Here is a 56,494-nt window from a genome sequence, read left to right on the forward strand (position 1 = left end):
GGCCCGGCCCGCACGACGACATTCGACCCATGCAGCAGTACCGCCGGTTGCTCGGCCTCCCCGGCATGCCCGCCCTGATGCTCCTGCTCTTCTTCGCCAGGGTGCCCGGCGCCGCCACCACGATGGTGCTCACGCTGCACGTCGCGGTGGGCTTCGACCGGGGCTACGGGCAGGCGGGGCTGGTCGGCGCCGCGGTCACCGTCGGCATGGCGGTCGGCTCGCCCTACGTCGGCCGGGTCGTCGACCGCTACGGCCTGCGTCCGATGCTCGTGGTGGTGACGCTGGGCGAGACCGCGTTCTGGCTGACCATGCGGTTCCTGCCCTACGAGGCGCTGCTGCCGGTGGCGTTCGCGGGCGGGGTGGTGGCGCTGCCCGCCATGGCCATCGGGCGGCAGGCCGTCGCCGCGATCGCCCCACCGGAACTGCGCCGCACCGGGTACTCGCTGGACTCGGTGTCGACCGAGCTGTCGTTCATGGTGAGCCCCGCGGTCGCCGTCCTGCTCGCCACCCGCTTCTCCACGGCCACCGCCACGACGCTGCTCGGCGTCGCGGTGTTCCTGGCGGGCGGGGCGCTCGCGGCGATGAACCCGAAGGTCAAGGCGGAAACCGGACCGGGCGCGCCGATCAGGGTGCCGCGCCGGGAGTGGCTGACCCCGCGGCTGGTCGGCGTGCTCGCCGTCGCGGGCGGCGCCACGTTCGTGCTGTCCGGCATCGACGTCGCCCTGGTCGCCGCGCTGCGCGACACCGGTCAGCTCGACTGGACCGGGGTGGTGGTCGCCGGGTGCTCGCTGGCCTCGGCGGTCGGCGGGCTGGTGCACGGCCTCGTCCGGCGCTCGCTGCCGCAGTTGGTCCTGATGGCGCTGCTGAGCGCGCTCACCCTGCCGGTCGGGTTCGTCGCGGGCGGACCGTGGTGGCTGCTGTCGCTGGTGCTGCTGCCCGCCTGCGCCGTGTGCGCGCCGACCGTCGCCGCCACCGGGGAGGGCGTCGCCCGGCTGGCGCCGCCCGCGGCCGCGGGCGAGGCCGCCGGGTTGCAGAGTTCGGCGTTCACCCTCGGCGTCGCCCTGGGCGCGCCCGCGGTCGGCTTCGTGCTCGACCACGGGAACGCGGTGCTGGGCTTCGCCGCGGCGGGGCTCGGCGGGCTGCTGGTCGCCCTGGCCGCGTGGCTGCTGGCGCGGGTCCACCAACCCGCGCCAGCGGAGATCCCGGCGGCCCCCTGAGCGGGAGCCGCCGGGGATTCCCTACGCCGTGCGGCACCAGTGGGTGAGGTAGGCCGACGCCTCGGCGGCGAGCCAGGCGTCCAGCTTGGGCACGTTCACGCTGCGCGAGAGGCGCAGCTCGCGGCCGCGGCGGGTGTCGAGGACCAGCGGCCGGGCCCCGGGGCGCAGCTCGGGCATGCAGCGGTCGAGCACCCGCAGCGCGGCGTTGGCGGCGTCGCGCGGCAGCGGCGCCTCCTTCAGGTACAGCAGCACCACGTGCTCGTCGCCGCGGCGGTCCTCGAACGCCAGGTGCGGGCTCACCGCCAGGTCCAGGCTCCCGAAGCCCAGCAGCGCCGACCCCACCGCCACCGGGGTCGCCCCCCGGCCGCGCCACCAGCGCAGGAAACCCCCGGCGACCTCGGTGAACGCCCGGGCCTGGCCGTTCAGCTCGGCCGCCGCCACGGCCGCGGCGAGCGTGGCCGCCGGGTCGGGGTCGGTGACACAGGCCTGGACGGCTTCGATGATCGGCCGGTAGAAGACGTGCGCGTAGTGCTCCTCGTCGACGGCCCTGGCGTGCTGGTCGGCGACGATCTCGGTGCGGCCCCGCCGCCCGGCGGCGGCGTACTCGACGAACGACGACGTGGCGACAACAACGTTCCCCATGCGGTCCTCCCTGGCGGGTCGTGCTCCCGGGAGAATTTTATCGCGGGGGTATGACACATCTGTTCGACTGAACGGGTACCGCTGCGGACCTGATGGATTTCCCGTCCGGTTGCCGCACCTGCGGAGCAGTATTCCCACCCATTCGCCCACGGCGTTCCGCAATCGATTCCCGGCGCCGATCGGGAGCGGGCGCGGCGGGTCCCCGGTGCGCGCCGGACCGCGGGCAGGCTGGCACCGGGGACCACCGCCGTACCTCAGCCGACCAGGGTTTTCCCGCCCTCGGTGATGGTGATGGCCAGCGCCGGGCAGGCCTCCGCCGCGTCCAGCGCGTCCTGGTCCGGTTCGATCCGCGCGGACCGCGCGGTGGCCACCAGGCCGTCCAGTTCGAAATGGTCCGGCGCAGCCGCCGCGCAAACACCCGCGGCTATGCACCGGCCCGCGTCCACATTCAGATTCCAGGTCATCCCGACACGGTAGATCAGCGCCCGATTTCCTCGAACGTGGCGACGATCTCATCGAGCGCCGGTCCCGCCGCGTCCCGGCGGTCCTCCAGCGTCCAGGCGATGACCTGGTAGTACGCCCCGTCCCCCTCGACGAGGGTCTGCCAGAACAGCGCGTCCACGCCGTCGATCGAACCGCTCATCTCGTAGCGCACCGCCGTGCGCCCGCCCAACCGCATCGGCGTGCCCTGGTCGACCTTCAACACGCCCCCGCCCGCCAGTTCGCTCACCGTGGCCTCCTCGAAGTCGGGGAAGTCGGTGTAATCGGCCTTGTCGAACGGCACGACCATGACGTAGCGCTCCTGGAAAAGCTGCCCCTGGGCCAGCACCGCGCGCTCGTCGCGGTACTCCGCGGCCAGCTCGCGCCACCCCTCCGGCACGGTCATCCGGCTGCGCCCGTCGGACGCGGTGACCACCTTGGTCAGCGAGTCGTCGGGCGCGCTGCGCCGCTGCGGCGTGCCGTTGGTGGCCACCACCAGCCAGGCGACCGCACCGAGCAGCACGACGAGCAGCAGCGACAGCCCCACCCACAACCCGGTCGGGCGCTTCGGCGGCGGGCCCACCATGCCCCCGGGGAAGTACTGGCCACCGGCGCCGACCTGCCCGGACCACTGCTCAGCCATGCCCGATCCCGCCCCCAGACCCCGCGACCCGCCCCTGGCGGCGGGCGACGGCGAGCCTACCGGCCTGGCAGGATCGGGCAGGTGACGAATCATCCAGGCGCCGAGGTCCCGGACCACCTGTTCACCGACGCCGCGGCGGAGGCGCGCTGGCGGGCCCGCTTCCACGCCGCCCGGGTGTCGCTGCCCGACTGGGCCTGGCAGGCGCCCGACCGCACCGTCTACGCCTCCAACGCCAGCGGCGTGTGGGAGATCTACGCCTGGGACCGGGCCACCGACACCCACCGCCAGGTCACCGACCGCCCCAACGGCACCCTGCACGCCACGGTCAGCCCGGACGGCGAGCACATCTGGTGGTTCGACGACACCGACGGCGACGAGTTCGGCTCCTGGGTGCGCGAGCCCTACGGCGGCCGCCCGGCGGGCGCGGCGGCCGAACCCGCCGTCGCGGGCACCAAGCCCGGCTACCCGGCGGGCCTGGAGATCGGCGACGAGGTCGTCGCGGTCGGCGTCGCCGACGACGACGGCACCACCGTCTACCTCGCCCGGGGCGGAGCGGAAGCCGAGGTCGTCTACCGCAACGAGAACGACGGCGGCGTCGCGGCCCTGTCCTTCGACGAGACCCTGCTGGCCATCGCCCACTCCGAGCACGGCGACAACCGCCACCCCGCCCTGCGCGTCCTGTCGGTCGCCGACGGCACGGCGGTGGCGGAGAAGTGGGACGGCCCCGGCAAGGGCCTCGACGGCATCGCCTTCAGCCCCGTCGAGGGCGACCAGCGGCTCCTCGTCCTGCACGAGCGCCACGGCCGCGAGGAACTGCTCATCTGGGACGTCGCCGCCGACACCGAGACCGAGATCGCCCTCGACCTCCCCGGCGAGGTCACCGCGGGCTGGTACACCGACGGCGCGGCACTGCTCATCGCGCACACCCACGAGGCCCGCAACACGCTGCACCGCTACGAGATCAGCACCGGCACCCTGTCCACCTTGGACACCCCGCCCGGTGTCATCAGCGCCGCCCACACCCGCAAGGACGGCACGGTCGAGTACTCCACGTCGAACGCGGCCCACCCCACCGCCGTCCGCGCCCTGTTCACCGACGGCACCGACCGCGTCCTGCTCACCCCACCCGGCGACCCGGCCCCGCCCTCGGCCCCGCTGGTGGACGCGTTCGTCGAGTACGCCAACGGCCGCGTCCACGCCCTCGTCGCCCGCCCCACCGACGCCCCGGACGGCCCCCTCCCCACCGTCTTCAGCCTCCACGGCGGCCCCCACGCCGCCGACGAGGACCGCTTCTCGGCCTACCGGGCCCTGTGGCTCGACGCGGGCTTCGCGGTCGTCCACGTCAACTACCGGGGCTCCACCGGCTACGGCTCAGCGTGGCGAGACGCCATCGAGGGCCGCCCCGGCCTCACGGAGCTGGAGGACGTCGCCGCCGTCCACACCTGGGCGGTCGAATCCGGCCTGACCGACCCGGCCAAGTGCGTGGTCAACGGTGCGTCGTGGGGCGGCTACCTGACCCTCCTGGCCCTGGGCACCCAACCCAAGCTGTGGGCAGCGGGCGTCGCGGGCGTCCCGGTCGCCGACTACCTCGCCGCCTACGAAGACGAGATGGAACCCCTCCGCGCCTTCGACCGAGCCCTCTTCGGCGGCTCCCCCACCGAGGTCCACGACCGCTACGTCGAGTGCTCCCCCCTGACCTACGTGGACCAGGTCCAAGCCCCGGTCCTGGTCCTGGCAGGCGAAAACGACCCCCGCTGCCCCATCCGCCAGATCGACAACTACCTGGACCGCCTGGCCACCCGGGACATCCCCTACGAGATGTACCGCTACGACGCAGGCCACGGCTCCCTGGTGGTAGCCGAAACCATCAAACAGTCCCTCATCGAAGTCCACTTCGCCCTGAAGTCCCTCAACCTCAGGTAGCGCGACACAAGACGAACTGGCAGCCTGGGCGCCCACAAGCGCCCAGGCTGCCCAACCTGATGGCCCCAGAAGACAGCCGTACCAGGTTCAAGGGCTTCGAGAGCCCAATGCTGGTTCCCACTAGCCCGATGCTGGTTCCCACTCACGTGCCCAGCGCCCGCCCACAGGAGGAGCTCGCACCGTGGGGGTCTGGGGGGTCGCCCCCCAGGACGTGGAAAGGGCGATCCCGGTCCGCGCTTACTGCGGACAGGGACCGCCCAATCGCCCGTCGGGGTGACAGGATTTGAACCTGCGACCTCTTCGTCCCGAACGAAGCGCGCTACCAAGCTGCGCCACACCCCGGTGGAACGAGACAAGCCTACCTGACGCCCGCACCGGGGTTGAAGCGGGCTCCCCTAGTGGCGTCGAGGGCGGGGTTTGCGCTGGTGGTGCGGGGTACGAGGGTCAGCAGGCTGGCTTCGGGCGGGCAGGCGAAGCGGACCGGCGCGTAGGGCGAGGTGCCCAGTCCGGCGGAGACGTGCAGCCAGGTGTGGGCGCCCCAGCGGGAGCTGCCCCGGGCCCGAGACCGGTCGAGCTGGCAGTTGGTGACGATGGCGCCGTAACCGGGGATGCGCAGTTGTCCGCCGTGGGTGTGGCCCGCCAGGACGAGGTCGTAGCCGTCTTCGGCGAAGCGGTCGAGGACGCGCGGTTCCGGGGAGTGGGTGACGCCGAGGCGGAGGGTGGCCTGGCGGTCGGGCTTGCCCGCGATCTCGTCGTAGCGGTCGCGCTTGAGGTGCGGGTCGTCGACCCCGGCGGCGGCGATGGGGCGGCCGTCGACGGTGAACAGGGTGCGGGTGTGGGTGAGGTCGTGCCAGCCGTGTTCGAGCATGGCGGCGCGGAGGTCCCGCCAGGGCAGCGGGATGCCGTGGAAGCGCTTGTCGGAGGGGAACAGGTAGCGCGCGGGGTTCTTCGGCTTGGGCGCGTAGTAGTCGTTGCTGCCGAAGACGAACACCCCGGGCCGGTTGAGCAGCGGGCCGAGCGCGCGCACCACGGCCGGGACGGCCTGCTTGTGCGCGAGGTTGTCCCCGGTGTTGACCACGAGGTCCGGGTTGAGTTCGTCCAGCGCGGCGACCCAGCGCTGCTTCGACTTCTGCCCGGGCATCATGTGCAGGTCGGAGATGTGCAGCACGCGCAGCGGCCGCGCCCCCTCGGCGAGGACGGGCAGCGTGGCCTGGCGCAGCGTCCAGTGCGTGCGCTCGAAGCCCGCGGCGTAGGCGAGGGTGGCGGCACCGACCGCGGTGGTGCCGAGTGCGATCCGGCTGAGGTTCCTGACGACGTCACTCACACCCCAAAGGGTACGGTGCGCCGCCGTCGGCGCCGACAACTCGTTTGGCCTGGCCCGTTACGCTCGTCGCATGGCTGAGCTGAAGAACCGGTTGCAGGCGGACCTGACCGCCGCGATGAAGGGCCGGGAGAAGACCAGGGTCGCGACCCTGCGCATGGCGCTTGCCGCGATCACCACCGCCGAGGTCGCGGGCGACGAGGCCGTGCAGCTCACCGACGACGAGGTGCTCAAGGTCCTCACCCGCGAGGTCAAGAAGCGCAAGGAGGCCTCCACGGCCTTCGCGGGCGCGGGCCGCGCCGAGCAGGCCCAACAGGAACTCGACGAGGCCGCCGTCCTCGACGAGTACCTCCCCAAGCAACTCGACGACGCGGAACTGACCGCCCTGGTGGCCACCGCGGTCGAGGAGGTCACCGCCCAACTCGGCGAGACCCCCGGGCCTCGCCAGATGGGCCAGGTCATGAAGGCCGCCAACGCCAAGGTCGCGGGCCGCGCCGAGGGCGGCCGCGTCGCCGCCGCCGTGAAGGCCCGCCTGACGGGCTGACCACGCACCCGCTCGAGGGCGCCCGGGAAACCTTCCGGGCGCCCTCGCGCTTTTCGGCGAGCCACCACACCCCGCCCGACCCGACCCCACCGCTCCCATGCACACCGCGGCATCCTCCGACTGCCTCGCCGCCCCGACGAACCACATTTCGGTGCCCACTCCGCCCCGCCGCGCCCCCACCGACCCTGCTCGGCTTCCTCGCAACGACCGGACTCCGCCCAGACAGCCGCAACAGCCCGCCCTGTCAACACAGCCCGGCTCCGCTCGACACCGGCCGACCTGGCGCGGCCCCGCTCGTTCCGATTAGCCTCGCCCGGCTGCCCGGCTGCCCGGCTGCCCGGCTGCCCGGCTGCCCGGCTGCCCGGCCGCCCGGCTCGGCCCGGCCCGGCCAGCCCGGCCTGCCTGCCTGGTCCGGCTCCGCTCGGTGCGGCCTGCTTGGAATGGCTGTGGGCCCCGCACCCACTGGGGTGCGGGGCCCACACGTACTGCTTGGACCTAGGGAGCGGGTGCCCCGTTGCCGGGGTTGCCCGTGTTGCCGTTGCCGGGGTCACCACCGCCCTGGCCGGGGTCGCCGTTGCCGGGTGGGGGAGTGCCTGCTCCGCCGCCGGGGTCGGTGCCGGGGGGTGGGGTGGTGGGGCTGGATGGGGATTCGGAGGTTTGGGGCGGGGGGACGTAGCCGGTGCTGACCTGGATGGTGATGGTTTCCCCGGTCAGTGCGGCGCCGCGGGGGGACTGGCTGACGACGGTGCCCTTGGTGGCGGCGTCGGGGCGTTCCTTGGCGACGACCTGGTAGCCGGCCTGCTGCAGGATCTGGGTGGCCTCGTCCTTGCTCTTGCCGATGACGTCCGGCACTCGGATCTCCGGGCCGCCGTCGAGGTAGCGCGGGTCGGTCGGGGGCAGCGGGAGGGCGGGCTGGCCCTCCAGGAGCGGGGTCATCGTCTGGAACCAGGTGCGGGCGGGCACCTTGCCGCCGTAGATGTTGCCGCCGGTGCCGCAGAGGCGGGGTGGGTCGGTGTCGCAGATGCCCTGGGGTTTGGGGCTGTCGTTGAAGGTCAGGACCGCCGCGGCGTACTGCGGGGTGGCGCCGAGGAAGCCCGCCGACTTGTACTCCTGGGTGGTGCCGGTCTTGCCCATCATCGGGCGCGCCCACTTCGAGGCCTGGGCCGCGGCGCGGGAGGTGCCTTCGATGTCGTCCTTGCTCAAGCCGGTGACCAGGGTGTTCGCCAGCGGTTCGGCGACCGCCTGCTCGCACGGCGCCTCGTTGACCTCGATCTTCTTGCCGTTGCGGTCGCGCACCTCCAGCAGCGGGGTCGGCGGGCACCACACGCCGCCGCTCATCAGCGTCGCACCGACGTTGGCCAGTTCCAGGGTGCTCACCGGGCCGGGGCCGAGGGTGAACGACGCCTTGCCCGCGTTGTTGCCCATCGGCTTGAAGAACTCGGACTGGCTGAACCGGTACTCGGGGGCGGAGGCCGCCGGGTCCGGGTCCACGCCGCCCATGCTGGAGGCCATCGTGGTGCGCAGGCCGAGCCTGCTGGCCATGTCCACGATGGGGGCCATGCCGACCCGCTCCTCGAGGATGACGAACCCGGTGTTCGGGGAGGTCGCCAGGGCGGTCTGCAACGTCATCCTGGACGGCGGGTTGCCCGTGTTGGAGACGCAGTACTTCTTCGTGCCGTCCACGCCGCCCGGCGGGCACTTCGAGCCACCGCCGCTGAACACGTTGGAGGTGTAGGAGGCGGGCACGTCGATGATGTTGTTGATGCCGCCACCCTTCTCCAGGTAGGCGGCGGAGGTGAAGATCTTGTAGATCGAGCCCGCGCCGAACTTGTTGGCCACCCGGCTGGGCAGGCCGTAGGTCGTCTGCCCGTTGTTGGCGTCGAGGCCGTAGTCGCGGTTGGCCACCAGGGCGACGACCTGGTGGCGCTCCTTGCCCGGCTGGATGATCGCCATGGTGTTGGCGATGCCCGGCTGGGTCTTGGGGACCTCGTTCATCGCCGCCTGCTTGGCCAACTGGGTGGCGCGGGCGTCGAAGCTGGTCTTGATGGTGTAGCCGCCGGTCTTGATCTGGTCCTCGGAGAAGCCGAGGCGCTCGAGGTACTCGAAGACGTACTGGCAGAAGAAGCCGTACTCCGGGCCCGCGCCGACGCAGTTCGCGGCGGGCTTGCGGGGGGTGGGCAGGGTGCCGAGCGGCTCTTCCTTCGCCGCCTCGGCCACCTCTGGGGTGACCTTCTGGTTCTCCAGCATCTTGTCGATCACGACGTTGCGCCGCTGTAGCGTCTCCGCGGGCTTGCGCCACGGGTTGTAGAGCACGGGGTTGTTCACCGCGCCCGCGAGCAGCGCCGCCTGGGCGACGGTCAGCTTGTCCGCGGTGGTGCCGAAGTAGGCGCTGGCCGCCGCGCCGACGCCGTAGACCTCGTAGGCGAACTCGACGACGTTGAGGTAGCCGGCGAGGATGTCCTCCTTGCTCATCTTCTGCTCGAGCTGGATGGCGATCCGCGCCTCGCGCAGCTTGCGCGCGATGGTCTGCTCCTGGGCCTTGGACTGCTCGGTCTTGTTGTCCCGGTTGACCACGTTGATCAGGTAGTTCTTGACGTACTGCTGGGTCAGCGTGGACGCGCCCTGGGTGTCGCCGCCGCTCTGGTTGGAGATGGCGGCGCGGATGGTGCCCTTCCAGTCCACCCCGTGGTGCTCGTAGAACCGGCGGTCCTCCACCGAGACCAGCGCGGCCTTCATGGTGGGGGAGATCTGCTCGGACGAGACCGGGATGCGGTACTGGTCGTAGAGCGAGGCGATCGGGGTGCCCGCGCTGTCGGTGATCGTGGTGATCAGCGGCGGCGGGGTGGCGACCAGGTCGGCCGAGACGCTGTCGATGGTGTCGCTGGCCCGGTTCGACGCCACCCCCACGGCCCCGACCAGCGGAAACAGCATGCCCGCGACGAGCACCCCCGCCAGCAGGCACAGTCCGAGCATCTTCAGCAGGCTGTCTCCCACACGCACGTGACCCAGGGTACGCGTCACCCGGTCGGTCCACCCGGAGCCGCCTGCTAAAGCATTGACATTCTGTAACGGCTGGGTCTCTGGAGGTTCTCGATGGAACCGTCACGCACTAGAGTCCGTCAACGTCTCACGACAGCGCTGATCAGCCTCGTCGCTCCCGCGGCAGGTCGGTCGGCACCCGATACCGGGGGGTATCGGTCCAGGGTCGCTGACGACGACAGGGGTGGGGGACACATGTATCTCGAGAACCAGCAGCAGGCGGACTGGCGGGTGCGCGCGACGTGCCGCGACGAGGACCCGGACGGGCTGTTCGTCCGCGGCGCCGAGCAGCGCAAGGCGAAGCTCGTCTGCATCGCGTGCCCGGTGCGCACCGAGTGCCTGGCCGAAGCACTGGACAACCGGATCGAGTTCGGTGTCTGGGGCGGGATGACCGAACGCGAGCGACGCGCCCTGCTGCGCAGGCGCCCCGACGTCGACAACTGGCGCGAACTGCTCGACGACGCCCGCCGCAGGCACAGCTTCGACGACGAGGAAGTCCGCGTCGGCTGAGGTCGGCCACCCGGCCCCGACCCGCCCGCGCCGGGCGGGTCAGGCCCCGGTCAGCCGTTCCCCGATGCGGCGCAGCCCGTCGACGTCGTGCACGTCCGCGGCCATCGCGGGCACGTGCACCAGCGGCACACCGGGGTGCGCCTTGGTGAACCGGTTGACCAGCCTGCGCTCCCGCTGCGCCTGGGCGACCCGGTCGGCGTGCAGGCGCAGGACGGCCGCGGCCAGCGGTGCCTCCCCGGCGGCATCCAGGTTGTCCGCCGCGGTGAGCGCCTTGGCCGCGGGCAGCTTGGCCAGCACCGGGTGGGTCCGGTTGACGACCAGCCCGGACAGCGGCATGGACTCCGCTTCCAGCCGCTCGACGAAGTAGCTGGCCTCACGCAGCGCGTCCGGTTCCGGCGCGGCCACCACCACAAACGCGGTGCCGGTGGAGCGCAGCAGCTCGTAGGTCTTGCGCGCCCGCTCGCGGAACCCGCCGAACATGCCGTCGAAGGCCTGCACGAACGCCGACGCGTCGGCGAGCAGCTGCCCGCCGACGATGGTCGACACGGCCTTGGCGAACAACCCGAACCCGGCGCTGACCACCTTGCGGATGCCCCAGCCACCGGCCTTCACCGGCCCGGTGAGCAGCTTGATCATCCGTCCGTCGAGCGCGGTGGAGAGCCGCTGCGGCGCGTCCAGGAAGTCCAGCGCCGACCGCGACGGCGGGGTGTCGACGATGATCAGGTCCCAGGTGCCCTCGGCGGCGAGCTGGCCGAGCTTCTCCATCGCCATGTACTCCTGGGTGCCGGAGAACGACGAGGAGATGGTCTTGTAGAACGGGTTCGACAGCACCTCCTCGGCGCGCTTCTCACCCGCGTGCGCCAGCACCATGTCGTCGAACGTGCGGCGCATGTCCAGCATCATCGCGCTCAGCTCGCCGGTCGGGGCGAAGCCGTCGACCGACACCTGCTTCGGGGTGTTGCCCAGCTCCTCCAGGCCCAGCGCCTGCGCCAGCCTGCGCGCCGGGTCGATGGTCAGCACCACCGTCTTGCGGCCCCGCTCGGCCGCGCGCACCCCGATCGACGCGGCGGTCGTGGTCTTGCCCACCCCGCCGGACCCGCAGCACACGATGACCCGCGTCCCCGGGTCGTCGATCAGCGTGTCGACGTTGAGCCCGCTCATCGCACCCCCTGCTCGACCAGGGCCTCGGCCAGCTCGTAGAGCGCCCCGGTGTCCACCCCATCGACCAGTTCTGCCAGCTCCACCGCGGGCAGGTCGACCTCCGCGAGCCGTTCCCTGGCCCGCTGCTCGGCCTGCACCCGCACCGCGTGCTCCACCGTCTCCTCGACCAGGCCGTCGAGGTCGTCGGCGGACAGCGCCAACCCGGCCGAGGTCAGCCCCTCGCGCACTCGGCCCGCGTCGACCCGGCCGTCGGCGGCGGCGGTCACCGAGTGCGCGGGCAGCCGCGGCGGGCGAACCCGGTTCAGGATGATCGCGCCGGGCCGCAGGTCCGCCCCGTCGAGCTCGCCGACCGCCTCCATCGTCTCGCGCACCGGCATCTCCTCCAGCAGCGTCACCAGGTGCACCGCGGTGTCGCCGGAGTGCAGCAGCCGGACCACGCCGTCGCTCTGCCCCTTGATCGGCCCGACCTTGGCCAGGTCGGCCATGGCCTTGGTCACGTCGAGGAACTTGACGATCCGGCCGGTCGGCGGGGCGTCGACGACCACCGCGTCGTAGGTGTGCCGACCGGACTCGTCGGTGCGCGTCACGCACTCCTTGACCTTGCCGGTGAGCAGCACGTCGCGCAGGCCCGGCGCCAGCGTGGTGGCGAACTCGATCGCCCCCATCTTGCGCAGCGTGCGGCCCGCGAAGCCCAGGTTGTAGAACATCGACAGGTACTCCAGCAGCGCCGCCTCGACGTCGACGTGCAGCGCGCGCACCTCCCCGCCACCGGGGGCCGAGGCCACCTTCTCCTCGGAGTAGGGCAGCGGCTGGGTGTCGAAGAGCTGGGCGATGCCCTGCCTGCCCTCCACCTCGACCAGCAGGACGCGCCTGCCGCCGGTGGCCAGGGCCAGCGCGAGGGCGCCCGCGACGGTGCTCTTGCCGGTGCCGCCCTTGCCGGTCACCACGTGCAGTCGGGCGCGGGCGATCTGCTCGGTCCAGCCGACGACGGGGGTGGTCACCGTTTCAGCCTAAATGCCCGGAGGCCCCCACCGCTGTCCGACCGTCCTAACCGACCAGCAACAGCACCGACACCGCGGCGCCGACCACCAGGACCGCGCCCCACGCCACCGGTTGCGGGAGGACGGTGAGCACCAGCAGGCACAGCAGCGCCAGCAGGGCCATCGACACCGCCCCGGCCACCGCCACGCTGCTGCCCCGGCCGGTCCGGTCGCGCACCTTGGCCATCGCCACCAGCACCAACACCAGCCCCGCCGCGACGAGCAGGGCGGTCGCGAACAGTCGCCACGACTCCATGAACGCCACCGTACCGAGACGTGACACCAACGTGATCTAGGCTGCGGGCATGACGAAGTGGGAGTACGCGACCGTGCCACTGCTGATCCACGCGACCAAGCAGATCCTGGACAACTGGGGTCAGGACGGCTGGGAGCTGGTCACGGTCCTGCCCGGCCCCACCGGTGAGCAGCTGGTCGCGTACTTCAAGCGGCCCAAGGGGGCGTGATGTCCTGGCGCGCCAAGCTCGCCGAACTGGGCGTCGAACTGCCCCCGGTGGCACCTCCCGCGGGTTCCTACGTCCCGGCGGTGCGCACCGGCTCGCTGGTGTTCACCGCGGGCCAGATCCCGCTGGTCGACGGAGCGGTCGCGGCGACCGGCAAGGTCGGCGCCGAGGTCAGCCCCGAGGAGGCCCAGCGGCTGGCCCGGATCTGCGCCCTCAACGCCCTGGCCGCGGTCGACGACCTGGTGGGCATCGACGAGGTGGTCCGGGTGGTCAGGATCGTCGGCTTCGTCGCCTCCGCGGAGGGTTTCACCGGCCAGCCCGCGGTGGTCAACGGTGCCTCCGACCTGTTCACCGAGGTGTTCGGTGAACAGGGCAGGCACGCCCGGTCGGCGGTCGGTGTGGCCGAACTGCCGCTCGGTGTCCCGGTCGAGGTCGAACTGGTGGTGGAGGTCCGATGAGCACGGCAACCCAGACCGCCGAGTGCCACGAGCTGCTGCTGCGGCTCGCGGGCAGGCTCGGCGACCGGCAGCTTTGGCGCTGCCGCGACTGGCTCGCCTCCGGCGCGGTCGACGCGGTGGCCAGGGTGCTGCCGCTGACCCTGCTGCGCGAACGGGTGGCGATCACACCGGAGGAATCGCGCCTGGTCGGAGCGGTGCTGCTGCCCGCCGGGGCCGACGCGGAGCGGCTCAACGCCATCCCGTGGGTGGACGAAATCTCCGAAACCGACTACACCTTTTCTGCGGAGTCCACTGATCGGGTGAGCGCGGGTGACTCCGACGCGGTTGTGCTCGGGGCGATCCTCCGCGGCAGGCCCGAGGTCGTGGAGGCGCGCTCGAGCTGGCGCCACGACCGGACCTCCGGTTCCACCGCCCGGGTGGTCCTGGTCACCACGACCGGTGACGCCGCCCGCCTGACCGGGGAGCTGCAGCGGGTGCTGCGGGCCCTGGGCACCGCGGAACCGGTGGTGGAGGTGCTGCCGAGGGCCTTCGAGCCCACGGGGTACCACCGGGCGGCGTTGGCGGCCTCCGAGCCGCTGGTCGCCGAAGGACACCTGGTTCCGAGCTAGTCGCCTGGACTGATGTGGGAGGGGTTCGATCGTGACGCAGATCGCCAGTGGCAAGGGTGCCGCCTGGCCGGGGGTTGCCCTCCCGGTCCGGGTGCACGACCTGCTGCTCGGACTCGCGGGCAGGCTCGACGACGACGCGCTCGCCGACGCCAGGGAACTGCTGGCCTCGGCCGAGGTCGACCGGTCGCTCGACCTGGTCGCGGGCTGCCTGGCCGCGGGGCCGATCGCGGTCAGCCGGGCCGAGCACGACGAACTGCAGGAGCTCTTCCTCGCCGCGCACGCCGACCCGGCCGTCGTCGAGCGGCTGACCATCGCCGAGCCGGACCTGGTCACCCGGCACCGCTTCGCCACCGGCTCGGTGGCGGGCGTCAGCCCCGAGGACGGCGTCGCCGAGGCGGCCAACCGGGTCCTCGACGTGCTGCCCGACATCCGCGCGGTGTGGGCGGTCTGGCGGCTCACCCCCGCCGGACCGGCCACCGGCCCGGTGCCGCACCGGGTGGTGCTCGTCGGGGTCGGCCAGCAGGGCTCTGCGCCCGCCACGGCCTACCGGGTGGAGCACGCCCTGCGCCGCGCGGGCATCACCGCCTCGGTCGAGGTGCTGCGCGACGGCGCCGAGCCCACCGACTACCACCGGACGGCGATGCGCTACGCCAACGAGGTCGGCGCCGCCCGCACCAACGTGGTCGCCGCCCCGACAGGGTCGGAGCAGGCGCCCCGGGCGGAGCGCCGCGAACCCGAGCTGACCGCGCCGACCCTCCCGTCGCCGCCGTCGATCACCCCGCCGAAGATCTCCTCGGCGCCGGACCCGGAGCCCACCCCGTGGAGCACCGAGGAGCCCAAGGCCGAGGCGAAGTCCGCCGCGGCGGCCACGGACGAGTCGCTCAACGACCAGGAACTCGACCTGCTGCGCCAACTCCAGGAGGAACTGGCCCGCCGCGAGCAGACCGACCCGGCCCAGCCCGCCGCCTGGCAGGGCGACCTGGGCACCAGCACCCCGTTCGACTGGTCCGAGGCGAACAGCTCGACCATGGTCAACGGCATCCCGTTGCAGCCGCCGGACAACCGCTGACCCGGTACCACCCCGTCAACGACCCTCGACGACCCGCAGCACGGCGTCGAGGGTCTGTTGCACCCGCACCCCCCGGTGCACGTCGAGCGGGTGTTCGGTCCGCCCGTCGCGCACCAGGGCGGTGAAGTCGTCCAGCAGCGCCGAGTAGCACTCCGCCGCGGGCGTCGCCCGCCCCGGCAGCTCCAGGTACCCGGCGTCGCCGTAGACCGCCACGTCGGTGACGGTCGGGCGCATCGGCAGCCGCATCGAGAGGCTGGCGGTGCTGCTCGCCCCGCCCTCGTGCCGCAGCACCAGGTGCCACAGGTCGGGTTCGGTGCGGTGCGCCGACAGCACCTCGACGACCGGTCCGAGCGCCGCGTCGAGCAGGTCGAGCAGGTGCGGCCCGACGTCGGCCAGGGCGCCGCCGTCCTGCCGCCAGGCCGACTCCGAGTACGCCCCGCCCAGCAGCGCGCCGGACAGCCAGCGCGCGCTGGCACCGGCCCACGCGCCGCCCGCCCGCACCTGCTCCAGCCACGCCCTGGTCTCCGGCGCGAACCGCCGGACGAACACGACCAGTGACGCCACCCCGGCCGCGTCCACCGCGTGCGCGACCGCCTTGGCCGATTGCAGGGAGTCCGCCACCGGCTTCTCCAGCAGGACGTGCCTGCCCGCCTCGGCCGCGCGGATCGCCAGCTCGCCCTGCACCGCGGGCGGCACCGCGAATGCCACCGCGTCCACCCCGCTGATCAGCTCGTCCACGTCCCCGACCGCGGTGGCGCCCAGTGCGCCCGCCAGCTCGGCCGCCGCCTCCGGTCGCCTCGCCCACACCCCCGCCAGCTCGGTGCCGGGGTGCGCGGCGAGCCCCGGCCCGTGCACGGCCTGGGCCCATGGACCCGCCCCGACCAGTCCCACTCGCAGCACGTCGTCGCTCATGCCGGTCATCCTCCGTGACCGCTGTCCACGAGCGACACCCGGCCATGACCTGGTTCGCACCAGGGGGTGCGCGGCGGTCCGGCCGGGTTAGGGTCGAGGGGTGCCCGAACTGCCCGAGGAATTCGTCCTGCCCGCCGGTTCCGTACCGGACGAGGCACCGGACCTGCCCGCCGTGCCCAGGGACGCCGCGACCGTGATGCTGGTGCGCGACACCGACGGGCCGATCGAGGTGTTCCTGCTGCGCCGGGTCGTGGGGATGGCCTTCGCCGGGGGGATGACGGTGTTCCCCGGCGGTGGTGTGGACGAGCGGGACCTGGACGCCTCCGTGGCCTGGCACGGGCCGGACGCCGCGTGGTGGGCCGAGCGGTTCGGGTGTTCGGAGTCGCTGGCGCGGGCCCTGGTCTGCGCGGCGGTGCGGGAGACGTTCGAGGAGTCGGGGGTGCTGCTCGCGGGCCCCGACGCCGGGAGCGTCGTCTCGGACACGACGCCGTACCACGCGGCCCGGCAGGAGTTGGTGGACAAGGAGTACTCGTTCGCCTCGTTCCTGGCGGCGCACGGCCTGGTGCTGCGGGCGGACCTGTTGCGGCCGTGGGCGAACTGGGTGACCCCGGCGGAGGAACCGCGGCGGTACGACACCAGGTTCTTCCTCGCCGCGATGCCGGAGGGGCAACTCGCCGACGGCGCCACGACCGAGGCCGACGACGCCGGGTGGCAGCGGCCCGCCGAGGCGATCGAGGACTGGAAGCGCGGGGCGCGCGGGTTGATGCCGCCCACCTGGGTGGCGTTGGCCGAGCTGGATTCCTGCGCCGGTGTCGCCGCGGCGATGGCGACCCCGCGGACCGTCGAGAAGATCATCCCGAAGGTGGTCCGGGACGGCACCGCGCTGCGGGTCGTGCTCCCCGGGGACACCGGATACGGGGGCGCGGCGAACCACCTCGACGCGCGCCGGGACGACAGGCTGGAGCCCCGGTGAGCCACCCGGCGTACGGGGTCCCGCGGTCGGTCACGCCGTTCGCTTCCGTCGTGCTGGAGGACAACCCCGGACCGATGACCCTGGACGGGACCAACACCTGGCTGCTGCGGGCGCCGGGCGCCCCGGGGTGCGTCGTGGTGGACCCCGGGGAGGAGGACGTCCCCCACCTGGAGCGCGTGCTCGCCGCCGCGGGTCCGGTCGAGGCGGTCCTGATCACGCACCACCACGGGGACCACGTGGGCGGGGCGGAGTGGTTGGCGCGGCGGGCCGACGCGCCGGTGCGGGCCTTCGACCCCGCGCTGTGCCGGGGGTCGGGGCCGTTGCGGGACGGTGAGGTGCTGGCGCACGCGGGGTTGTCCCTCGAGGTGTTGCACACCCCCGGGCACACCGGGGACTCGGTGTGCTTCGCGCTGGAGCACGACGGGGTGTCGGCGGTGGTGACCGGGGACACGGTGCTGGGGCGCGGCACCACCGTGATCATCCCGCCGGACGGGAAGTTGGGCGAGTACCTGGATTCGTTGCGGGAGTTGGCCGGGCGCAGCGGGTGGGTGCTGCCGGGGCACGGGCCGGAGTTGGCGGACCTCGCCGCGGTCGCCGGGCAGTACCTGGCGCACCGGGAGGGGCGGTTGGAGCAGATCCGGGTCGCCCTGGGGGTCCTGGGTGCGGGGGCTTCGGCTCGGGAGGTGGTGGAGGTCGTCTACGCGGATGTCGACCGGGGGTTATGGCCCGCTGCTGAGCTGTCGGTGATGGCCCAGTTGGAGTACCTGCGGGGGTAGTCCCCGGGACCGTGGCTGCCCGGGTCGAGTGCTCTCGGCCCGGTGCGGGGGTGGCGGATCACTGTGGAGTTGTCAAGGAACGCGGGGAAGGGGAGTGGGGGCGGTCAGGGCTGGGGCGGACGGATGGGGACGAGGATGTACTTGATGTTCACCTCCCCCGGGTCCACGGCGGTGAGGATGGTGGCGCGCATCCCGGGCTGGATGGCCAGGTGGACCTCGCCGCCCGCGAAGGGGCGTAAGGCGTCCACGAGGTAGCGGGCCTGGTAGCTGGGGCTGGTGCGGCCGTCGTGGGTGGTGGCCTTGAGGGTTTCCTCCGCTTCGCCCGACTGCTGGTTGGCGCTGCGGAGGCGGAGGTGGGAATCGCCCACCTCCAGGTGCACCACCCCTCGGGTGTCGGCGTAGAGGGAGGTTCGGCGGACGGCGGCGAGGAGGGCGTCGGCGTCCGCTTCCACCCTGGTGTCCACCTTGGACAAGACTACGTTGCCCTCGTTGACGAAGGTGCCGTCGAGGACGGCCGTGGTCGCCGTCGAGCGGCGCCAGGACAGCGAGAACGTGTTGTGGGCCGACCGGAGGGTCACCTCGTGCTCGCCCATTACCTGTTTCCCCACCTCCGCGAGCAGGGTGGCGGGGACCAGGGCGTCGACCGGGTCGCTCTGGGCGGTCCAGGGGATGGTGGCGATGGCCATCCGGTAGCGGTCGGTCGCGCGGAGGATCAGGCGGCCGCCCTCGCTCTGCACGCGGACCCCCGTGAAGATGGGCAGGGCGTCGTCGCGAGAGGCGGTTCCGGCCACTGTGGACAATGCGGTGGCCAGGTGGGTGCCGGAGACGGTTCCGTTGGCGGTGTCCTGCCGCGGTGGGGTTCCCGGGTGCAGGTCGATGTCCAGCAGGGGGAGGGCGAAGCGGGCGCCCTCGGTGCGGATGGCGAGGCGGGAGCCCTCGACCACCAGGCGGATCTGCGGGGCGGTGAGGGCGCGTAGGGTTTCCGCCAGCGGTTTGGCCGGGACGAGTGCCCGGCCCTCCGCGTGCACGAGGGCCGGGCACTCGACCCTGGCGGAGCGTTCGCGGTCGCTCGCTTCGAGGACCACGCCTTCCGCGGTGGCGGTGATGACCACCCCGCTGAGGACGGGGTCCAGCAATTTGCCGGGGACCAGGCGGACCAGGTCGGCCGCGGCGGCGGCCAGGTGCTCTGTGGTGACGGTGAGATCCATGGCGCCGAAGGTAGCGACGGCCACCGACAAGCGCGAAAAGTTGTCCACAGGCCCCTTGTGGCCTGTCACCCGACCGGGTCAGGTCAGGGCGGGAACCCGGTCTTCCGCCTGGTCGGCGGCGTCCTGGACGGTCGAGCGGCGCAGGTAGACCACCACGGCGAACAGCAGGCCGACCACGCACGCGGCGACGTAGGCCGCCCACACCCCGACGTGCTCCACCAACTGCCCGGACACCGACTGGCCGAAGGCGAGGCCCAGGGTGACCGCGGTGATCACCCAGCCGAACGCCTCGGTGGCGCTGCTCTGCGGGGCCACCAGCTCGATCGCCGCCGAGTGGGCGGTCGCCTGCGGGGTGACGAGCATCCCCGCGACCAGCAGGACGATGCCCAGGCTGATCAGGGAGGTGGGGATGGCCAGCAGTGCCACCAGGACCGAGAAGCCCGCCAGCAGCGCGGGCAGCCGCAGGCTCATCGGGCGCGGCCACGGGCGGACGCCGTAGAACACGCCGAACGCGACCGAGCTGATCGACCACAGGCCCAGCAGCAGCCCGCCCGCCGGGGCGTTGCCGGTGGCGGTCGCGGCGGCCGGGACGGCGACCTCGACGAAGCCGATGGTGACGCCGAAGCCCATCGCGGCCAGGGCCACCGTGCGCAGGCCCGGGCTGGCGAGCGCGCCGAGCAGACCACCCCTGGCCGCGTTCGGGGCGGGGCGGACGCGGCGGATGGTCGGGGTCAGGGCGAAGCCGAAGGCGCCGACGACCATGCAGGCCGCGCCCGCGACCACGCCGGTGCCCGCCCACGGGGCGGCGATCAGCACGCCGGACAGGGCTGGGCCCAGGATGAAGAAGACCTCCATGCTGATGGCCTCGTAGGCGAGGGCGGCGTCGCGCACCGGACCGGCGGGCACCAGCCGGGTCCACATGGCCCGCGAGGCCGCGCCGATCATCGGTTCGGTGATGCCCACGCCGAAGCCGAAGGCGATGAGGACCGGGGTGGGCGCGCCGCTCTCCACCGCGAGCACCGAGGCGGTGACCACGAGGGCGAACAGGGTGGCGGTGACGAGCAGCGGCAGGGTCGGGCCGACCCGGTCCATGATCCGGCCCTGCGCCACCGAGCCGATCGCCACGCCGACCAGCGCCGCCGCCGAGACCAGGCCCGCGCTGGCGAACGAGCCGGTGGCGTCCTGGACGTAGAACAGCATGGCCAGGCCGATCATGGCCACCGGCAGGCGCCCGAGCAGGGAGGTCAGCACGGGGCCGCGGGCACCCGGGGCGGTCAGGGCAGCGCGGTAGTCGGACAGGCCGGTGGAATGGGACATGCGTACCAGTATGCACACTCTGGTACGGCCGTACCAATAATTTTCCGGTGGTCTCGGACACCGTCGGTATGTCAGGTCTCGATCCTGTAACGGTATGTCGGATTTCGGGAGGAACCGGGCAACCGAACCCGCAGAAGGTGAGTCCTTGAGGGTGAAAACCCTTGAGCGAGGGGTGGGGGTCCGTGCGACGCTTGCCCCACACGACTCCCTCCGGTGAAGAGGTTCGGGGCCTGGGCCGGAGGGCGGGGAGCGTGGGCTGTCGGGGGATGGTCCGCGCACAGCGGAGGGCCGGTGCGCCGCGTCGGGGGCGGCGCCCGGCCCTTCGTCACGTCCGGGGACGGGGAAGAGGCCGCGGTCGGTGACCGCGGCCTCTTCCCCTGCTCATGCGCTCAGCGCGCGCGTCTGGCGAGCCGCTCCGGGTCGAGGATCAGCACGCTCTTGCCCTCGAGCCGCAGCCAGCCACGGTGCGCGAAGTCGGCCAGCGCCTTGTTCACGGTCTCGCGGGAGGCGCCGACGTACTGGGCGATCTCCTCCTGCGTCAGGTCGTGGGTGACCCGCAGCAGGCCCGCCTCCTGGCTGCCGAAGCGCTGCGCGAGCTGCAGCAGCGCCTTGGCGACCCGGCCGGGCACGTCCGTGAAGATCAGGTCGGCCAGCATCCCGTTCGTCCGGCGCAGCCTCCTGGCGATCACCCGCAGCAACTGCTCGGCGATCTCCGGTCGGTTGGCGATCCACTGCCGCAGCGCCGGTCGGTCCATCGTCACCGCGCGGACCTCGGTGACCGTCGTCGCGGTCGACGTCCGCGGACCCGGGTCGAAGATCGACAGCTCGCCGAACATGTCCGACGGGCCGAAGATCCCCAGCAGGTTCTCCCTGCCGTCGGGCGACTTGCGGCCGAGCTTCACCTTGCCGGACTGGATGATGTACAGCCGGTCACCGGGCTCGCCCTCCGCGAAGATCACATGTCCACGGGGGAACTCCACCGACTCGAGTGTCTGTGCGAGCGCTTCGGCCGCGGCCGGCTCGACCCCTTGGAAGATGCCCGCACGGGCCAGGGTCTCATCCACCTCGGTCCTCCTGTTTCCACCCGGCGGCCACGAGGCTGCGCCGCCGATCACTAACAGACAGTGTAGGGGGTGACCCCAGTTCCTCTGGGAGCCGCGCCGACCGTCCGGTAACAAACCTCCGGCGCAGGTCACCGCCCCAACCGCTCGACCTTAGCGCCCTACCCCCGACCCCGGCGACCGCGCAGCTTCGCGGCCCGGCCGCCGAGCCTGCGCAGCCGGAACAACTCCAGGGCCCGGCCGATGCCGTGGCCGTAGAGCGCGCGCACCTCGTCCGGGCGGGCCTGCTCCAGGAATTCCTCCACGTCGGTCTCCTGGACGGCGACGTGGCGCAGGCGGGCCTCGACCCGCTCCATGAACAGCGCGAAGAACATGATCACCAGCGGTACCGCGAACACGAACCAGACAGCCATGGGTCGTAGATCCTCAGCTCGTCGTCCATCCGGAACCCGGGGCTCCCGGTCCGGTCAAGGGGGTGGTCGTCTCAGAAGACGTCCGGTGCACATCTCGGGTTGTCCGACGGCCCGTAGGCTATCGAGGTGCCTCCCACCACCCGACGACCGCCCCGCGCAGCAGCTCCGGTGGACGGCGGACCGGGGATCGCCCTCACCCGCCGCGCCCGCCGGATGGTGCGCGCGCTGGCCGAGGGCTACCCGGACGCCCACTGCGAACTCGACTTCACCAACCCGCTCGAGCTGGCGGTGGCGACCATCCTGTCCGCCCAGTGCACGGACAAGAAGGTCAACGAGACCACCCCTGCCCTGTTCGCGCGGTACCGCACCGCCGCCGACTACGCGGGCGCCGAGCGCACCGAACTCGAAGAGCTGATCCGGGCCACGGGCTTCTACCGGAACAAGACCAGCTCCCTGATGGGCCTCGGCGCCGCGCTCGTGGAGAAGTTCGACGGCGAGGTGCCGGGCACGCTCGACGAGCTGGTCACGCTCCCCGGCATCGGCCGCAAGACCGCCAACGTCATCCTCGGCAACGCCTTCGACGTCCCCGGCATCACCGTCGACACCCACTTCGGCAGGCTGGTCCGCCGGTGGGGGTGGACGGAAGAGGAGGACCCGGTCAAGGTCGAGCACGCGATCGGCCCGCTGATCCCGCGCAAGGACTGGACGATGGCCTCGCACTGGATCATCTTCCACGGCAGGCGGGTCTGCCACGCCCGCAAGCCCGCCTGCGGCGCCTGCTTCCTGGCCCCGGAGTGCCCGTCGTTCGGCGAGGGGCCCACCGAGCCGGACAAGGCCGCCAAGCTGGTCAAGGGCGTGGAGGCCGAGCACCTGCTGGAACTGGCCGAGCGGGTCCGCGGCGGCTACCGGCCGGGGAAGTCGACCGGGTGAGCACCCGGCTGCGGTGGGTGCTGGTCGCGGTGGTCCTGCTGGTCGCCGGGGCGGTCGCGGTGTGGCCGAGGGGCGACGACCCGGCCCCGGTGTCCGCTTCCGCACCGGACCTGACCGGACCCAGGAAGGCCGCCGACCTCGCCCCCTGCGCCGCGACCGGGCCCGGTCCGGAGGTGCTGCGGTCGGTGACCGCGACCTGCCTGGCCACCGGGGAACCGGTCGGCGCGGGCAACGCGCTCGGGGGTCGGGACGTCCTGGTGAACGTGTGGGCAACCTGGTGCCAGCCGTGCCGCGAGGAGCTGCCGGTGCTGGCCGAGTACGCGACCGCGGCGGACGCGGTCGACGTGGTCGGCCTGGCCGTGCAGAGTCCGGAGGCCGACGCGCTGTCCCTGCTGACCACGCTGGGCGTGCGCCTCCCGAACCTGTTCGACGGCGGCGGCGCGGTCGCGAAGGCGCTCAAGGTGCCCGACGCCCTGCCCGCCTCCTACCTCATCTCCGCCGACGGCGCGGTCACCTTCGTGACCCAGCCCCGGGTCTTCCGGACGGTGGAGGACGTGCGCGCCGCGGTGGCGCGCCTGCGCGAAGGGACCCGATGACGCACGGACCGCTGGTGGACCCGGCCACGCTGCCCGAGTGGATCAGACCGCTCGTCGCGGCGACCGCCGACCTGGACGCGGACCTGTGGCGCCGGTTCTCCGAGCCCACCGGCCGGGTCCGCGACGCCGCGGTCCTGATCCTGCTCGGCGAGGACCCCGAACACGGCCCCGACCTGCTGTTCCAGCTACGCGCCGACACCGGGGGCAGCCACTCCGGGCAGGTCGCCTTCCCCGGCGGTTCGGCCGAGCCCGAGGACGGCGGCCCGGTGGCGACGGCGCTGCGCGAGGCCGTCGAGGAGACCGGGCTGGACCCGTCCGGCGTGGTCCCGGTGGCGCTGCTGCCACCGCTGTTCGTACCGGTCTCCGGCTTCCACGTGACCCCGGTGCTGGGCTGGTGGCGGACGCCGAGCCCGGTCGGCCCGGTCGACCCGGCGGAGTCGCAGGCGGTGGCCAGGGTGCCGGTCGCGCACCTGGTCGACCCGGCGAACCGGTTCCGCGTCGGTCACCCGTCCGGGTTCACCGGGCCCGCGTTCGCCGCGCCGGGGATGCTGGTGTGGGGCTTCACGGCGGGGCTGCTGACCATGGTGCTGGCCACCGCGGGCTGGGAGCGGCCGTGGGACACCTCGGACGTGCGCGACCTCGACGCCGCGTGGCGCTCGGTCGGGTCCGCGGGCGCCGTCGGGTCCGCGGACGTCGGCGCGGAGGTCTGAGCGTGAACTGGGTGGACGTGCTCGTCGTCGCGCTGGCGGTGCTGGCGGCCGTCTCGGGGGCGCGGCAGGGGGTGATCACGGCGCTGCCCGCGTTCGTCGGGGTGCTGCTCGGCGCGGTCGCCGGGATCAAGGTCGCGCCGCTGGTGGTGTCCCGGATCGACTCCACGCCGACCAGGGTGGCGTTCGCGGTGGCGATCTTCGTGCTGCTGGTGGCCCTGGGTGAGACGTTCGGCGTGTGGATCGGGCGGACCATCCGCCAGAAGATCAATTCGCCGCGGCTGGCCGGGGTGGACAGCGCGCTGGGCGCGGTCGTGCAGGGCGCCGTCGTGTTCGTGGTGGCCTGGCTGATCGCGCTGCCGCTGACCTCGGTGGGCGGCCTGCCCAGCCTGGTCTCGGCGATCAACAACTCGACGATCCTGGGCGGGGTCGACACCGTGATGCCGCAGGCCGCGCGCGGCCTGCCCGACGAGCTGCGCGAACTGCTCGACGTCTCCGGCTTCCCGGCCGCGGTCGACCCGTTCAACCGCACCCCGAACAAGGAGGTCGACCCGCCGGACCCGGCGCTGCAGGCCAGCGAGGTCGTGCGGCGGGTGGAGGGCAGCGTGCTGAAGATCAACGCCCGGGCGCCGTCGTGCGAGCGGGCGCTGGAGGGCAGCGGCTTCGTGGTCTCGCCGCAGCGGGTGATGACCAACGCGCACGTCGTCGCGGGCACCGACGAGGTGACCGTGGAGTCCGGCGGCCGGTCGCTGCGGGCGCGGGTGGTGCTCTACGACCCGGAAACCGACGTCGCGGTGCTCTCGGTGCCCGGGTTGACCGCCGAACCGCTGCCGTTCGCCCCCGGCGACGCGACGAGCGGCCAGGACGGGATCGTGCTCGGCTACCCGCTCGACGGCCCGTACACCGCGGCGCCCGCCCGCATCCGGGATCGAATCCCGCTGCGCGGCCCGGACATCTACGACGCGGCCACGGTCAACCGGGACGTCTTCACGCTGCGGGCCAAGGTGCTCAGCGGCAACTCCGGTGGACCGCTGGTCGACACCAACGGGCAGGTCATCGGGGTGGTGTTCGGCGCCGCCGTGGACAACTCCGAGACCGGGTTCGCGCTGACGGCGGCCGAGGTCCGCGACGAGCTGGGCCGGGCACCGTCGCTGACCCAGCCGGTCGGCACCGGTCGCTGCGCCTCCTGAGCGGGCCCGGGGGCTCCGGGCCCGCTCCCGGTCACGGGTGGAGGCGGTTGAGGTCGCGGGGGAACAGGGTCGTCTCCCGGACGTTGCGCAGGCCGAGCAGGCGGGCCGCCCAGCGCTCCAGCCCGATGGCGAAACCACCGTGCGGTGGCATCCCGTGGGCGAAGGCGTCCAGGTAGCCCCGGTACGGCTCCGGGTCCTCCCCGCGCGCGGAGAGCGCGGTCAGGTAGTCGGAGTACCGGTGCAGCCGCTGACCTCCTGTCACCAGCTCCACGCCCCGGAAGAGCAGGTCGAAGCTGTTGGAGTACTCGGGCCGCCCGGGGTCCGGGTGGGTGTAGAAGGGCCTCTTGGCCATCGGGTAACCGGTGACGTACAGGAAGTCCGAGCCGTGGGTGCGCGAAGCCCAGTCGGACAGCCACCGCTCGTGCGCGGGCGCGAGGTCGGGTTCGCCGCGCGGGTCCTCGCCGGTGTGCCGGGCCAGCAGCTCCTGCGCCTCGGCGAAGTGGATCACCGGGATCTCCATCGGGACCTCGGGCAGCTCCACTCCCAGCAGGTCCAGCGCGTCGGCGGCCCGATCGGCCACGGCGGCCAGCATGCCCGCCACGGTGTCGCGCAGCACGGCCATGACGTCGCGGTGATCGGCGATGAACCCCAGCTCGGCGTCGAGGCTCGTGTACTGCGCCAGGTGCCGGGTGGTGTCGTGCGGCTCGGCCCGGAACACCGGTCCGACCTCGTAGACCCGCTCGAACACCCCCACCAGGGCCTGCTTGAACAGTTGCGGCGACTGGGCCAGGAAGGCCCGCCTGCCGAAGTAGTCGAGGCCGAAGACGTTCGCGCCGGACTCGGTCGCCGACCCGACGACCTTGGGGGTGTGCACCTCGGTGAAGCCCGCGCCGTCCAGCGCCGAGCGGAACCCGGCGGTGCTCGCGGAGGTCACCGCGAACCGGGCCCGCAACCTCGGGTGGCGCAGCGCGACGGCGGCGTTGTCGAGGACCACGGGCAGCGTCGCGCCGAGCGTCGGGCGGTAGAGGTCGAACGGCGGCGCGGTCGCGTGCTCGGACAGCGCCGTGACCACCGCGTCGGTGACCTCGACGCCGCCGGGGGCCTGCGGGTTGGCCGTCGCCAGCCCGTCGACCCGCACCACCGTCTCCTCCGGCGGGAGGTCGGCCGCGGCGGGCAGCACGACCTGGGCCAGCCCGGTGCGGTCGCGCAGCACCAGGAAGGACATCGATTTCAGGGCTCGTCGCCGGTGGACCCAACCGGCCACCGACACGGGGCGACCGACCCGGTCCGGCAGCTCGGCGGCCAGGGTACGAGAGATCATCACCACTCCTCGTGGACATGGGGTGATCCCTTGGGAGTGCGGGCGAGAAGGGAACTCGCGGTGCCACCGCACTTTCACCGCCGCACGGGGCGACGGCCTCACGGGCCCGGTCACGGGGGCGAACCGGCGGGGCATGGGGCTGACCACCGACTGCGGCCGCCGTTCCTCCCCGCACTCGGGAGGGTCTTCACCGGGGGTGCGGGGTCGCCTTCTCAGCGGCCGGCGGCTCTCTGGGCCCGCGTGGACCCCGGTTACTCGTCTCCGTCTACGCGTTGCGCAGCAGGGTAGGCACCGGGAGCGGCTCGGCGCTCGTCAATTTCCCGCCGTCAGTTTCCCGCCGTCAGTTTCCACGGAGGAACATCGTCAGCAGGGCGTTGGTGGTCTCCGGGTCTTCCTCGTGCGGGAAGTGCCCGGCCCCGGGGATGTCGTGGCGGATGTGCGTGCGCACCCACGGCGCGGAGGCCTCCCGGGAACGCGGCAGCACGCACGGGTCCTCGGCGCCGTAGAGCTGCTGGGAGGGGGCGTCGACGATCCGGGACAGGGCTTCGGTGAAGCGCCGCCCCTCGCTGCGCAGCTGGGAGCGGGCCGCCCAGCGGTAGTACTCCAGCGAGCAGTGGGCGGTGCCGTGCACGAGCACCGCGTCGCGGCAGCGGCTGACCGACTCGACGAAGTCCGGGGTGCGCTGCCAGCCAGGGCCCGCCCAGCGGCGGATGAGGGTCTCGACCACCGCGGCGCGGTCGCGGGTCAGCCAGCGCTCGGGGAACACCGGCACCTGCGCGCGGAACACGTGGCCCAGCGCGCGGGCCTGGTTGCGGGACCTGCGGCGCAGCGCGGTGCGGCGGATCTGCCCGCGCAGGGCCAGCGGGTGCGGGGCGGAGACCGCGCTGATGGAGCGGACGACCCGCGGGTGCAGGGCGCCGGCGGTCCAGGCGAGCAGCCCGCCCCAGCCGTGCCCGACCAGGTGCGCGCGGGTCTCCCCGAGCGCGCCGACCAGCCCGGCCACGTCGCCTGCCAGCGTCCAGGCGTCGTAGCCGCGCGGCGGTTTGTCCGAGTCACCGTAGCCGCGCAGGTCGACCGCCACGGCGCGGAACCCGGCGTCGCCCAGGGCGGTCAACTGGTGCCGCCAGGTCCACCAGAACTCGGCGAACCCGTGCAGCAGCAGGACCAGCGGACCCTCACCGGTCTCCGCGACGTGCAAGCGGATGCCGTTGGCGTAGACGTCGCGGTGCGCCCACGGCCCGTCGACGCGGACGGTCGACGGATCGGGTGCGGCCGACACGGGGCGCGTCAGTCGGAGTGCTCGCCGCGCCGCGACAGCACGGCGGCGTTGTCCCTCATGGTGTCGATCGTGCGCTTCGGCGCCCGGATCGCCTTGACCTTGCGGTAGCCGAGGAACCCGAACAGGCCCGCGAACAGCAGCATCGCGGCGAACACGATGCCGAACGCCGCCGAGCGCACCAGGCCGACGTCGGCCAGCAGCTCCGCGAGGGCGAAGAACAGGAAGAACGAGCTGTAGAGCAGGACCACCAGGGCGATGATGAAGAAGATCGACCCGCGCAGACCCTTCTTGATCTCGCCGGTGACCTCCGACTTCGCCAGCTCGACCTCGGCTCTCACCAACGTCGACAGGTGGGTGGTCGCGTCCTTGACCAACGCCCCGATGGAGTGGTCGGACGCGGCCGCCAGGGCCAGGTCGTCGGCGAGGGGGATCGAGGGGACGGGCGGCAGTCCCGAGCCGTCGCGGTCCCCGCCTGCGTTTCCGTGCGCGCTGGTCACCTGCGACATGGTGCCATGCCGACCCCCGGCTTACCGGGCGGGCGGGCTCCCGCGTGTTTCTTGTGCCGGGCGATCAACCCGGCCGGTGCGCCTTGCTCCCGCCGATCAGCAGTGCGGTGGTCACCGCCGAGACCGGCGGCGCACCGGGCGCGGGGGTACCGGGGACCTGCGGGTTCCGCCCGGCCCGGCCGACCCGCCGCGGGACCGGTGCCCGAAGATTGGCGGGTGGACACCGAACGGCCGATGGGCCTGCGGCACGCGCTGGCGCTGATGTTCCGGGTGCCGCGGCGCGGCCGCGGGTTCTGGTACAGCTTCGCGATCGACCTGATCTGGCCGCTGCTCGCGCTCTCGGCCCGGCTCCGCTTCCGCGGCACCCTGCCCCGGACCGGACCGGTGCTGCTGGCCTCGAACCACCTCTCCTACGCCGACCCGGTCACCGTGACCGCGTACGCGCTGACCCGCGGGCGCATCCCGCGCTACCTGGCCCGCGCGGACCTCTGGCAGATGCCGGTCGTCGGGAGGGTGCTCGACGGCGGTGGGCACATCCCCGTCGAGCGCGGCACGGTCCGCGCGCGGGACGCCTACCGCAACGCGGTGGACGCCGCCCGCCGCGGTGAGTGCGTGATCTTCTTCCCGGAGGCGGGCTTCTCCGACAACGCCGACAACTGGCCGTCGGAGCGGGTGAAGAACGGGGTCGCCCGGGTGGCGCTGGAGACCGGGGCACCCGTGGTGCCGGTGGTCAACTGGGGCACCCACGACCTGCTGCCGTCCACGGCGTGGTTCCCCCGGCTGTTCCCGCGCAGGACCGTCGACATCGTCGCGGGTGAGCCGGTGGACCTGTCCGACCTGACGGCCGTCGACCGCGAGACCCTCGACGAGGCCACCAAGCGGATCATGCACGCGATCACCGAACTGCTCGCCGACCTGCGCGGCGAGCAGCCCCCCGGCTAGCCCACGGTGACGCCGAAGGCCAGGCCGACGCCGTAGGTCACGGCCATCGCCAGGCAGCCCACGGTGACGTTGCGGGTGATCGCGGGCCGCTTCCTGGCGCCGCCGAGCCGCGCGGAGACGGCGCCGGTCACCACCAGGCCGAGCACCACGGCCGCGGCGCAGGCCCAGACCCGGGCGCCCACCGGGGGCAGCGTGATGGCCAGCAGCGGCAGCAGCGCGCCGATCGAGAACGACAGCAGCGACACCCACGCGGCGGTCCACGGGTTGGTCAGGTCGTCCGGGTCGATCTTCAGTTCGGCCTCGGCGTGCGCGCGCAGGGCGTCCTTCTCCGACAGCTCGTGCGCCACCTGCCGGGCGAGTTCGGGGGACAGACCCTTGTCCCGGTAGATGTCGGCGAGTTCGCGTTCCTCGGCTTCCGGCATCGTCGCCAGTTCCCGCTCCTCCTTGCGCAGGGCGGCCTTTTCCGTGTCGAGCTGGGTGCTCACCGAGACGTATTCCCCGCCCGCCATGGAAAGGGCGCCCGCGACCAGTCCGGCCAATCCGGCGAGCAGGATCGTGGTCCGGTCCGCGGTGGCCCCGGCCACGCCGACGACCAGGCCCGCGGTGGACACGATGCCGTCGTTGGCGCCGAGAACCCCGGCGCGCAGCCAGTTCAGCCTGCTGTTGAGCCCGTCGGCGTGCGGCTCGACGCCGTGTCCGGGGACCTGCTCGTCCATCTGCGTCACGGTCGAATCGTGGCACACGCGGAATGGTTCGGCTGAGTAAGTTCGACCACGTCAGGATAGGCGAAGCTGTATTAGTGGAGGCTGTCCTGAAATGCGCGCGGCCCCCGGAACGCCCGTTCCGGGGGCCGCGCGCATTCGGTCAGTCCTCGGAACTCGCGCTGCTCTTGAGGCCCGACGAGATCAGGTCCATCACGGTGCTGTCGGCCAGCGTCGTGGTGTCGCCGACCTCGCGGTTCTCGGCCACGTCGCGCAGCAACCGCCGCATGATCTTGCCGCTGCGGGTCTTCGGCAGCTCGTTGACCACCAGGATCTGCCGCGGCTTGGCGATCGGGCCGATCTCCGCCGCCACGTGGTCGCGCAGCGTCTTCGCGGTGGAGGCGTCGGCGGTCGCGCTGCCGCGCAGGATGACGAACGCCACGATGCCCTGGCCGGTGGTCGCGTCGGTGGCGCCGACGACCGCGGCCTCGGCGACCGTCGGGTGCGACACCAGCGCGGACTCCACCTCGGTGGTGGAGATGCGGTGCCCGGACACGTTCATCACGTCGTCGACCCGGCCCAGCAGCCACACGTCGCCGTCGGCGTCGTACTTCGCGCCGTCGCCCGCGAAGTAGAAGCCCTGCTCGGCGTAGCGCGACCAGTAGGTGTCGCGGAAGCGCTCCTCGTCGCCCCAGATGCCGCGCAGCATCGACGGCCACGGCTGGTCCAGCACCAGGTAGCCGCCCGAACCGTGCGGCACCTCCACGCCCGCGTCGTTGACGACCTTCGCGCTGATGCCCGGCAGCGGCCGCTGCGCCGACCCCGGCTTGGTGGCCGTGACCCCGGGCAGCGGGCTGATCATGATGGCGCCGGTCTCGGTCTGCCACCAGGTGTCGACGATCGGCGTCGACCCGGCGCCGATGGTCTCCCGGTACCAGATCCACGCCTCCGGGTTGATCGGCTCGCCCACCGACCCGAGCACGCGCAGCGACGTCAGGTCGTACCGGCCCGGGATCTCCGCGCCCCACTTCATGAACGTGCGGATGAGGGTGGGGGCGGTGTAGTAGATGGTGACCCCGTGCTGCTGGATGATCTCCCAGTGGCGGCCCTCGTGCGGGGTGTTCGGGGTGCCCTCGTAGACCACCTGCGTCGCGCCGTTGGCCAGCGGGCCGTAGACGATGTAGGTGTGCCCGGTGATCCAGCCGATGTCGGCGGTGCACCAGTAGACGTCCTGCTCCGGCTTGAGGTCGAAGACCGCGTGGTGGGTGTAGGCGGCCTGCGTCAGGTACCCGCCGGAGGTGTGCTGGATGCCCTTGGGCCTGCCGGTGGTGCCGGAGGTGTAGAGGATGAACAGCGGGTGCTCGGCGTCGAAGGCCTCCGCCTCGTGCACGTCGGACTGCCCGCCGACCAGCTCGTCCCACCACAGGTCCCGGCCCTCGGTCCACCGCACGTCGCTGCCGGTGCGGCGCACCACGACCACGTGCTCGATGGACGGGGTGTGCGCGGTCGCCTCGTCGGTGTTGTCCTTCATCGGCGCGGGCTTGCCCCGGCGGTACTGCCCGTCGGAGGTGATCAGCACCCGGGCCTGGGCGTCGTCGATGCGCGAGCGCAGCGCGGCGGAGGAGAAGCCGCCGAAGACCACCGAGTGCACCAGGCCCAGCCGCGCGCAGGCCAGCATGGCGAAGATGGCCTCGGGGAGCATCGGCATCTGGATGGCCACCCGGTCGCCCGCGACCAGCCCGAGCGAGGCCAGCGCGTTGGCGGTCCGGCAGACCTCGCGGGTGAGTTCGGCGTAGGTGATCGTGCGGGAGTCGCCCGGCTCGCCGACCCAGTGGATGGCGACGCGCTCGCCGTGGCCCGCCTCGACGTGACGGTCGGCACAGTTCACCGCGACGTTGAGCCTGCCGCCGACGAACCACTTGGCGAAGGGGGCGTTCGTCCAATCGAGTACCTGGGACCACTCGGTGTCCCAGGAAAGTCGGGACGCCTGCTCGGCCCAGAACGCCTCCCGGTCCGCGTCGGCCTCGGCGTAGGCCGATTCGCCCACGTTCGCCGCTTCCGTGAACGCCGCGCTGGGCGGGAAGACCCGGCTCTCGGTGGACAGGTTGTCCAGCGCTGGACCTTGACCGGACTGCTCGGTCATGGACGAGACCTCCTCGGTGGTATCCGGCATCGGGGGCGGGCGCGGGCCGGTCGTCGGTACCGAATCTAGTGGGATGCGGCGCGGTCCGACAGTCCACGAACGGATAGGTGTAGACCAATGCGCCCATTGTCGGACTCGTCCGATCGGCCGCCGCATGCTCCGTTCGGCTGTGCTCATCCGAATCTGCGGAAAGTAGCCTGGTGGGGACATACCGTGGTCGACTCGGGGGCACGCCGTGGACGAGGGATGTGACGATGGGTGGTGTTGACCGGGGGTCCCCCCTCGCCAGTCGCGAGTTCCGCGCGCTCTGGATCGCCGAAGCCCAGTCCGTGGCCGGGGACCAGCTCGCCAGGGTGGCCATCTCGGTGCTGGTCTACCAGCGCACCTCCTCGGCCGCCCTCACCGCCCTGACCTACGCCCTGACGTTCCTGCCCGACATCGTCGCGGGCCCGCTGCTGTCCGGGCTCGCCGACCGGTTCCCCCGGCGCGCGGTGATGGTGGCCGCCACCCTCAGCCAGGCGGTGCTCGTCGGGGTGATGGCCATCCCCGGGGCGCCCATCGCGCTGGTCGCCGCCTGCGTCGCGCTCGAAGCGGCCGCGCAGGCCCCGTTCAAGGCCGCGCAGACCGCGCAGGCCCGGGTCATCCTCGGCAACGACGACCTCGCCGCGGGCCAGGCCCGGCTGACGACGCTGCGCGAGGTGGGGCAGCTCGCCGGGCTCGCCGGGGCCGCCGCGGTGGTCGGGTTCCTCGGCACGACCCCCGCGCTGGTCATCGACGCGGTCACCTTCGTCGCCGCCGCGCTCGTGTTGCGATTCGGTCTGCTCGACCGTCCGGCCGCGCGGACTGCGGCGGTCGCCACCGGCGGACTGCTCCTTCCGGACCCCAAGCGCCGGGCGGTTGCCGCCCTGTCCCTGCTCGCCGCGCTCACCGTGATGCCGCACGGGCTGATCGTGCCGCTGGTCGACGAGCTGAACGCTCCGACGTGGACGATCGGGCTGCTCCTCGCGGCCGACCCGTTCGGCCTCGTCGTGGGCGCCTACCTGTTCTGCCGCTCGGGCAGGTCCAGGGAATCGCGCAACGCGCTGATCGTGCCGCTCGCCCTGCTGTGCCTGGGGGCACTCGTGTTCTTCGCCGCCAGACCACACCCCGTGATCGCCGCGCTACTGCTGGCGATCTCCGGACTCGGTGCGGCGTACCAGATCCTGGCCAAGTCGGCCTACGTGGAACTGCTGCCCGACGCCGTGACGGGTCGGGCGACCGGGATGGTGCGCACCGGGCTGCGGGCCGGGCAGGGGCTCAGCGTGCTCCTCGGGGGCGTGCTGACCGAGGTTTTCGACTCCGCCGCTGTCACGATCGCGCTTGCGGGCGCGATTGGCACCGTAGGCTGCGCTGTGGCGGGCTTCGTCTGGAACCGAGGGAGGTCCGGCTCGCCCAGGGAGGTGATCGCGTGATCGAGGCTCAGTACTCACGATTGCGCATTGCGGCTTCCTCCTCGGGGGTCCTGCCAATCGAAAAGTCGACGAGAGCGGTCGCTCTCGGGATGCGTCTCAGTACTCGCGGTTCCGCACGGGGATACCTCCAACTCGAATCCGGAACTCCCGGACGTGGCGGCCCGAATGCGCGCCACAAGCAGTGTCCCGTCTGTCTCAAAGGGGGACAATGCCCAGTCTGACAAGCCCTCAGCGCGGCCGCTTGTCCGGTGTCCCCCTAGCGCGACGGCTCGCTTCTCTGGATCTGGTCGCGCACACGACCCGGCTGGGCCTGGTCTGGATACTCGCCACCGAGGCCGGGATTCTCACCTGGGTGGTCCTCGGCACCGCAGCCTCGGGTGCGCCGGACTCCCTGTCGCTGCGGCTGTTCGCGCTGCTGACCGGCTTCGCCATCCTGCACATGGAGGCCACGCGCCCCGCCGAGGAACGCCGCCGGGCGGCCCACCTGGGCGGCGAGCACATCGACCACACCGGGGTCTGGACGTGCGCCGGGGCGTTCGTGCTGCCGGTCCCCCTGGTCGTCGCACTGGTGCTGATCATCCGCTTGCGACGGTATTTCATCGCCAGGAAACCACCCGGTCGATACCTGTTCACCACCTCCGCGATCACCTCGTCGGCCCTGGCGGCCCAGGCGATCGCCACCGCCACCCCGGTGCACGCCTGGATTCGCGGCGCCCCCGTACCACCCGATCGGGTCATCTCGGCGGGCCTGGCGGTGCTGGCCGCCTTCGCCGCCTACTACGCCGCGCAGACCGTCGTCATCGGCCTCGCCCGCGGCCTGCGCGGTGACTGGCAGTGGATCTCGATCCTCGGCGAGCGCAAGGAGAACGCCGACCTGCTCATCACGCTGTGCCTGGGCCTCATCGCCGCCTGGGCCGCCGGGGTCGCCTACGGGCTGCTCCTGTTCGCCCTCGCCGGTGTGGTGATCGGCTACACCAGGCACACCCAGCGCATCGAGCAACTGGAGCAGGAACGCGACCGCCTCGAGGTCGACGCCCTGCACGACCCGCTGACCGGCCTGGCGAACCAGCGCGGGTTCAACCCCGCCGCGGTGCTGGCCCTGGTCGCCGACCAGGCCCGCCGCAGGCCGACGGCGGTGATGATGTTCGACCTGGACCGCTTCAAGCAGGTCAACTCGCGCCTGGGCCACCTCGGGGCGAACGAGGTGCTCAAGGCGCTCGCCGGAGTGCTGCGGGCGAGCGTGCGCCGCGACGACCTGGTCTGCCGCTGGGGCGGTGAGGAGTTCACGGTCCTGCTGCCGAGCACCTCCCGGGTCGACGCCTGGGCGATCGCGGAGCGGATTCGGGACGCGGTGGAGAACATGACGGTGGAGCTCACCCGGGCCGCGGGCGGGCGCACGGAGGTCGAGGCGGGGTTCACGATCTCCGGGGGAATCGCGCTGTCACCCGAGCACGGAACGGACCTGGCGGCGTTGCAGGAGCACGCGGACCAAGCCCTCTCCGAGGCGAAGAACGGCGGCCGCAACCAAATTCGGATTACTCCGTCAATGCCCCTCCCCGGCCCCCGCGCCTCCCGCGAGCCGACTTTCGAGCGGCCTTGACCCCGTTTGCGCCGGGTGTTCCACCGCACCCGGACCGGCCCACCGCGACCGCCCGGTCCCGGGGTCGAGCCGCTTTCGACGGCGGCCCCGGACCGTTCTCGCCACCTGCGCCCGACCGCTGGTCGGTACTGCTCCACCCACCGCGTCCACCCGCCGACCGGGAGCCGTTTCTCCCCGTCCCACATCGGCCCGAGTTACCCACAGGGCTGTGGACAACTCCATCGCACGCGCGCTCTTTTGTCGTGGCCACACCGTAGTGTGGAATTCGGGGGTTCCCCTGGGGCTGTGGACAACTGGAGCCGAGCGGCGGTTTTTGTCGGTGCCGCCCGGTAGTGTGGAAATCGGGGGAACCCCGGGCCTGTGGATGGTTCGAGCGGGGCTCGGGGTCTCGGGGATATGTTGGCGGGTTGGGGATCAGCGCAGCTTGGCGGTCAGGGCGGGCCGGACGGTGGGCCACTCCTCGGCGGTGACGGAGTAGGTGACGGTGTCCCGGATCGTGCCGTCGGGGCGGATTCGGTGGGAGCGCAGGACGCCTTCACGCCGGGCGCCGAGGCGCTCGATCGCCCGCTGGGAGCGCTCGTTGCGGTGGTCGGTGTGCCAAGCGACGCGGATCGCCCCGAGGTGGTCGAAGGCGTGCGACAGCAGCAGGAGCTTCGCCTCGGTGTTCAGGCCGGTGCGGTGCCAGCGGGAGCCGATCCAGGTGTGGCCGATGGCGAGGCCCCGGTGCTGCTCGTCGATGTCGTAGTAGGACGTCGTGCCCGCCGCTTCGCCCGTGTCGGCGCAGATCTGGGCGAACGCGAGGCGGTCCGGGTCCGCGAGCGCCCTGGTGATGAGGGCTTCCATCTCGGGGACGGTGGTGGGCCGGGTGCTGCTCAGCCACGTCCACACGTCCGGGTCCCGGCCCGCGGCGAGGAGGCCGGGGGCGTGGGACGGGGTCAGGGGTTCCAGGCGGACGTGCTTGCCGGTCAGGGTCCGATGCTCTCGCCAGGTGCTCACCGCACCCACGCTAGAGCGCGAAGTGGCATTACCGGGATGGCCACTACTGGTCAGTTAGGCAAGGCCACTTGTCGGCCGGTAGTGTCCGGGCCGTGACCGATCCACTGGCTCCGCTGCTGGACCTGCCCGGTGTCGCCGACGCCGTCCGCCTCGCCAGGGAGTCGGTGGCGGTGGTGCACCGGCACCCGACGAACCGCCGGGGGTGGCCCGCGACGTCCGCCGAGGCGTCGGTGCGGGCCGCGCGGGCCTCGGCCGTGCTCGACGGCGGGGACCCGGAGATCCCCGAGGAGGGTGGGGTCACCGACCCGGTGACGGCGGGCGCGCTGCGCGTCGCCGAGGCGCTGGGGCCGCTGCTGTCCACCTGGGAGCGGGCACCCATGCAGGCGCTGGCGCGGCTGCACGTGCTCGCGGCCGCCGACCTGGGGGCCGACGACAGCGCGCTGGGACGGCCCCGCGAGGGGCTGGGGGTGGCGAGCAGGCTCGACCTGCTGGCCGGTCTGGTCGCCGGTGGGTCGAAGGTGCCCGGACCGGTTTTGAGCGCCGTCGTGCACGGGGAACTGCTGGCGCTGCGGCCGTTCGGGACGGCCGACGGGGTGGTGGCGCGGGCGGCGGCCCGGCTGACCACCATCCAGACCGGCTTGGACCCCAAGGGGCTGGCCGTGCCCGAGGTGTTCTTCATGCGCCGGGCCGAGCGCTACCGCGAGACCGCCGACGGGTTCGCGGGCGGCGGCCCGGAGGGGGTCGCGGCCTGGATCGTGTTCTGCTGCGAGGCCCTGGAGGCTGGGGCCAAGGAGGCCACCGGCATCGCCGAGGCCGCCGTCACGCAGTAGCGCCCGCGTTCAGCAGCCCCAGGGCCTGCCGGACGTGGCCGTTGGAGTCCGCCAGCGCCTTGCCCGCCCGGGTGACGCCGACGCCGGAGAGCAGGTGGACCATGGCCACCTTGAGGTCGCCCTGGGCTTCGATCAGCGCCGCCGAGCACTCCTGCTGGTCCAGGCCGGTGGCCTCGCACAGGATGCGCAGCGCGCGGCCGCGCAGCTTGGCGTTGCTGGCCCGCATGCTGACCATCAGGTTCGAGTACGTGCGACCCATCTTGATCATCACGGCGGTGGAGAACGCGGTCAGCACGATCTTCTGCGCCGTGCCCGCCTTCATCCTGGTCGAACCGGAGATGGCCTCGGGGCCGGTGTCGACGGTGATGTGGATGTCGACGCAGGCGGGGCGGACCGCGTCGGGGTTGTTCGACACCAGCGCGGTCGTCGCGCCGATCTCCCGGGCCGCGGCCAGCGCGCCGATCACGAACGGGGTGCGGCCGGAGGCGGCCAGGCCCAGCACGAAGTCACCGGGGCGCACGTCGCGGACCATCTCGGCGGCACCGGCGCGGTCGTCGTCCTCGGCGCCCTCCACGGCGTTGCGCAGCGCGCCCGCGCCACCGGCGTGGTGCACCTGGAACCAGTCGTCGGGGATGTTGAAGGTGGGCTTGAGTTCAGCGGCGTCCAGCGTCGCCAGCCTGCCCGAGGTGCCCGCGCCCACGTAGTGCACGCGGTGGCCGTCGCGCAGCGCCTCGGTGGCCAGGTCGACCGCCCGGCTCAGGTGCTGCAACGCGGCGGCGACCGCGCCGGGGACCACGTGGTCCTCGGTGTTGATCGTGCGCAGGATGTCCAGGGTGGACATCCGGTCGATCTCGGCGGTGCGCGGGTTCCGCCGCTCCGTGGGGGATTCGACATGGACCACTTGGCGTGGCACGGTCATGGAAACGTCCCCCTCCTCGGCGGCGCGAGCCCGCGCACCCCTGGTCATTTGCCGGTCTCCCGCGGCTTGCGGCGGCCGTCGTGCCTGGTCTCCAGGCGGTGCGGGCCGACCGCGTCGCGGGTCGAGTCGAGTGCCTTGATCGACTGGTCCAGGTGGTGCTGGGCCACGCCGATGAACAGGCAGTCCACGACGGTGAGCTGCGCGATGCGGCTCGCGGTGGCGCCGGAGCGGAAGGTCGTCTCCCGCGCGGCGGTGGTGAGCACGAGGTCGGCGACCTCGGCGATCGGCGACGTCGGGTAGTTGGTCAGGGCGACCGTGGTGGCCCCGTGCTCCCTGGCGACGCGCAGCGCCTCGACGGTGTCGGCGGTGGCGCCGGTGTGCGAGATGCCGACCGCGACGTCGCCGGTGTTCAGGACGGCCGCGGAGGTCAGCATGATGTGCGTGTCGTTCCAGGCGAAGCAGACCCGGCCGATGCGGTGCAGCTTCTGCTGCAGGTCGGCGGCGACGAAGGCGCTGGCGCCCACGCCGTAGACGTCGACCCGGCCCGCGGTGGCGACGGCCTCGATGACCTGGGCGAGCACGGCGATGTCGACCTGCTCGGCGGTCTCCTCGACCGCGCGGGCGTCGGCGAAGGTGACCTTGCCGACGACGGTCTTGAGGTCGTCCTCGGGGGCGATCTCACCGCCCAGGTCGCGGTCGACCCTGGCCTCGGAGCGGGCGGTGTCGGCCGCGAGGGCGATGCGCAGCTCGGGGTAGCCCCCGACGCCGATCGCCTTGCAGAACCGGGTCACCGTCGTCTCGCTGGTACCGGCGGCCTCGGCGACCTCGGTGATGCTGCGCCGGGCCACGGTGTGGGGGCTGTCGAGCACCACCTTGGCCACTCGCTGCTCTGCTCTGGCCAGGCCGGGCAGGAGCGAGCGAATGCGGACCAACGGGCTTGCCTCGCTGTGTTCTGCTGTCGTCATGTCACTCGCACTCACGTGGGAAACTTACTAACAGTTAGGGGGTATATCAAGGTGCTGCGTGACATCTGGAGGCAACGCTACCCAAATGTGTCCGCAACCGCCGTGGCCCTTCGTGGGGCTTGCCCACGGAATCGCTGGTCGAGTGCTGTTTGTTAGCGCCCAACCCTCAACGAGTTTGGAGGCGCCACCCGAGCGGTCGCATCAGGTGGGGTTCTTTCTCACCGTTGAGCAGCATTCGATCACCGTCGGTTACGACTATCCCGTCCAACAGGATTCCTCGACCGGTGTAACGACTGTCCGTAGTCGAAACCCAGCGCAAAGTTATGCCGTCGCCACCCGGCACGATTGCGTCAACCGTCCACCAACTGCGGTGTCCCGAACCCGCCAGTAACTCCGTTTGGCCTACTGGCGCACCGGTTCCCCAGGCGCGCAACGGGATTCGCCGCCACGTCTGCCCGTCCGCGCTCGACTCCAGGGCGAGCGGGTCGGTGTCCTCGGTGTCGACGAAGGCGTCGAAGCGCACCCGCATCGCACCCCGGGAGGTCAGCGGCGGGGTCGTCAGCGTGGCTGTCGTCGCGTCGACGGGCGGGGCGAACCAGGCGTCCGGACCGTGCCTGGGGTGCACGGCCATCGCCGAGGCCAAACCGCTCGCCAACCGTTCGCGTGCCATGTTGATGGTTCCCCGGTTGCGGGACGGGTGAACCCTGTTGGTCAGCAGGATCGCGATGGAGCGCGAAGCCGGGTCGATGACCAGCGACGTCCCGGTGAAACCGGTGTGCCCCGCGGTGCGCGGACCGGACAGCCCGCCCATGTACCAGCGCTGGTCCAGTTCGAAGCCCAGGCCGTGGTCGTTGCCGGGGAAGTCGCCGTTGAAGTTGGTGAGCATGGTGTGGACCGTGTCCGGCCGCAGGACCCGCCTGCCCGCGTAGCTGCCGCCGTTGAGGATCGCCTGGCCCAGCACGGCGAGGTCGGCCGCGGTGGAGAACACCCCGGCGTGCCCGGCCACCCCGCCCAGCGACCACGCGTTCTCGTCGTGCACCTGCCCGCGCACCACCCCGCGCGGGGGAGCGCTCTGGAACTCCGTCGCCGCCACCCGGTCCAGCTTGCTCGCGGGTGGGTTGTAGCCGGTGTCCACCAGGCCCAGGGGGCGGGTGATCCGGTCGGCCACGAAGGCGTCCAGGGAGCGGCCGCTGAGCCGTTCGACGAGGACGCCGAGGGTGATCAGGTTGAGGTCCGAGTACACGTACGACGAGCCGGGCGGGTTGACCGGCGCCCGGTCCATCACCGCCTTGACCCGCGACGGCTCGTCCGGCCAGTCGCGCCACAGCGGGATGAACGGCTCCAGGCCCGAGGTGTGCGTCAGGAGCTGCCGGACGGTGATCTGCTCCTTGCCGTTGACCCCGAACTCCGGCAGGTAGCCCGCCACCCGCCGGTCCACCTTGAGCCTGCCGTCCTCGACCAGGCACATGACCGCCAGCGAGGTGAACAGCTTGCTCACCGACGCCAGGTCGAACACGGTGTCGGCGCGCACCGGCACCTGCTGCTCGGCGGGCAGCTCCGTGCCCGCGCCGTCGGCGTAGCGCAGCGCCTTGCCCACCGCCTGCCGGTGCACGACGGTGCCGTGGTGCACCAGCAGGCTGACCGCACCGGGGAACAGCGGTGTCGTCGGCGACGGCCCGGTCCACGCCGCGATTGCCTCGCCCGCGGCGCGGATCGGCGCCGGGTCCAGGCCCACCGACTCCGGCGTGCCCGGCCGCAGCACGGTGTCGGCGGGGGCGAACCCGCGCTGCGGCAGGTCGAAGCGCCCCGCCGCGCGTTCGTCGCCCGGGTGTGCGGCCACCGCTACCGCGCTGCCCGCGACCGTGGCCGCCACCAGCGCGAGGCACAGGACCGCCGCGCCGCCGCGTGTTCTCCAGGCCATCGCCCCCACCTCACCGGTAGAGCAGGTACTCGCGCCGCAGACCGCGGAAAGCGGCCTGCTCCGACTCCCACGCGCCGACGACCTCGTCGACCCCCGCGCCCGCGTCCACCATCCGGCGCAGCCGGTCGGAGCCGGAGAGCTTGTCGACGTAGTTGTCCGGCCGCCAGCCGAACACGTCCGGGTGCGCCAGCTCGGCGGTCACGATCATCGCGATCGCCGTGCGGATTGGGTCGAACCGGCGCGGGTCGGTGACGTGCACCTGCACCCCGCCGCACGCCTCGCCGACGAACTTGCCGAACGTCGGCACGAAGTGGTGCTCGCGCAGCCGCACCCCGGGCAGCCCGAGCGCGTTGAGCGCCTCCGCCCACCGCCAGTCGACCCCGGGGGCGCCGATGATCTCGAACGGGCGGGTGGTGCCCCGGCCCTCGGAGAACACCGTGCCCTCGAACAGGCAGGTGCCGGGGTAGGCGAGCGCGGTCTGCTCGGTCGGCACGTTCGGGCTCGGCATGACCCACTGCAACCCGGTCTCGGCGAAGAGCTGGTCGCGCCGCCACCCCCGCACGCGCACGACCTCCAGCCCCGGCAACCGCTTGCCGCCGGTGTCGGCGGGCAGGAACTCGGCGTCGAACAGGCCCGCCAGCTCGCCGACGGTCATGCCGTGCTGCTGGGCGATCGGCTTGCGCCCCACCCCGGAGGCGAACGCCGGGTCCAGGGTGGGCCCGAACGCCTCGCCGCCGACCGGGTTGGGCCGGTCGAGCACGACGAACGCGGCGCCGGTCAGCGCCGCCGCGTGCATGGCCGAGTACATGGTCCAGATGTAGGTGTAGAAGCGGGCGCCGATGTCGGCGATGTCGAACAGCACGGTGTCGACCCCCGCCTTGGTCAACTGTCCGGCGAGCTTCGCCGCGGTGGCGCCGTAGGCGTCGTACACCGGCAGCCGGGTCCGCGGGTCGAGGTAGTCGCCCTCGGACCCGCCCGCCTGCGCGGTGCCGCGGAACCCGTGCTCCGGGCCGAAGACGGCGACCGGTCGCACCCCAGCGGCCACCATGGAGTCGACCAGGTGCGTGCCGTCGCGCAGGACGCCGGTCGGGTTCGACACGACGCCGACCTTCCTGCCCGCCAGCGACCGCCACCCCTGCGCGGCCAGCACGTCGGCCCCCGCGGTGACCCGACCGGGACCGCCCGGCTGCCCCTGCTGCTCGTTTTGCCGGGTCGCCGTCGCCGGGCCCGCCGCCGTGGACAGCAGCGGGGCGGCCAGCGTCGACGCGGTGAGGAAACGTCGTCTGTCCATGCCCGGCTACCAGCTCAGACCGTGGTCGAACGGGTACCGGATGGTCGACGGGTCAGCGCCGTCCGGCACGTCCACCGGAAGTTTGCCGACCGGCCCGACCTCGCCGAAGAGCACCTTCGCCAGCGATTCCAACGAGACCGCGCGCCACGAGTAGGTGGCGACCCAAGTGGGAGCGTCGACGAAACCGGCGTCGTAGGGCGCCTGCGCCGCCACGGCCACCACCGGTGTGCCGGTCCCGAGCAGCTCGGTCAACAGCGTCCGCTGCTGGGTGTTCGCGGAGAGGTTGTTCGTCAGCAGCACCACGAGGTCCGACTCCCGAGCGGCGGCGACCGCCGAGGAGATCGCCGCGGCGCCCGGTTTGAGACCGGTCGCCAGCGGAGTCGCCGCCGAGCCGCGGGCGGTGATGCTCCTGGCCAGGTTGCTCGGCGAGTTCGCCGGGGTCACCGTGTCGCCGACGCCCGCGACCAGGACCTTCGCCGGTGCGGCGGCCAGCGGGAGCACGCCATTGTCGTTGCGCAGCACCGTGACGGTCTTGTCGGTCAGCCGCTGGATCGCGGCCAGGTGGTCCGGCGTGCCCACTTCCGCCGCCACCGCGCGCTGGTCGACGAACGGCCGGGCGAAGATGCCGCGCTTCCACTTCAGCGCCAGGACCCGCCGCACGCTCTCGTCGATCCGCCGCTCGGTCAGCCGCCCGCCGCGCACGGCCGCGAGCACGGATTCCTTGGCCAGGGTCAGGTCCGGCGGCATCAGGAGCTGGTCGGCACCCGCCTCCACCGCGCGCACCGCGGCCTCGGCGTCGCCGAACATGTCGCGCACGCCCTGCATCCCCATCGAGTCGGTGACGATCACGCCCCGGTAGCCCAGCTCCCCGCGCAGGATGCCGGTCAGGATCGGCGGGGACAGGGTGGCGGGCACCCCGCTGGGGTCCAGGCTGGGGAACTGGATGTGCGCGGTCATGATCGAATCGATGCCCGCGTCGATGGCCGCCCGGAACGGGGGCAGGTCCACCGCCCGCCACTGCTCCGCCGTCCGGGAGATCACCGGCAGGCCGGTGTGGCTGTCGGTGGCCGCGTCGCCGTGGCCGGGGAAGTGCTTGGCCGAGGACGACACCGTCTCCGTCGGCCCGGCGCCCTCCTGGTAGCCGCGCACCTCGGCGGCGACCAGCTCGGCCGCCAGGTCCGGGCGCGCGGAGAACGACCGGGCGGCGATCACCGGGTTCAGCGGGTTGGAGTTGACGTCGGCGACCGGGGCGAAGTCCTGGTTGATGCCCATCGCGCGCAGCTCGCGGCCGCTGACCGCGGCCAGCGTGCGCGCGTCGGCGGCGCTGCGGCCCGCGCCGACCGCCATGCTGCTCGGGAACTCGGTGGCGGGGGCCTCGATCCGGGTGACGTTGCCGCCCTCCTGGTCGATGCTGATGACCAGCGGCAGGTGCGGCGCGGAGCTGAGCGCGGCGCGTTGCAGGCCGTTGGAGAAGGCGGCCACCTGTTGCGGGCCCTCGATGTTGTCCGTGCCGCTGTTGTTGAAGTAGATGACCCCGCCGACCTGGTACTTCTGCACCACCTGGGCCGGGGTGTCCACGCCGTAGCGCGTCCGGTTGGTCGGGTGGACCTCGTCCGCGGACTTGCCCCACACGGTGGCGACCAGCATCTGGCCGACCTTCTGCTCCAGCGGCATCCGGCGCAGCAGCGCCTCGGTCCACGCCGACACCAGGGACGGTTCGGCGTCGGGGACCGGGACGGGTGGTTCGGGCGCGGCCGAGGCGGGCGCGGCGAGCGCGACGACGGTCAGGGTGGCCGCCGACGCGGTGAGGGTCCGGCGGAACAGGCGGTGAACGGGCACCACGGCCTCCTGGGTGTGCCGAAACTTGTTCACCAAGAACAAGTGTTCACCGGCAAGTTATCCACGACAACCGTGTACCTGTCAACGGCGCCACGCGCGCCCTGTGGACAACTCGGCGCACCGCGGCCGGACACAGATCGAGCGGTCCCGCTCCGAAGAGCGGGACCGCCCACATCCGTCAGCGCGAACATCTCGGACTACCAAGCGTGCAACCTGTCGTACAACTCTGGCCTAGGCGTCCGGCGTCCCGGTCCGCAGGCCCCAGACGACATGCCTCCCGCGGCGTGCTGCGCGTGGGTGCTCCGGCGTCCGCGCACGGAGCTCGGATCGGGGTGGCGCCGGGCTTCTCTTCGCCTGGTCCCTGGCCGGTCTCAAGGTCCGCACCTCCCTTTCTACCCAGTGAGCCAGCTCACTTCAAGAGCTCTTTCGGGTGCACCGGTCAAGACGCGGCACCCGGTCGAACGCGACGGTCCGTGCACAGGAAGTCCCCCGCGCGAGGGGTGCCCCTCCCTTGCGGGGCAACGGAATGATCAGCGCCTGCGCATCCGGTGCAGTCCGCACCAGGCGGCGCCCGCGGTGGCCACCGCGCCGATCCCGATCGCGGCCACCGCCGTGGACGACCGCGAGCGCGGGGACACCGGCTCGCTGGAGGTCAGCACCGGCCACGCGCGCTCGGCCGCCGGCCTGCGCAGCCCGCGGTCGGGGTTGACCACCGCCGGGTGCCCCGCCGCCTCGAGCATCGGCGGGTCCGCGCTGGAGTCGGAGTAGGCGTGGCCGGCGGTCAGGTCGTAGCCGTTGCGCCCGGCCTGCTCGCGCACCGCGGTCGCCTTGTTCGCGCTGTGGCAGTGGAAGGAGATCTCACCGGGGTGGCGGCCGCGGACGGAGACCACCTCGGTGCCGACGCTGTGCGTGGCCCCGATCATCGCCGCGACGATCTTCGCGCCGGAGACCGACACGACCACCACGTCGTGCCCGTCGGCCCGGTGCCCGGCCACCGGTTCCGCCGCTTCGGCGCAGACCAGCGGGTCGACGACGTCGTGCAGCGCCTCCTCGACGATCCCGCACCCGACGTGGCGATCACGGTCTTGTCGAGGTCGAAGGACGCGGCCACCCGACCGGTCGCGTCGGGGCTGCCGGGGGCTGTCACGGCGCCTGCGCAGGGAACGCGGCGACCCGGATGGCGGATGGCGCGCGCGGACGTACGGGGCACGGGTGCGAACTCGGCGGGGTGTTCTCACCTGTTGATGCCCATGCGACCCCGTGGAGGGGATACAGTATCGGTACCCGGCGTTCGCGCCGGGTTGGTTCAGTCCGACCCCCCGGGGCTGAACCTCTGACGACCCCCGCCCCTCCCCCCTGGCGGGGGTCGTCCCTTTCCCCGCACCCCTCCCGGCGGGTCCTCCCTGCTTCCGGGCTGTTTTCCCAGTTCCGGGCCTTCGCCCCGGCCGGCCTTGCCTGCTCAGCCCCGTCCGTTCAGCCCTGTCCAGTCAACATCGGGGCACGCGGGACCCCTCCCGAGCATCGCACGGCAGACCGACAGTTCCGGTACGCCGACAACCGGTTGTCCACATCCCCCGAAATCCCTCCACAGGTTTTCGGCGTCCCTTTCCCGCCGTCCCCGCCCTCCCGATCCTGGTGTCAGCGGCCCGATCCGAGGGCCGCCCGGCAAGAGGGGGAACCATGGACCGTCCGGTCGTCTGCGTCCACGACACCGCCGTCCTCGACGAGGTGCTGCGCTTGGCCGCCGCCGCGGGCACCGAGGTCGAGCGGGTCGCGGACGTCGCCGCGCTGCGCGCCCGCTGGCCGGTGGCGCCGCTGGTCGTCCTCGACGGGGAGGCGGTGGCGCGGTGCCGGTCGGCGGCGCTGCCCCGGCGGGAAGCGGTGGTGCTGGTCGCCACCGGCCCACCGCCGCCCGCCCTGTGGGAGCAGGCGGTGGGCGTCGGGGTCGCCAGGGTGGTGGAGCTGCCCGCCGGGCAGACCTGGCTGGTCGGTGCCCTCGCCGACGCGGCCGACGCGCCCGCGGGCACGGCGGGCCGGGTGCTGGCGGTGGTCGGCGGCCGGGGTGGGGCGGGCGCGTCCACGTTCGCCGCCGCGCTCGGGTTGTCGGCGCTGGAACTGGGCACCGGCACGCTGCTGGTCGACTGCGACCCCCTGGGCGGCGGCCTCGACCTGGTGCTCTCGGCCGAGGACCAACCCGGCCTGCGGTGGCCGGACGTCCGACTGCGGTCCGGGCGCGTCCCGGTGTCCAGCCTGCGTTCCGCGCTGCCCGGCCACACCCGGTCCGGGGCCAGGCTGACGCTGCTCTCCAGCGCCCGCGACGGCGACGGCCCGGCGCCCGAGGCGGTGGCGGCCGTGGTCGACGCGGGCAGGCGGGGCGGCGAGACCGTGGTGTGCGACCTGCCTCGAGCACCCGACCCGGCCGCGCACGCCGCCCTCGACCGGGCCGATCTCACCGTGGTCATCGCCCCGGCCGAGCTGCGCGCCGCCTCGGCCACCCGCCGGGTCGTAGCGCACCTGGCCGACCGCGGTGTGCGGCCCGGCCTGGTCGTGCGGGTACCCGGGCCGTCGGCGCTGAGCCCGAACGCGATCGCGGAGGCGGTCGGACTGCCGCTGCTGGCGACGGTCAAGACCGATCCCGTTCTGGCGCACTCGATCGAGAACGGTGGGTTCCGGCTCAGCGGCTCCATCGCCCGGGCGGCCCGCGCCGTCCTGCGCGCCCTCGCCCACCCACCGGGTTCGCGGGTACCGCGAGCCCGACCCTTCCTCACCCGCGCGTGACCCCCACTGCGAAAGGAGTTCCCCGATGGCTGCCCTCGACCTCGTCGACCGGGTCCGCACCCGCCTCGCGGGCCGGGAAGCCGACATGTCCGCGGCCGCGGTGGCCGAGGCCGTGCGCGCGGAAGCCGACGGCGTCCTCGGCGACGGCGACGTGCTCGCCGCGCTCACCCTGCTGGAGCAGGAGTTCATCGGCACCGGACCGCTGGACCCGCTGCTGCGGGACCCGGCCACGACCGACGTCCTGGTCACCGGGCCCGACCAGGTCTGGGTCGACGGCGCGGACGGCCTCCGCCGCACCGGCGTCCGCTTCACCGACGAGGACGCCGTCCGCAGGCTCGCCCAGCGCTTGGCCATGTCCGCGGGCCGCAGGCTCGACGACGCCCAGCCCTACGTCGACGGCTGGCTGCCCACCGCCGGTGGCCGGGTCCGGATGCACGCCGTCCTCGCCCCGATCGCCGCGGCGGGAACCTGCCTGTCCCTGCGCGTCCTGCGCCCCGCCTCCCACGACCTCACCGCCCTCCGGGCACTGGGCACCTTCGACGACGCCGTGCACCACCTCCTCGACGCGATCATCACGGCCCGCTTGGCGTTCCTGGTCTCCGGTGGCACCGGCAGCGGGAAGACCACCCTGCTGGCGGGTCTCCTCGGCCGGGTCCCACCCGCCGAGCGGATCGTCTGCGTCGAGGACGCGGGTGAGCTGGAGCCCGGGCACCCCCAGTTCGTCCGGCTCCTCGCCCGCCCGCCCAACGTCGAGGGCGCGGGCGAGGTCACCCTCCGCGACCTGGTGCGCCAAGGCCTGCGCATGCGCCCCGACCGCATCGTCGTCGGCGAGGTCCGCGGCGCCGAGGTCTGCGACCTCCTGTCCGCGCTCAACACCGGTCACGACGGCGGCGCCGGAACGGTCCACGCCAACGCCCCCGCCGAAGTGCCCGTCCGGCTGGAGGCCTTGGCCGCCCTGGGGGGTCTGTCCCGAACCGCCCTGCACAGCCAATTCGCCGCGGCCGTCCACGTGATCCTCCACATGAGACGACTGGGCACCGGCGAGCGGCGCCTCACCGAGATCGGCGTGGTGGTCCGCCCGGCGGGTGGTGTGACCGTGCGCCCGGTGTGGCGCGCGGGTGAGTGGGCCGAGGGGCGTGCCGACCTGGACCGCCTTCTGGCCGGTCGAGGGGGTCGACCATGCGGCGACTGACGGCGACCATCGAGGCGGTTTTGGCGCCTGCGGTTTCGACGTCTGTGGATTCGGCGGCTGTGGATTCGGCGACGCCGGACAGGGCGGTGCGGCTTGGGTGGGGCAGAGGGGTCTTTCGGGTCGATTCCACATCATGTCCTTTGTGGAAGGTAGTCGGATCGGGTGCAGGGAGGATGGGGCGTGCTGGGTCTGCTGTTCGTGGCCGGGGCGGTGTTGTCGTGGCCGTCCGGTGCTGCCGCGCGGAGGCTGCGGGCCTTGCGGGGGCCACGGGTGCGGCGGTGGGCGCCGCCTCGACCGCGCACGGTGTTGGTCGTCGCCGGGTGCGGGCTGGTGGGGTGGGTTCCCTTCGGAGCGGGCGGGGCGGTGGCCGCCTGCATCGCCGGGGTGAGCGTGTGGCGCGGTCAGCTGGCCCGGCGGCGCTCGCGCGAGACCCTGGCCGGGATCGAGGGATTCGCCGAATCCGTGCGGGCCCTGGTGTCGGAGCTGACCGCGGGCGCGCACCCCGCCACCGCGGCCGAGCACGCCGCCGTCGACGCCGACCCGGCCTCGGCCAAGGCCCTGCGCGCAGCCGCCGCCGCGGCCCGGCTCGGGGGTGGCGTCGGTGCCGCGCTGGCCCGTGCGGAACTCCCCGCCACCCTGTCCGCCGCCACCCGGCGAGTCGGTCGGGCGTGGGACCTGGCGGGTCGCCACGGCCTCCCCCTGGCCGAGGTCCTCGATGCCGTCCGCCGCGACCTCGACCACCGGGCCCGCTTCGCCCACCAGGTCGACGCCAGGATGGCGGGTCCCAGGACCAGCGCCGCCGTCCTCGCCGCCCTGCCGGTCCTCGGTGTCCTCCTCGGCGAGGCCATGGGCGCCGCACCCCTGGCGGTGTTCACCACACCGGCGGGTCAGGTCCTCCTGGTGCTCGGCGTCGCGCTCGCCGCGGCGGGTGTCGCCTGGACGTCGCACCTGACCGGCCAGGTGGTTTTCCGATGAGTCCGCGCCGAGGCAGTCGCACTCGCGGCGGTGTGGCGCTCGCATCCGAGACGAACCGGGAGGTCGTGGGATGAGCCGGTCGTTGCGGTCGTTGCGGTCGTTGCGCTTGCGGCGGTGTGGCGCTCGTACTCGGGGCGAACCGGGTGGTCGTGGGATGGGTCTGTTGTCGCGGTGGTTGCGCTTGCGGCGGTGTGGCGCTCGTACTCGGGGCGAACCGGGAGGTTGTGTGATGAGTCCGGTGCCGACAGCAGGCGCTGCTGGTGCTGTGCGGTCGGCGAATCGGGGGGTCCCGTGATGAGCCTGTCGTTCCTCCTGCTGGCCGTGGCGGTGGTGGTCGGGGTTCCGCCCGGTCGGGCCGGGCAGCGGTTGGCGGGGCTGGGCGGAGTCGTCCGTCGGAGGTGGCGGGTGCCGTTGCCGTTGCCGGTGGTGGCCGGGGTCGCGGTGGGGACTGCCGTCGCGGTGAACGCCGGTGTGGGGATCGGGATCACGGTTGGGGCTGGGGCCTGGTGGGGTGCGGTGCGGCTGCTGCGACCCCGGCCACCGCCGGTGGACCGGCTCGGGTTGGCGGCCGGGTGGGACCTGCTCGCCGCCTGCCTCACCTCCGGGATGCCGGTGCCCACCGCGGTGCGGGTGGTGGCGGGCGACCTGCCCGGGCGGGCGGGGGCCGCCCTCCGCGACACCGCCGACCTGCTCGCCATGGGTGCCGACCCGGCGCGCGCGTGGGCCGTGGCCCTCGCCTGCCCCGAGACCGCCGAGCTGGCCCGAGGTGCCCGCCGCACCACCCGCTCCGGGGCGGCACTCGCCGGGGTGGCCCGGGCGCTGGCGGCGGGCGTGCGCGAGCAGGCGACCGACCTGGCCGAGGAGAAGGCCCAGCGCGCGGCGGTGCGGGTCACCGGTCCGCTGGGGCTGTGCTTCCTCCCCGCCTTCCTCTGCCTGGGGGTCGCGCCCGTGGTCATCGGCCTGGTGGCCCGGTTGTCCACCCAGTTCTGACACCACCGATCTGACACCACTGAGAAGGGAGATGTTGTGCGCAAACAGGAGAGGGTGCTGTCCGATCCCGGGATGAGCACCGTGGAGTACTCGATCGGACTGCTCGTCGCCGCGGCGCTGGCGATGCTGCTGTACTCCGTCGTCACCGGAGGGGAGGTCGCCGCGGGGCTGCTCGGGCTGGTGCGGCGGGCCCTCTCGTTCGAGCCGTGATGGCCGACCGGGGAGCGGTCACCGTTGAGGCCGCGGTGGCGCTCGGGGCGATCGTGCTCGTCCTGGCCTTCGCCCTGGGCGGGATCTCGGCCCTGTCCGCGCAGGTCCGGTGCGTCGACGCCGCCAGGGAAGCCGCGCGGCTCGCCGCCCGCGGCGAACCCGAGCGCGGCCGTGCCGCCGCGGTGGCCATCGCGCCGCCCGGCGCCGCGGTCGACATCCGCCGGTCCGGTGACGAGGTGACCGTCGTGGTCCACGCGGCCCCGGTCGGCGGGTTGCTTCCCGGGGTGGACCTGACAGCCGAGGCGTACGCCGTCGCCGAACCGGAGGGGGTGATTCCATGACCGGTGCTCCCGGAACCGGTGCTCCCGTGATCAGGACTTCCGTGACCGCGGTCAACGCCCCGGCACTGCCCGCTCGGACCGCCGCTGCACCGGGCACAACTGCACCAAGTGCGGCTTCACTGGGCGCTGCTCCGCCGGGCGTGGCTGTACCGGGTGTCGTTGCACCGGGTGCGGCTTCGTCGGGCAGGCCTTCGCCGGGCACTGCCGCTCCGGGTGTCGTTGCACCAGACGTGGCTTCACCGGGCACTGCTCCGCCAGGCGCGGCTGCTCCGGGCGTGGCTGTACCGGGTGCCGTTGCACCGGGTGCGGCTTCATCGGGCAAGCCTCCGCCGGGCACTGCCGCACCGGGCGCAGCTCCGCCGGGTGGATCGGTCTCGCGGTGTGGGCGCGGTGGGGCGGGCGACGGCGGGTTCGCCACCGTGTGGGCGGCGGGGGTGATCATGGCGCTGGTGGTGGTGGCGGGGTTCGGCGTCCTGCTCGGGTCGGCCGTCGTGACCCGGCACCGGGCCGAGGCCGCCGCTGACCTGGCCGCGCTGGCCGGGGCGGGGCGGGCTGTCGACGGGGAGCGGTGGGCCTGTGACCGGGCGCGGTGGGTGGCGGATCGGATGCGGGTGGAGGTGGTCGGGTGCCGGGTCGACGGGTTCGTCGTGTCCGTGGTCGTGGTGGCGCGGCCACCGGGGGTGTTGGCGGGAGTCAGGAGTGGACGCGCGGTCGCGGTGGCCGGGCCCGTGTGATCGGGTCGGGGGTCAAGCGGTCGCCGTGGAACGGTGAACGGCATCGCGGAAGTTGTTCACCGACTGTTCGCGGAGGTGGGTCACCCAGCGTGTAGCGGGTTGTTTCTGCTGGTGGGTGGCGCTTTCCGTAGTGCTGCCAGGTGGGCGGCGCTGCTCGGTGGGTGCCCACGTCCGAGTGATGGCCGCGGCGTCGGTGATCGGTCGGCTGGGCTTAGGTCGGCCGTTCTCGTTGTCGGCGCTCATCTTGCCAAAACGACCAGTGGTCGACGGTGAGTTCCGTGTTGGGCACCCATGGCGTTGAGTTCTCCACAGGGAGCCAACCCGGCCCCCGCCACCCGAGGAGGCACCGCCCGAGATGATCGGTAGCGAAAGGTCGGACAGCTGGCGCAGGGCGTTCCAGGTCGAACTCCGCGCGGAGGCCATCGGTCTCGCGTTCCGCGGATGGCCGGTACTCCCGGGCACCTACCCGGCCGGTGCGCAGTGGGCGGGCCGACAGGACTTCGAGGCCACCGGGCCGGTTCCGGTGCACGACGACTGGCAGGCGCGGATCGGCACCCGGTCCGACCAGGTCGCCACCTGGTGGGCCGGGCAGCCCTACAGCCTGCTGCTGGCCACCGGTGCCGGGTACGACGCCATCGAGGTCGACGTCGAACTGGGTCGCCGGGCCGCGGGTGTGCTGCGCTCCGTGGGGGTGCCGGTGCCGATCATCGCCACGCCGGACAGCAAGTGGTTGTTCCTGACCACTTCGAACCGGGCGCTCGACGCCGAACTCGCCGAGAGCGGTGTGGTCCTGCGCGGTGCGGGTGAGTGGATCACCCTGCCGCCGAGCCCGGCCAGCCACGGCGTCGTGCACTGGCGGGTCAAGCCCGAGGTGTGCGGGTGGCAGATCCCGGCGTCGCGGGTGGTGCAGGACGCGCTGCTCGACGCGTTGGGGCTGCCCACCTACGACCGGTTGGCCACCCAGTTGGTCACCGCCGACTAGCTCGACCGGTTCCGGTCCGAGTGCGACAGACCCACAACTGAATGACCACTGTGGTCGGTCCCGTGCGCGCCCGCCGCGAGCACGGACCGCCACTCCCGCCAGTCCGCGACGGCGACACCCCTTCCGCCCCTGGTGCGTGTCGCCGCCGGACCGGCAGCCAGCCGAGCACCGCTGGAGGCGTCCGTCTCCCGCACGCGCACGGATCTGGGACGAGCGGCCACCAGGCCGCGGTCGGCGAAACCCGCCCCGGGAATGCCATCCGCTCGACACCATCCGCCTCCCAGGTGTCGACGACCGGTAGTCCCCGCCGATCGGTTCCCGGAGTCCGAGCGCCGCGGTCGCAGACGGATCGCCGCGGGCTCGGTGGCAGGCAGCGCGCCGGGGTTGCGCGCCGACATCTTGTCGGCGCCCCCCGGCGCCGCTGCTTTTCCCACCCCGCTGCTTCCCGCTCGCTGCTTTCCCAAGCCCACTGTGTTTCCGGCCCCGCAGGATCTCCGGGTCCGCGTGATCAGTCCCGGATGGTGTTGAGGACTGTGGTGAGCACGGCTATGGCGCCCTTCTTGTTCAACGGGTCATTGCCGTTGCCGCACTTGGGGGACTGGACGCAGGAGGGGCACCCCTCGGGGCACTCGCAGGCGGCTATCGCCTTCCTCGTCGCGGTCAGCCACGGGATGAGGGCCGCGTGGCCCCGGTCGGCGAAACCCGCTCCGCCGGGGTGGCCGTCGTGGACGAAGACCGTGGGCTGCTCGGTGTCGGGGTGCAGGGCGGTGGAGACGCCGCCGATGTCCCAGCGGTCGCAGGTGGCGAACAGGGGCAGCAGGCCGATCGCGGCGTGCTCCGCCGCGTGCAGGGCGCCGGGGACCTCCGAGCGCTTCAGGCCCGCTCGGTCCAAGCCCTTCCCGGTCACCAGGTCCTCGGTGAGGGTGTACCAGACGGCGCGGGTGTGGAGGGTGTTCTCCGGGAGGTCCAGGGGGATCTGGTCCAGGACCTCGCCGCTGGGGAGCTTGCGCAGGTAGGCGACGACCTGCGAGGTCACCGCGACCTCGCCCAGGCAGACCCGGACCTCGCCGCCGCCCAGGGCCGGGTGGACCGTCTCCGACACCGTGTCGAGGATCGTGATGTCGACCAGTTCGCGCGGGGTGGTGGTCCACTCGGGGGTCTCCGGGTGGACCATGGCCAAGCCGGACTCCAGGTCGAGTTCGTCGACCACGTACGACGAGCCCTGGTGCAGGTAGATGGCGCCGGGGTGCACGGTGGCGCAGGCGTTGCCGGGGTTGACCGTACCGAGCATCCGGCCCGAGTCCGCTTCCACCACGGCGATCTGGTCGCCGCCCGAGCCGCGGATGTCGACCAGGCCGTGCGGGCGTTCGCGCTGGGTCCAGTACCAGCCGGTGGGCCGCTTGCGGAGGGTTCCCTCGGCCACAAGGTCATCGAGGACCGCCCTCGCCTGCTCGCCGCCGAAGTCGGGGAGGCAGTCCGCGGTCAGCGGGAGTTCGGCGGCGGCGCAGGCCAGTTGCGGGGCCAGGACGTACGGGTTGCCCGGGTCGGTGACGGTGGCCTCGACGGGCTTGTCGAGGACCGCGGCGGGGTGGTGCACCAGGTAGGTGTCCAGCGGGTCGTCCCTGGCCACGAAGACGACCAGGGAGCCGTCGCCCGCCCGGCCCGCCCGCCCCGCCTGCTGCCAGAACGAGGCGAGGGTCCCGGGGTAGCCCGCGACCACCACGGCGTCGAGGCCCGCGATGTCGACACCCAGTTCCAGGGCGTTCGTGCTGGCCACGCCCAGGAGGCGGCCGTCGGCGAGGGCGGCTTCGAGGGCCCGGCGCTCCTCCGGGAGGAACCCGGCGCGGTAGGCGGCCACCCGGTCGGGCAGGTCGGCGTCGACCTCGGCGAGGATGCGCTTGGCGCCGAGCGACGTCAGCTCCGCGCCCAGGCGGGAGCGGACGAACGCCAGCGTGCGCGCCCCCTCGATCACCAGGTCGGCGAGGATGCGGGCGGACTCGGCGCCCGCCGAGCGGCGGACCGGGGCGCCGTTCTCCCCCGCCACGTCGTCGAGCAGCGGGGGTTCCCAGAGGGCGACCGTGCGGGCGCCGCGCGGGGAGCCGTCGTCGGCGACCGCTGCGCAGTCCACTCCGGACAGGCGGGTGGCGGAGGCGGCCGGGTTCGACACCGTGGCCGAGGCCAGCACGAACACCGGGTCGGCGCCGTAGCGGCGGCACACCCGGCGCAGCCTGCGCAGCAGCAGGGCCACGTGCGAGCCGAACACGCCCCGGTAGGAGTGGCACTCGTCGACGACGACGTAGCGCAGGCGGCGGAAGAACATCGACCAGCGGCCGTGGGCGGGCAGGATGCCGCGGTGGAGCATGTCCGGGTTGGTGAACACCCAGCGGGCGTGCGCGCGCACCCAGTCGCGCTCGGCGGTCGGGGTGTCGCCGTCGAAGGAGGCGGCGCGGACGCCGGGGAGGTCGAGGGCGGAGACCGAGCGCAACTGGTCGGCACCGAGGGCCTTGGTGGGGGAGAGGTAGAGCGCGGTGGCGCGGGTGTCGCCGGTCAGGGCGGTCAGCACCGGAAGCTGGTAGGCCAGGGACTTCCCGGAGGCGGTGCCGGTGGCGATGACCACGCTGCGGCCCGCGTGCGCGTGCTCGGCCGCCTCGACCTGGTGCGACCACGGTTCGCGCACGCCGCACGCGGTGAACGCGGCGCGCACGGGGTCGGGCGTCCACTCCGGCCACGGGACCACCCTGGCCGCCCGCTCGGGCAGCTCGGCGACGTGGGTCAGCGGCTCCTCGCCCGCAGGCACCCCGGCGAGCACCCGCCTGAGCAGGTGGGTGCCCCGGTCCGGCTCCGCCGCGCCCGCCGGGAGAGCCGCGACCGTCGGGAGATCTGTGGCCGACTCGACACGCACCCCCCGATTTTCGCACAGGTGTACGAGGTTCCCGTGCTCCGCGGGGCGACACGCGGTGTGATCATGAGATTTCGATCACACTACGGCGGTGTTGCATAACGGAGGGTGCACGGTGTGGAACAGATTCGCGTCAGTGATCCGCTTTACCAATAGACTTCCGAGCGGACCACTGATTGTGGTGGCCCACACGTGCAAACGGGGTCGGTGGACGTCGTGTGGTAGTGGCGGTCGGCCGGCGCTGAACACCAGGCAGATCCTCAGGAGGCCGGATGTCCGGGCAGTCCCTCGCGGCAGATCTGACACTCACCGGCGGCGACCGCGGTGTCGTCGTCGTGGTCGCCGTGATCGCCCTAGCCGCGCTCGCCGTCGGGTACGTCCTCATCAGGGAGGTCCTGGCCGCGGGCCAGGGCACCCTGAAGATGCAGGACATCGCCAGGGCGGTCCAGGAAGGCGCGGCGGCGTATCTCAAGCGACAGCGCAACACCCTGCTGGTCTTCGGCACAGTGGTGTTCCTGCTGCTGTTCCTGCTACCGGCCGACAGCGGTGGTGAACGGATAGGACGATCGCTGTTCTTCCTGGTCGGCGCCGTCTTCTCGTTCGCCATCGGGTACCTCGGCATGTGGCTGGCCACCCAGGCCAACCTGCGCGTCGCGGCCGCGGCCAACGAGCAGGGGGGCCGGGAGACCGCCACCAGGATCGCGTTCCGCACCGGCGGCGCCGTGGGCATGGCGACGGTCGGCCTCGGCCTGTTCGGGGCGGCCATCGTGGTGCTGGTCTACACCGGCGCCGCGCCCAAGGTGCTGGAGGGCTTCGGCTTCGGCGCCGCGCTGATCGCGATGTTCATGCGGGTCGGCGGCGGCATCTTCACCAAGGCCGCCGACGTCGGCGCCGACCTCGTCGGCAAGGTCGAGCAGGGCATCCCCGAGGACGACCCGCGCAACGCCGCGACCATCGCCGACAACGTGGGCGACAACGTCGGCGACTGCGCGGGCATGGCGGCCGACCTGTTCGAGTCCTACGCGGTCACGCTGGTCGCGGCGCTCATCCTGGGCTCCACCGCGTTCGGCTCCAAGGGTCTGCTGTTCCCGCTGATCGTCCCGGCGCTCGGCGTGGTCACCGCGATGCTCGGCGTCTACATCACCAGGGCCAGGGCGGGGGAGAGCGGGCTGACGACGATCAACCGCTCGTTCTACATCTCGGCGCTGATCTCGGCCGTGCTGTGCACCGCGGCGGCGTTCATCTTCCTGCCGAGCTCGTTCTCCGCGCTGACCGACGGCACCCAAGCGAGCACCGCGGGCAACCCGGCGCTGATCGCCGCGGTGGCCGTGATCATCGGCATCGTGCTGGCGGGGGTCATCCTCTGGCTGACCGGCTACTACACCGGCACCGAGTACAAGCCGGTCAAGGAGGTCGGCAAGACCTCGCTGACCGGTGCGGCGACCGTGGTCCTGTCCGGCATCTCGGTCGGCTTCGAGTCGGCGGTCTAC

At 72.9% G+C, this 56,494-nt stretch carries 53 protein-coding genes and 1 tRNA gene (1 of these 54 cut by a window edge); 27 read left to right on the top strand and 27 right to left on the bottom strand.

Annotated elements, in window-relative coordinates:
* A partial coding sequence (locus tag UO65_RS25380; RefSeq protein ID WP_324608983.1) for an MFS transporter occupies positions 1–1,217 on the top strand: 1,217 nt, incomplete at its 5' end.
* A gap of 21 nt (positions 1,218–1,238) precedes the next feature.
* On the opposite strand, the gene UO65_RS25385 is transcribed toward UO65_RS25380, so the two are convergent.
* From UO65_RS25385 to UO65_RS25395, 3 genes are all read right to left on the bottom strand, one after another.
* Positions 1,239–1,859, bottom strand: a complete 621-nt coding sequence (locus UO65_RS25385; RefSeq protein ID WP_035287178.1) for a hypothetical protein — start codon at positions 1,857–1,859, stop codon at positions 1,239–1,241.
* Between the two features lie 254 nt (positions 1,860–2,113).
* Positions 2,114–2,323 carry a ferredoxin gene (locus tag UO65_RS34060; protein WP_035287182.1) on the bottom strand — a complete coding sequence of 70 codons (210 nt, stop codon included), beginning with the start codon at positions 2,321–2,323 and terminating at the stop codon, positions 2,114–2,116.
* 14 nt (positions 2,324–2,337) lie between these two features.
* Complete coding sequence (locus UO65_RS25395; RefSeq protein ID WP_035287185.1) at positions 2,338–2,982, bottom strand: hypothetical protein; 645 nt, start codon at positions 2,980–2,982, stop codon at positions 2,338–2,340.
* An 81-nt stretch (positions 2,983–3,063) separates the two neighbouring features.
* Here UO65_RS25395 and UO65_RS25400 point away from each other — a divergent pair, with 81 nt between their 5' ends.
* Positions 3,064–4,905 (top strand): prolyl oligopeptidase family serine peptidase, encoded by a 1,842-nt coding sequence (locus UO65_RS25400; RefSeq protein WP_035287188.1) that lies wholly within the window; start codon positions 3,064–3,066, stop codon positions 4,903–4,905.
* 268 nt (positions 4,906–5,173) lie between these two features.
* Here UO65_RS25400 and UO65_RS25405 read toward each other — a convergent pair.
* Both UO65_RS25405 and UO65_RS25410 read right to left on the bottom strand, forming a co-directional pair.
* Positions 5,174–5,247, bottom strand: a tRNA-Pro gene (locus UO65_RS25405).
* 16 nt (positions 5,248–5,263) lie between these two features.
* Positions 5,264–6,229 (bottom strand): metallophosphoesterase, encoded by a 966-nt coding sequence (locus UO65_RS25410; protein ID WP_035287191.1) that lies wholly within the window; start codon positions 6,227–6,229, stop codon positions 5,264–5,266.
* 70 nt (positions 6,230–6,299) lie between these two features.
* On the opposite strand from UO65_RS25410, the gene UO65_RS25415 reads away from it, so the two are divergent.
* Positions 6,300–6,770 (top strand): GatB/YqeY domain-containing protein, encoded by a 471-nt coding sequence (locus UO65_RS25415; protein ID WP_035287194.1) that lies wholly within the window; start codon positions 6,300–6,302, stop codon positions 6,768–6,770.
* A 495-nt stretch (positions 6,771–7,265) separates the two neighbouring features.
* Here the strand turns inward: UO65_RS25415 and UO65_RS25420 are convergent, their stop codons facing one another.
* Complete coding sequence (locus UO65_RS25420) at positions 7,266–9,770, bottom strand: penicillin-binding protein (protein ID WP_181399871.1); 2,505 nt, start codon at positions 9,768–9,770, stop codon at positions 7,266–7,268.
* A 234-nt stretch (positions 9,771–10,004) separates the two neighbouring features.
* Between UO65_RS25420 and UO65_RS25425 the strand changes: the two genes are divergently transcribed.
* Positions 10,005–10,319, top strand: coding sequence for a WhiB family transcriptional regulator (locus tag UO65_RS25425; RefSeq protein WP_035287197.1), 315 nt, complete (start codon positions 10,005–10,007; stop codon positions 10,317–10,319).
* A gap of 39 nt (positions 10,320–10,358) precedes the next feature.
* Here the strand turns inward: UO65_RS25425 and UO65_RS25430 are convergent, their stop codons facing one another.
* The 3 genes from UO65_RS25430 to UO65_RS25440 are packed head-to-tail and all read right to left on the bottom strand — an operon-like array spanning position 10,359 to position 12,776.
* On the bottom strand, positions 10,359–11,480 hold the full coding sequence (locus UO65_RS25430; RefSeq protein ID WP_035287200.1) for an ArsA family ATPase: 1,122 nt from the start codon (positions 11,478–11,480) through the stop codon (positions 10,359–10,361).
* On the bottom strand, positions 11,477–12,481 hold the full coding sequence (locus UO65_RS25435) for an ArsA-related P-loop ATPase (protein WP_035287203.1): 1,005 nt from the start codon (positions 12,479–12,481) through the stop codon (positions 11,477–11,479). The genes UO65_RS25430 and UO65_RS25435 overlap by 4 nt, the downstream gene beginning before the upstream one ends.
* Positions 12,482–12,527: 46 nt before the next feature.
* Complete coding sequence (locus tag UO65_RS25440; RefSeq protein ID WP_035287205.1) at positions 12,528–12,776, bottom strand: hypothetical protein; 249 nt, start codon at positions 12,774–12,776, stop codon at positions 12,528–12,530.
* A gap of 49 nt (positions 12,777–12,825) precedes the next feature.
* Between UO65_RS25440 and UO65_RS36160 the strand changes: the two genes are divergently transcribed.
* From UO65_RS36160 to UO65_RS33675, 4 genes are read left to right on the top strand one after another with little or no spacing between them, the layout of a single operon-like run.
* Positions 12,826–12,984 carry a DUF4177 domain-containing protein gene (locus UO65_RS36160; protein ID WP_110079240.1) on the top strand — a complete coding sequence of 53 codons (159 nt, stop codon included), beginning with the start codon at positions 12,826–12,828 and terminating at the stop codon, positions 12,982–12,984.
* Positions 12,984–13,439, top strand: coding sequence for a RidA family protein (locus UO65_RS25445; RefSeq protein WP_035287208.1), 456 nt, complete (start codon positions 12,984–12,986; stop codon positions 13,437–13,439). The genes UO65_RS36160 and UO65_RS25445 overlap by 1 nt, the downstream gene beginning before the upstream one ends.
* Positions 13,436–14,047: a hypothetical protein gene (locus UO65_RS25450; protein WP_035287211.1), complete on the top strand. Its 612-nt coding sequence runs from the start codon at positions 13,436–13,438 to the stop codon at positions 14,045–14,047. Before UO65_RS25445 ends, UO65_RS25450 begins: the two co-directional genes overlap by 4 nt.
* Positions 14,048–14,078: 31 nt before the next feature.
* Complete coding sequence (locus tag UO65_RS33675) at positions 14,079–15,116, top strand: hypothetical protein (protein WP_052021759.1); 1,038 nt, start codon at positions 14,079–14,081, stop codon at positions 15,114–15,116.
* Between the two features lie 15 nt (positions 15,117–15,131).
* Here the strand turns inward: UO65_RS33675 and UO65_RS25460 are convergent, their stop codons facing one another.
* A complete protein-coding gene (locus tag UO65_RS25460) occupies positions 15,132–16,028 on the bottom strand; it encodes a Gfo/Idh/MocA family protein (RefSeq protein WP_035287354.1) in 897 nt (298 codons plus the stop codon).
* Positions 16,029–16,137: 109 nt separating this feature from the next.
* Between UO65_RS25460 and UO65_RS25465 the strand changes: the two genes are divergently transcribed.
* Positions 16,138–17,001, top strand: a complete 864-nt coding sequence (locus UO65_RS25465) for an NUDIX hydrolase (RefSeq protein WP_411431374.1) — start codon at positions 16,138–16,140, stop codon at positions 16,999–17,001.
* On the top strand, positions 16,998–17,777 hold the full coding sequence (locus UO65_RS25470; protein ID WP_035287218.1) for an MBL fold metallo-hydrolase: 780 nt from the start codon (positions 16,998–17,000) through the stop codon (positions 17,775–17,777). Before UO65_RS25465 ends, UO65_RS25470 begins: the two co-directional genes overlap by 4 nt.
* A 104-nt stretch (positions 17,778–17,881) precedes the next feature.
* Here UO65_RS25470 and dnaN read toward each other — a convergent pair whose 3' ends face one another.
* The 4 genes from dnaN to UO65_RS25490 form a co-directional block, all read right to left on the bottom strand.
* Complete coding sequence (gene dnaN / locus UO65_RS25475) at positions 17,882–18,985, bottom strand: DNA polymerase III subunit beta (RefSeq protein ID WP_035287357.1); 1,104 nt, start codon at positions 18,983–18,985, stop codon at positions 17,882–17,884.
* A gap of 78 nt (positions 18,986–19,063) precedes the next feature.
* On the bottom strand, positions 19,064–20,302 hold the full coding sequence (locus tag UO65_RS25480) for an MFS transporter (protein ID WP_035287221.1): 1,239 nt from the start codon (positions 20,300–20,302) through the stop codon (positions 19,064–19,066).
* 389 nt (positions 20,303–20,691) lie between these two features.
* The gene (locus tag UO65_RS25485) at positions 20,692–21,366 is read right to left on the bottom strand and encodes a Crp/Fnr family transcriptional regulator (protein WP_035287224.1); all 675 of its coding nucleotides are present in this window, start codon (positions 21,364–21,366) and stop codon (positions 20,692–20,694) included.
* A gap of 158 nt (positions 21,367–21,524) precedes the next feature.
* A complete protein-coding gene (locus UO65_RS25490; protein ID WP_035287227.1) occupies positions 21,525–21,776 on the bottom strand; it encodes a hypothetical protein in 252 nt (83 codons plus the stop codon).
* Positions 21,777–21,989: 213 nt separating this feature from the next.
* Here UO65_RS25490 and nth point away from each other — a divergent pair, with 213 nt between their 5' ends.
* The 4 genes from nth to UO65_RS25510 are packed head-to-tail and all read left to right on the top strand — an operon-like array spanning position 21,990 to position 25,199.
* Positions 21,990–22,706, top strand: a complete 717-nt coding sequence (nth, locus tag UO65_RS25495) for an endonuclease III (protein WP_035287360.1) — start codon at positions 21,990–21,992, stop codon at positions 22,704–22,706.
* Entirely contained in the window at positions 22,703–23,302 is a 600-nt protein-coding gene (locus tag UO65_RS25500; protein WP_035287230.1) for a TlpA family protein disulfide reductase, read from the top strand. The genes nth and UO65_RS25500 overlap by 4 nt, the downstream gene beginning before the upstream one ends.
* Positions 23,299–24,012 carry an NUDIX hydrolase gene (locus tag UO65_RS25505; protein ID WP_052021761.1) on the top strand — a complete coding sequence of 238 codons (714 nt, stop codon included), beginning with the start codon at positions 23,299–23,301 and terminating at the stop codon, positions 24,010–24,012. The genes UO65_RS25500 and UO65_RS25505 overlap by 4 nt, the downstream gene beginning before the upstream one ends.
* A 2-nt stretch (positions 24,013–24,014) precedes the next feature.
* Positions 24,015–25,199, top strand: a complete 1,185-nt coding sequence (locus UO65_RS25510) for a MarP family serine protease (protein WP_035287233.1) — start codon at positions 24,015–24,017, stop codon at positions 25,197–25,199.
* A gap of 31 nt (positions 25,200–25,230) precedes the next feature.
* Here the strand turns inward: UO65_RS25510 and aspS are convergent, their stop codons facing one another.
* The 3 genes from aspS to UO65_RS25525 all read right to left on the bottom strand — a co-directional run bounded on the left by aspS (position 25,231) and on the right by UO65_RS25525 (position 28,305).
* Entirely contained in the window at positions 25,231–26,520 is a 1,290-nt protein-coding gene (gene aspS / locus UO65_RS25515; protein ID WP_035287236.1) for an aspartate--tRNA(Asn) ligase, read from the bottom strand.
* A gap of 340 nt (positions 26,521–26,860) precedes the next feature.
* Entirely contained in the window at positions 26,861–27,799 is a 939-nt protein-coding gene (locus tag UO65_RS25520) for an alpha/beta fold hydrolase (RefSeq protein ID WP_035287239.1), read from the bottom strand.
* Between the two features lie 8 nt (positions 27,800–27,807).
* Positions 27,808–28,305 carry a phage holin family protein gene (locus UO65_RS25525; protein ID WP_035287242.1) on the bottom strand — a complete coding sequence of 166 codons (498 nt, stop codon included), beginning with the start codon at positions 28,303–28,305 and terminating at the stop codon, positions 27,808–27,810.
* A gap of 216 nt (positions 28,306–28,521) precedes the next feature.
* On the opposite strand from UO65_RS25525, the gene UO65_RS25530 reads away from it, so the two are divergent.
* Positions 28,522–29,247 carry a lysophospholipid acyltransferase family protein gene (locus tag UO65_RS25530; RefSeq protein ID WP_407643133.1) on the top strand — a complete coding sequence of 242 codons (726 nt, stop codon included), beginning with the start codon at positions 28,522–28,524 and terminating at the stop codon, positions 29,245–29,247.
* Here UO65_RS25530 and UO65_RS25535 read toward each other — a convergent pair.
* Positions 29,244–29,963: a VIT1/CCC1 transporter family protein gene (locus UO65_RS25535; protein WP_035287367.1), complete on the bottom strand. Its 720-nt coding sequence runs from the start codon at positions 29,961–29,963 to the stop codon at positions 29,244–29,246. The genes UO65_RS25530 and UO65_RS25535 overlap by 4 nt on opposite strands.
* Positions 29,964–30,111: 148 nt before the next feature.
* Entirely contained in the window at positions 30,112–32,091 is a 1,980-nt protein-coding gene (gene acs / locus UO65_RS25540) for an acetate--CoA ligase (protein ID WP_035287245.1), read from the bottom strand.
* A gap of 254 nt (positions 32,092–32,345) precedes the next feature.
* Between acs and UO65_RS25545 the strand changes: the two genes are divergently transcribed.
* Positions 32,346–33,542 carry an MFS transporter gene (locus tag UO65_RS25545; RefSeq protein WP_035287370.1) on the top strand — a complete coding sequence of 399 codons (1,197 nt, stop codon included), beginning with the start codon at positions 32,346–32,348 and terminating at the stop codon, positions 33,540–33,542.
* 208 nt (positions 33,543–33,750) lie between these two features.
* A complete protein-coding gene (locus UO65_RS25550; protein ID WP_084176257.1) occupies positions 33,751–35,142 on the top strand; it encodes a GGDEF domain-containing protein in 1,392 nt (463 codons plus the stop codon).
* Positions 35,143–35,556: 414 nt separating this feature from the next.
* Here UO65_RS25550 and UO65_RS25555 read toward each other — a convergent pair whose 3' ends face one another.
* On the bottom strand, positions 35,557–36,138 hold the full coding sequence (locus UO65_RS25555; protein WP_035287373.1) for a GNAT family N-acetyltransferase: 582 nt from the start codon (positions 36,136–36,138) through the stop codon (positions 35,557–35,559).
* 92 nt (positions 36,139–36,230) lie between these two features.
* On the opposite strand from UO65_RS25555, the gene UO65_RS25560 reads away from it, so the two are divergent.
* Positions 36,231–36,968, top strand: a complete 738-nt coding sequence (locus tag UO65_RS25560; RefSeq protein ID WP_035287247.1) for a Fic family protein — start codon at positions 36,231–36,233, stop codon at positions 36,966–36,968.
* Here UO65_RS25560 and UO65_RS25565 read toward each other — a convergent pair.
* The 6 genes from UO65_RS25565 to UO65_RS34995 form a co-directional block, all read right to left on the bottom strand.
* Complete coding sequence (locus tag UO65_RS25565; protein ID WP_035287249.1) at positions 36,958–37,887, bottom strand: N-acetylmuramic acid 6-phosphate etherase; 930 nt, start codon at positions 37,885–37,887, stop codon at positions 36,958–36,960. The genes UO65_RS25560 and UO65_RS25565 overlap by 11 nt on opposite strands.
* Before the next feature lie 44 nt (positions 37,888–37,931).
* Positions 37,932–38,852 (bottom strand): MurR/RpiR family transcriptional regulator, encoded by a 921-nt coding sequence (locus tag UO65_RS25570; RefSeq protein WP_035287251.1) that lies wholly within the window; start codon positions 38,850–38,852, stop codon positions 37,932–37,934.
* A gap of 166 nt (positions 38,853–39,018) precedes the next feature.
* Positions 39,019–40,773, bottom strand: a complete 1,755-nt coding sequence (locus UO65_RS25575; protein WP_035287253.1) for a serine hydrolase domain-containing protein — start codon at positions 40,771–40,773, stop codon at positions 39,019–39,021.
* 10 nt (positions 40,774–40,783) lie between these two features.
* Entirely contained in the window at positions 40,784–42,064 is a 1,281-nt protein-coding gene (locus UO65_RS25580) for an exo-beta-N-acetylmuramidase NamZ family protein (protein WP_035287255.1), read from the bottom strand.
* A gap of 6 nt (positions 42,065–42,070) precedes the next feature.
* Positions 42,071–43,903 carry a glycoside hydrolase family 3 protein gene (locus tag UO65_RS25585; RefSeq protein WP_233427837.1) on the bottom strand — a complete coding sequence of 611 codons (1,833 nt, stop codon included), beginning with the start codon at positions 43,901–43,903 and terminating at the stop codon, positions 42,071–42,073.
* Between the two features lie 530 nt (positions 43,904–44,433).
* Positions 44,434–45,141, bottom strand: coding sequence for a haloacid dehalogenase-like hydrolase (locus UO65_RS34995; protein WP_152552265.1), 708 nt, complete (start codon positions 45,139–45,141; stop codon positions 44,434–44,436).
* Between the two features lie 442 nt (positions 45,142–45,583).
* On the opposite strand from UO65_RS34995, the gene ssd reads away from it, so the two are divergent.
* The 8 genes from ssd (at position 45,584) to UO65_RS25625 (ending at position 52,105) form a co-directional block, all read left to right on the top strand.
* Positions 45,584–46,681, top strand: coding sequence for a septum site-determining protein Ssd (gene ssd, locus UO65_RS25595; protein ID WP_035287258.1), 1,098 nt, complete (start codon positions 45,584–45,586; stop codon positions 46,679–46,681).
* Between the two features lie 25 nt (positions 46,682–46,706).
* Positions 46,707–47,873 carry a TadA family conjugal transfer-associated ATPase gene (locus UO65_RS25600; RefSeq protein ID WP_035287260.1) on the top strand — a complete coding sequence of 389 codons (1,167 nt, stop codon included), beginning with the start codon at positions 46,707–46,709 and terminating at the stop codon, positions 47,871–47,873.
* A 180-nt stretch (positions 47,874–48,053) separates the two neighbouring features.
* Positions 48,054–48,848 (top strand): type II secretion system F family protein, encoded by a 795-nt coding sequence (locus UO65_RS25605; RefSeq protein WP_035287262.1) that lies wholly within the window; start codon positions 48,054–48,056, stop codon positions 48,846–48,848.
* A 294-nt stretch (positions 48,849–49,142) separates the two neighbouring features.
* Positions 49,143–49,838, top strand: a complete 696-nt coding sequence (locus UO65_RS25610) for a type II secretion system F family protein (protein WP_035287265.1) — start codon at positions 49,143–49,145, stop codon at positions 49,836–49,838.
* 36 nt (positions 49,839–49,874) lie between these two features.
* Positions 49,875–50,048: a DUF4244 domain-containing protein gene (locus tag UO65_RS35000; protein ID WP_233427838.1), complete on the top strand. Its 174-nt coding sequence runs from the start codon at positions 49,875–49,877 to the stop codon at positions 50,046–50,048.
* Positions 50,048–50,389 carry a TadE family type IV pilus minor pilin gene (locus tag UO65_RS25615; RefSeq protein WP_035287267.1) on the top strand — a complete coding sequence of 114 codons (342 nt, stop codon included), beginning with the start codon at positions 50,048–50,050 and terminating at the stop codon, positions 50,387–50,389. The genes UO65_RS35000 and UO65_RS25615 overlap by 1 nt, the downstream gene beginning before the upstream one ends.
* Positions 50,386–51,123 carry an Rv3654c family TadE-like protein gene (locus tag UO65_RS38735; protein ID WP_267880616.1) on the top strand — a complete coding sequence of 246 codons (738 nt, stop codon included), beginning with the start codon at positions 50,386–50,388 and terminating at the stop codon, positions 51,121–51,123. The genes UO65_RS25615 and UO65_RS38735 overlap by 4 nt, the downstream gene beginning before the upstream one ends.
* Before the next feature lie 355 nt (positions 51,124–51,478).
* Complete coding sequence (locus tag UO65_RS25625; RefSeq protein WP_035287272.1) at positions 51,479–52,105, top strand: bifunctional DNA primase/polymerase; 627 nt, start codon at positions 51,479–51,481, stop codon at positions 52,103–52,105.
* 508 nt (positions 52,106–52,613) lie between these two features.
* Here UO65_RS25625 and UO65_RS25630 read toward each other — a convergent pair.
* Positions 52,614–54,914: a DEAD/DEAH box helicase gene (locus tag UO65_RS25630; RefSeq protein ID WP_084176264.1), complete on the bottom strand. Its 2,301-nt coding sequence runs from the start codon at positions 54,912–54,914 to the stop codon at positions 52,614–52,616.
* Between the two features lie 362 nt (positions 54,915–55,276).
* Here UO65_RS25630 and UO65_RS25635 point away from each other — a divergent pair, with 362 nt between their 5' ends.
* Positions 55,277–56,494, top strand: the 5' portion of a protein-coding gene (locus tag UO65_RS25635) for a sodium-translocating pyrophosphatase (protein ID WP_035287274.1). Its footprint extends 1,068 nt past the window's final position; the window shows 1,218 of its 2,286 coding nt (coding positions 1–1,218); it begins with the start codon at positions 55,277–55,279; its stop codon lies off the right edge, out of view.

The organism is Actinokineospora spheciospongiae (assembly GCF_000564855.1).
Lineage (GTDB): Bacteria > Actinomycetota > Actinomycetes > Mycobacteriales > Pseudonocardiaceae > Actinokineospora > Actinokineospora spheciospongiae.

What these genes read in the sequence shown, in the direction of transcription:
- UO65_RS25580 (WP_035287255.1), bottom strand. Translation starts at nt 42,064, where the DNA reads ATGGACAGACGACGTTTCCTCACCGCGTCGACGCTGGCCGCCCCGCTG.
- UO65_RS25600 (WP_035287260.1), top strand. Translation starts at nt 46,707, where the DNA reads ATGGCTGCCCTCGACCTCGTCGACCGGGTCCGCACCCGCCTCGCGGGC.
- UO65_RS25440 (WP_035287205.1), bottom strand. Translation starts at nt 12,776, where the DNA reads ATGGAGTCGTGGCGACTGTTCGCGACCGCCCTGCTCGTCGCGGCGGGG.
- UO65_RS25415 (WP_035287194.1), top strand. Translation starts at nt 6,300, where the DNA reads ATGGCTGAGCTGAAGAACCGGTTGCAGGCGGACCTGACCGCCGCGATG.
- UO65_RS25575 (WP_035287253.1), bottom strand. Translation starts at nt 40,773, where the DNA reads ATGGCCTGGAGAACACGCGGCGGCGCGGCGGTCCTGTGCCTCGCGCTG.
- UO65_RS34060 (WP_035287182.1), bottom strand. Translation starts at nt 2,323, where the DNA reads ATGACCTGGAATCTGAATGTGGACGCGGGCCGGTGCATAGCCGCGGGT.
- UO65_RS25430 (WP_035287200.1), bottom strand. Translation starts at nt 11,480, where the DNA reads ATGAGCGGGCTCAACGTCGACACGCTGATCGACGACCCGGGGACGCGG.
- UO65_RS25425 (WP_035287197.1), top strand. Translation starts at nt 10,005, where the DNA reads ATGTATCTCGAGAACCAGCAGCAGGCGGACTGGCGGGTGCGCGCGACG.
- UO65_RS36160 (WP_110079240.1), top strand. Translation starts at nt 12,826, where the DNA reads ATGACGAAGTGGGAGTACGCGACCGTGCCACTGCTGATCCACGCGACC.
- UO65_RS25615 (WP_035287267.1), top strand. Translation starts at nt 50,048, where the DNA reads ATGGCCGACCGGGGAGCGGTCACCGTTGAGGCCGCGGTGGCGCTCGGG.
- UO65_RS25535 (WP_035287367.1), bottom strand. Translation starts at nt 29,963, where the DNA reads ATGGACGAGCAGGTCCCCGGACACGGCGTCGAGCCGCACGCCGACGGG.
- aspS (WP_035287236.1), bottom strand. Translation starts at nt 26,520, where the DNA reads ATGATCTCTCGTACCCTGGCCGCCGAGCTGCCGGACCGGGTCGGTCGC.
- UO65_RS25610 (WP_035287265.1), top strand. Translation starts at nt 49,143, where the DNA reads ATGAGCCTGTCGTTCCTCCTGCTGGCCGTGGCGGTGGTGGTCGGGGTT.
- dnaN (WP_035287357.1), bottom strand. Translation starts at nt 18,985, where the DNA reads ATGGATCTCACCGTCACCACAGAGCACCTGGCCGCCGCCGCGGCCGAC.
- UO65_RS25505 (WP_052021761.1), top strand. Translation starts at nt 23,299, where the DNA reads ATGACGCACGGACCGCTGGTGGACCCGGCCACGCTGCCCGAGTGGATC.
- UO65_RS25545 (WP_035287370.1), top strand. Translation starts at nt 32,346, where the DNA reads ATGGGTGGTGTTGACCGGGGGTCCCCCCTCGCCAGTCGCGAGTTCCGC.
- UO65_RS25385 (WP_035287178.1), bottom strand. Translation starts at nt 1,859, where the DNA reads ATGGGGAACGTTGTTGTCGCCACGTCGTCGTTCGTCGAGTACGCCGCC.
- UO65_RS25570 (WP_035287251.1), bottom strand. Translation starts at nt 38,852, where the DNA reads ATGACGACAGCAGAACACAGCGAGGCAAGCCCGTTGGTCCGCATTCGC.
- UO65_RS38735 (WP_267880616.1), top strand. Translation starts at nt 50,386, where the DNA reads ATGACCGGTGCTCCCGGAACCGGTGCTCCCGTGATCAGGACTTCCGTG.
- ssd (WP_035287258.1), top strand. Translation starts at nt 45,584, where the DNA reads ATGGACCGTCCGGTCGTCTGCGTCCACGACACCGCCGTCCTCGACGAG.
- UO65_RS25525 (WP_035287242.1), bottom strand. Translation starts at nt 28,305, where the DNA reads ATGTCGCAGGTGACCAGCGCGCACGGAAACGCAGGCGGGGACCGCGAC.
- UO65_RS25480 (WP_035287221.1), bottom strand. Translation starts at nt 20,302, where the DNA reads ATGTCCCATTCCACCGGCCTGTCCGACTACCGCGCTGCCCTGACCGCC.
- UO65_RS25550 (WP_084176257.1), top strand. Translation starts at nt 33,751, where the DNA reads ATGCCCAGTCTGACAAGCCCTCAGCGCGGCCGCTTGTCCGGTGTCCCC.
- acs (WP_035287245.1), bottom strand. Translation starts at nt 32,091, where the DNA reads ATGACCGAGCAGTCCGGTCAAGGTCCAGCGCTGGACAACCTGTCCACC.
- UO65_RS25460 (WP_035287354.1), bottom strand. Translation starts at nt 16,028, where the DNA reads ATGAGCGACGACGTGCTGCGAGTGGGACTGGTCGGGGCGGGTCCATGG.
- UO65_RS25395 (WP_035287185.1), bottom strand. Translation starts at nt 2,982, where the DNA reads ATGGCTGAGCAGTGGTCCGGGCAGGTCGGCGCCGGTGGCCAGTACTTC.
- UO65_RS25450 (WP_035287211.1), top strand. Translation starts at nt 13,436, where the DNA reads ATGAGCACGGCAACCCAGACCGCCGAGTGCCACGAGCTGCTGCTGCGG.
- UO65_RS25445 (WP_035287208.1), top strand. Translation starts at nt 12,984, where the DNA reads ATGTCCTGGCGCGCCAAGCTCGCCGAACTGGGCGTCGAACTGCCCCCG.
- UO65_RS25565 (WP_035287249.1), bottom strand. Translation starts at nt 37,887, where the DNA reads ATGACCGTGCCACGCCAAGTGGTCCATGTCGAATCCCCCACGGAGCGG.
- nth (WP_035287360.1), top strand. Translation starts at nt 21,990, where the DNA reads ATGGTGCGCGCGCTGGCCGAGGGCTACCCGGACGCCCACTGCGAACTC.
- UO65_RS25625 (WP_035287272.1), top strand. Translation starts at nt 51,479, where the DNA reads ATGATCGGTAGCGAAAGGTCGGACAGCTGGCGCAGGGCGTTCCAGGTC.
- UO65_RS25490 (WP_035287227.1), bottom strand. Translation starts at nt 21,776, where the DNA reads ATGGCTGTCTGGTTCGTGTTCGCGGTACCGCTGGTGATCATGTTCTTC.